This is a genomic window from Pilosibacter fragilis (genome assembly GCF_032490495.1).
GTDB lineage: Bacteria > Bacillota > Clostridia > Lachnospirales > Lachnospiraceae > Pilosibacter > Pilosibacter fragilis.
The window spans coordinates 1-54,708 of record NZ_JAVYJB010000019.1; the positions used below are offsets into that span (position 1 = coordinate 1).

The 54,708-nt window shown below is 47.2% G+C and carries 44 protein-coding genes; 14 read left to right on the forward strand and 30 right to left on the reverse strand.

What is annotated here, in order from left to right:
• The first annotated feature begins 255 nt into the window (after positions 1-255).
• Entirely contained in the window at positions 256-1,020 is a 765-nt protein-coding gene (locus ABCW45_RS14695) for a sulfite exporter TauE/SafE family protein (RefSeq protein WP_015553764.1), read from the forward strand.
• A 375-nt stretch (positions 1,021-1,395) separates the two neighbouring features.
• Here ABCW45_RS14695 and bioB read toward each other — a convergent pair whose 3' ends face one another.
• The 4 genes from bioB to ABCW45_RS14715 all read right to left on the reverse strand — a co-directional run bounded on the left by bioB (position 1,396) and on the right by ABCW45_RS14715 (position 5,313).
• Entirely contained in the window at positions 1,396-2,379 is a 984-nt protein-coding gene (bioB, locus tag ABCW45_RS14700) for a biotin synthase BioB (protein ID WP_117470227.1), read from the reverse strand.
• A 323-nt stretch (positions 2,380-2,702) separates the two neighbouring features.
• A complete protein-coding gene (locus ABCW45_RS14705) occupies positions 2,703-3,578 on the reverse strand; it encodes a MetQ/NlpA family ABC transporter substrate-binding protein (RefSeq protein WP_015553766.1) in 876 nt (291 codons plus the stop codon).
• Between the two features lie 27 nt (positions 3,579-3,605).
• A complete protein-coding gene (locus ABCW45_RS14710) occupies positions 3,606-4,286 on the reverse strand; it encodes a methionine ABC transporter permease (protein WP_015553767.1) in 681 nt (226 codons plus the stop codon).
• Between the two features lies 1 nt (position 4,287).
• Positions 4,288-5,313 (reverse strand): methionine ABC transporter ATP-binding protein, encoded by a 1,026-nt coding sequence (locus ABCW45_RS14715; RefSeq protein WP_021905458.1) that lies wholly within the window; start codon positions 5,311-5,313, stop codon positions 4,288-4,290.
• 932 nt (positions 5,314-6,245) lie between these two features.
• On the opposite strand from ABCW45_RS14715, the gene ABCW45_RS14720 reads away from it, so the two are divergent.
• On the forward strand, positions 6,246-7,361 hold the full coding sequence (locus ABCW45_RS14720; RefSeq protein WP_117552696.1) for a hypothetical protein: 1,116 nt from the start codon (positions 6,246-6,248) through the stop codon (positions 7,359-7,361).
• Here the strand turns inward: ABCW45_RS14720 and ABCW45_RS14725 are convergent.
• From ABCW45_RS14725 to ABCW45_RS14735, 3 genes are all read right to left on the reverse strand, one after another.
• Positions 7,312-7,740 (reverse strand): DMT family transporter, encoded by a 429-nt coding sequence (locus ABCW45_RS14725; protein ID WP_015553770.1) that lies wholly within the window; start codon positions 7,738-7,740, stop codon positions 7,312-7,314. The two genes, ABCW45_RS14720 and ABCW45_RS14725, sit on opposite strands and share 50 nt — an antisense overlap.
• Before the next feature lie 460 nt (positions 7,741-8,200).
• Complete coding sequence (locus ABCW45_RS14730) at positions 8,201-9,046, reverse strand: bifunctional 5,10-methylenetetrahydrofolate dehydrogenase/5,10-methenyltetrahydrofolate cyclohydrolase (RefSeq protein ID WP_015553771.1); 846 nt, start codon at positions 9,044-9,046, stop codon at positions 8,201-8,203.
• Entirely contained in the window at positions 9,043-9,747 is a 705-nt protein-coding gene (locus ABCW45_RS14735; protein ID WP_015553772.1) for a cyclodeaminase/cyclohydrolase family protein, read from the reverse strand. The genes ABCW45_RS14730 and ABCW45_RS14735 overlap by 4 nt, the downstream gene beginning before the upstream one ends.
• Positions 9,748-10,209: 462 nt before the next feature.
• Here ABCW45_RS14735 and ABCW45_RS14740 point away from each other — a divergent pair, with 462 nt between their 5' ends.
• Complete coding sequence (locus ABCW45_RS14740; protein ID WP_117470196.1) at positions 10,210-11,427, forward strand: argininosuccinate synthase; 1,218 nt, start codon at positions 10,210-10,212, stop codon at positions 11,425-11,427.
• Between the two features lie 284 nt (positions 11,428-11,711).
• Entirely contained in the window at positions 11,712-12,179 is a 468-nt protein-coding gene (locus tag ABCW45_RS14745; protein WP_015553774.1) for a hypothetical protein, read from the forward strand.
• An 80-nt stretch (positions 12,180-12,259) separates the two neighbouring features.
• Here ABCW45_RS14745 and ABCW45_RS14750 read toward each other — a convergent pair whose 3' ends face one another.
• Positions 12,260-12,535: a hypothetical protein gene (locus ABCW45_RS14750; protein ID WP_117470194.1), complete on the reverse strand. Its 276-nt coding sequence runs from the start codon at positions 12,533-12,535 to the stop codon at positions 12,260-12,262.
• A 98-nt stretch (positions 12,536-12,633) separates the two neighbouring features.
• Positions 12,634-13,944, reverse strand: coding sequence for a Na+/H+ antiporter NhaC family protein (locus ABCW45_RS14755; RefSeq protein WP_343221067.1), 1,311 nt, complete (start codon positions 13,942-13,944; stop codon positions 12,634-12,636).
• Positions 13,945-14,398: 454 nt separating this feature from the next.
• Here ABCW45_RS14755 and ABCW45_RS14760 point away from each other — a divergent pair, with 454 nt between their 5' ends.
• Positions 14,399-15,463 carry a LysR family transcriptional regulator gene (locus ABCW45_RS14760; protein WP_343221068.1) on the forward strand — a complete coding sequence of 355 codons (1,065 nt, stop codon included), beginning with the start codon at positions 14,399-14,401 and terminating at the stop codon, positions 15,461-15,463.
• A gap of 97 nt (positions 15,464-15,560) precedes the next feature.
• Here ABCW45_RS14760 and ABCW45_RS14765 read toward each other — a convergent pair whose 3' ends face one another.
• The 7 genes from ABCW45_RS14765 to ABCW45_RS14795 form a co-directional block, all read right to left on the reverse strand.
• Positions 15,561-16,205, reverse strand: a complete 645-nt coding sequence (locus tag ABCW45_RS14765) for an AEC family transporter (RefSeq protein ID WP_343221069.1) — start codon at positions 16,203-16,205, stop codon at positions 15,561-15,563.
• A 393-nt stretch (positions 16,206-16,598) separates the two neighbouring features.
• Positions 16,599-17,648 carry an electron transfer flavoprotein subunit alpha/FixB family protein gene (locus ABCW45_RS14770; RefSeq protein ID WP_343221070.1) on the reverse strand — a complete coding sequence of 350 codons (1,050 nt, stop codon included), beginning with the start codon at positions 17,646-17,648 and terminating at the stop codon, positions 16,599-16,601.
• Positions 17,649-17,678: 30 nt separating this feature from the next.
• Positions 17,679-18,464, reverse strand: coding sequence for an electron transfer flavoprotein subunit beta/FixA family protein (locus ABCW45_RS14775; RefSeq protein ID WP_117470189.1), 786 nt, complete (start codon positions 18,462-18,464; stop codon positions 17,679-17,681).
• 54 nt (positions 18,465-18,518) lie between these two features.
• A complete protein-coding gene (locus ABCW45_RS14780) occupies positions 18,519-19,670 on the reverse strand; it encodes an acyl-CoA dehydrogenase (protein WP_117470188.1) in 1,152 nt (383 codons plus the stop codon).
• A gap of 346 nt (positions 19,671-20,016) precedes the next feature.
• Positions 20,017-20,856, reverse strand: a complete 840-nt coding sequence (locus ABCW45_RS14785; protein WP_343221071.1) for a 3-hydroxyacyl-CoA dehydrogenase NAD-binding domain-containing protein — start codon at positions 20,854-20,856, stop codon at positions 20,017-20,019.
• Positions 20,857-20,895: 39 nt separating this feature from the next.
• On the reverse strand, positions 20,896-21,672 hold the full coding sequence (locus ABCW45_RS14790; RefSeq protein WP_117470187.1) for an enoyl-CoA hydratase-related protein: 777 nt from the start codon (positions 21,670-21,672) through the stop codon (positions 20,896-20,898).
• A gap of 41 nt (positions 21,673-21,713) precedes the next feature.
• Complete coding sequence (locus ABCW45_RS14795; protein ID WP_117470186.1) at positions 21,714-22,898, reverse strand: acetyl-CoA C-acetyltransferase; 1,185 nt, start codon at positions 22,896-22,898, stop codon at positions 21,714-21,716.
• A 480-nt stretch (positions 22,899-23,378) separates the two neighbouring features.
• On the opposite strand from ABCW45_RS14795, the gene ABCW45_RS14800 reads away from it, so the two are divergent.
• Positions 23,379-24,722 (forward strand): butyryl-CoA:acetate CoA-transferase, encoded by a 1,344-nt coding sequence (locus ABCW45_RS14800; RefSeq protein ID WP_117470185.1) that lies wholly within the window; start codon positions 23,379-23,381, stop codon positions 24,720-24,722.
• Between the two features lie 60 nt (positions 24,723-24,782).
• Here the strand turns inward: ABCW45_RS14800 and ABCW45_RS14805 are convergent, their stop codons facing one another.
• From ABCW45_RS14805 to ABCW45_RS14825, 5 genes are all read right to left on the reverse strand, one after another.
• Positions 24,783-25,688, reverse strand: a complete 906-nt coding sequence (locus ABCW45_RS14805; protein WP_117470184.1) for a LysR family transcriptional regulator — start codon at positions 25,686-25,688, stop codon at positions 24,783-24,785.
• A gap of 579 nt (positions 25,689-26,267) precedes the next feature.
• The gene (gene argH / locus ABCW45_RS14810; protein WP_343221072.1) at positions 26,268-27,641 is read right to left on the reverse strand and encodes an argininosuccinate lyase; all 1,374 of its coding nucleotides are present in this window, start codon (positions 27,639-27,641) and stop codon (positions 26,268-26,270) included.
• On the reverse strand, positions 27,638-30,397 hold the full coding sequence (locus tag ABCW45_RS14815) for a YfhO family protein (RefSeq protein WP_343221074.1): 2,760 nt from the start codon (positions 30,395-30,397) through the stop codon (positions 27,638-27,640). Before ABCW45_RS14815 ends, argH begins: the two co-directional genes overlap by 4 nt.
• 57 nt (positions 30,398-30,454) lie before the next feature.
• Positions 30,455-30,928, reverse strand: coding sequence for a GtrA family protein (locus tag ABCW45_RS14820; RefSeq protein ID WP_158553000.1), 474 nt, complete (start codon positions 30,926-30,928; stop codon positions 30,455-30,457).
• A gap of 164 nt (positions 30,929-31,092) precedes the next feature.
• Entirely contained in the window at positions 31,093-32,373 is a 1,281-nt protein-coding gene (locus tag ABCW45_RS14825) for an aspartate aminotransferase type Ic (protein ID WP_015553791.1), read from the reverse strand.
• 251 nt (positions 32,374-32,624) lie between these two features.
• Between ABCW45_RS14825 and ABCW45_RS14830 the strand changes: the two genes are divergently transcribed.
• The 3 genes from ABCW45_RS14830 to gltS all read left to right on the forward strand — a co-directional run bounded on the left by ABCW45_RS14830 (position 32,625) and on the right by gltS (position 36,169).
• Positions 32,625-33,923, forward strand: coding sequence for a sensor histidine kinase (locus ABCW45_RS14830; RefSeq protein ID WP_343221075.1), 1,299 nt, complete (start codon positions 32,625-32,627; stop codon positions 33,921-33,923).
• Positions 33,920-34,762, forward strand: a complete 843-nt coding sequence (locus ABCW45_RS14835; protein ID WP_117470180.1) for a response regulator — start codon at positions 33,920-33,922, stop codon at positions 34,760-34,762. The genes ABCW45_RS14830 and ABCW45_RS14835 overlap by 4 nt, the downstream gene beginning before the upstream one ends.
• 216 nt (positions 34,763-34,978) lie before the next feature.
• Positions 34,979-36,169, forward strand: a complete 1,191-nt coding sequence (gene gltS / locus ABCW45_RS14840) for a sodium/glutamate symporter (protein WP_015553794.1) — start codon at positions 34,979-34,981, stop codon at positions 36,167-36,169.
• A 136-nt stretch (positions 36,170-36,305) separates the two neighbouring features.
• Here gltS and ABCW45_RS14845 read toward each other — a convergent pair whose 3' ends face one another.
• Positions 36,306-37,196 carry a LysR family transcriptional regulator gene (locus tag ABCW45_RS14845; RefSeq protein ID WP_343221076.1) on the reverse strand — a complete coding sequence of 297 codons (891 nt, stop codon included), beginning with the start codon at positions 37,194-37,196 and terminating at the stop codon, positions 36,306-36,308.
• Positions 37,197-37,439: 243 nt separating this feature from the next.
• Between ABCW45_RS14845 and ABCW45_RS14850 the strand changes: the two genes are divergently transcribed.
• The 4 genes from ABCW45_RS14850 (at position 37,440) to ABCW45_RS14865 (ending at position 43,105) form a co-directional block, all read left to right on the forward strand.
• Positions 37,440-38,795 carry an MATE family efflux transporter gene (locus ABCW45_RS14850; protein WP_117567053.1) on the forward strand — a complete coding sequence of 452 codons (1,356 nt, stop codon included), beginning with the start codon at positions 37,440-37,442 and terminating at the stop codon, positions 38,793-38,795.
• A 178-nt stretch (positions 38,796-38,973) separates the two neighbouring features.
• Positions 38,974-40,500, forward strand: a complete 1,527-nt coding sequence (locus ABCW45_RS14855) for a BCCT family transporter (RefSeq protein WP_117470177.1) — start codon at positions 38,974-38,976, stop codon at positions 40,498-40,500.
• Between the two features lie 237 nt (positions 40,501-40,737).
• Positions 40,738-42,153, forward strand: coding sequence for a PspC-like choline-binding domain-containing protein (locus tag ABCW45_RS14860; RefSeq protein WP_117470176.1), 1,416 nt, complete (start codon positions 40,738-40,740; stop codon positions 42,151-42,153).
• A 334-nt stretch (positions 42,154-42,487) separates the two neighbouring features.
• Positions 42,488-43,105, forward strand: a complete 618-nt coding sequence (locus ABCW45_RS14865) for a hypothetical protein (protein WP_015553797.1) — start codon at positions 42,488-42,490, stop codon at positions 43,103-43,105.
• A 225-nt stretch (positions 43,106-43,330) separates the two neighbouring features.
• Here the strand turns inward: ABCW45_RS14865 and prfB are convergent, their stop codons facing one another.
• From prfB to ABCW45_RS14880, 3 genes are all read right to left on the reverse strand, one after another.
• Complete coding sequence (prfB, locus tag ABCW45_RS14870) at positions 43,331-44,470, reverse strand: peptide chain release factor 2 (RefSeq protein ID WP_117470224.1); 1,140 nt, start codon at positions 44,468-44,470, stop codon at positions 43,331-43,333.
• 148 nt (positions 44,471-44,618) lie between these two features.
• Positions 44,619-47,195 carry a preprotein translocase subunit SecA gene (gene secA / locus ABCW45_RS14875; RefSeq protein ID WP_343221077.1) on the reverse strand — a complete coding sequence of 859 codons (2,577 nt, stop codon included), beginning with the start codon at positions 47,193-47,195 and terminating at the stop codon, positions 44,619-44,621.
• 316 nt (positions 47,196-47,511) lie between these two features.
• The gene (locus ABCW45_RS14880; protein WP_343221078.1) at positions 47,512-47,784 is read right to left on the reverse strand and encodes a hypothetical protein; all 273 of its coding nucleotides are present in this window, start codon (positions 47,782-47,784) and stop codon (positions 47,512-47,514) included.
• A 354-nt stretch (positions 47,785-48,138) separates the two neighbouring features.
• On the opposite strand from ABCW45_RS14880, the gene hpf reads away from it, so the two are divergent.
• Positions 48,139-48,666 carry a ribosome hibernation-promoting factor, HPF/YfiA family gene (gene hpf / locus ABCW45_RS14885; RefSeq protein WP_015553800.1) on the forward strand — a complete coding sequence of 176 codons (528 nt, stop codon included), beginning with the start codon at positions 48,139-48,141 and terminating at the stop codon, positions 48,664-48,666.
• Positions 48,667-48,839: 173 nt separating this feature from the next.
• On the opposite strand, the gene sdaAA is transcribed toward hpf, so the two are convergent.
• The 5 genes from sdaAA to ABCW45_RS14910 all read right to left on the reverse strand — a co-directional run bounded on the left by sdaAA (position 48,840) and on the right by ABCW45_RS14910 (position 54,045).
• On the reverse strand, positions 48,840-49,724 hold the full coding sequence (gene sdaAA / locus ABCW45_RS14890; RefSeq protein ID WP_117470172.1) for an L-serine ammonia-lyase, iron-sulfur-dependent, subunit alpha: 885 nt from the start codon (positions 49,722-49,724) through the stop codon (positions 48,840-48,842).
• Between the two features lie 14 nt (positions 49,725-49,738).
• Positions 49,739-50,416, reverse strand: a complete 678-nt coding sequence (gene sdaAB / locus ABCW45_RS14895) for an L-serine ammonia-lyase, iron-sulfur-dependent subunit beta (RefSeq protein WP_015553802.1) — start codon at positions 50,414-50,416, stop codon at positions 49,739-49,741.
• A gap of 374 nt (positions 50,417-50,790) precedes the next feature.
• Positions 50,791-51,960 (reverse strand): tyrosine-type recombinase/integrase, encoded by a 1,170-nt coding sequence (locus ABCW45_RS14900; RefSeq protein ID WP_343221079.1) that lies wholly within the window; start codon positions 51,958-51,960, stop codon positions 50,791-50,793.
• A 102-nt stretch (positions 51,961-52,062) separates the two neighbouring features.
• Positions 52,063-52,437, reverse strand: coding sequence for a methionine--tRNA ligase subunit beta (locus ABCW45_RS14905; protein ID WP_343221080.1), 375 nt, complete (start codon positions 52,435-52,437; stop codon positions 52,063-52,065).
• 123 nt (positions 52,438-52,560) lie between these two features.
• Positions 52,561-54,045, reverse strand: a complete 1,485-nt coding sequence (locus tag ABCW45_RS14910) for an ATP-binding protein (RefSeq protein ID WP_117552456.1) — start codon at positions 54,043-54,045, stop codon at positions 52,561-52,563.
• Positions 54,046-54,708: the final 663 nt, after the last annotated feature.

Below are 54,708 nucleotides of genomic sequence, written 5' to 3' on the forward strand. Positions count from 1 at the left end.
GAGAAAGAAAAGGTTCGTAGTTAGCATGCGTCCAATTCAGTATCTGGAAGAACTTTTAGAAGCTTAAAAATAGCTGAAAACAGAATTGGTGGTAGACAATCATTCATGCGTTTGTCGTGCTCCGCCCACCTGCTTTCATTGCAATTTCTTTAAAATTATGCTATATTTGGCAAAAAGCGTGCAAAGACCGTTTCATCCGCTCCGGCAGCGAAAACAGCACGTTCAATTTAATCATACTTAAGGGGAATTACTGCTATGGAATTACATCTGATGCACTTTCTGATCGTCTGCCCGCTGGTATTTCTCGCCGGTTTCGTCGACGCGGTTGCCGGAGGCGGAGGACTGATCTCACTCCCGGCTTACATGATCGCCGGTCTTCCAGTCCATTTTGCCATCGGAACAAACAAATTAAGCTCCGGAATGGGAACCACACTGGCAACAGCTCGCTTTGCGAAAAACGGTTATATTGCCTGGAAGAACGCGCTTCTCTGTATCGTTACAGCTCTCATCGGTTCCTCTCTCGGCGCAAAACTTGCTCTGCAGTTAGACGATTATTATTTTAAGCGCCTGATTCTCGTGATCCTGCCCTGTACCGCCCTCTATCTCACATTTGGAAAACCGTTCGTGGGAGAAAAAGAGTCTTTCCCGGTCCGCAAGATGATTCTTTTCAGCGCTCTGATCGCCTTCATCATCGGCATCTACGACGGCTTTTACGGTCCCGGAACCGGAACATTTCTGCTGCTTCTCCTCACTGGAATTGCCCACATGGGACTGAAGGAAGCCAACGGGATCACAAAAGCCATCAACCTGACAACGAACCTGACAGCCCTGGCGGTCTACCTCATGAACGGAAAAGTAATTTTCCTTCTTGGCCTTATTGCCGGTATCTTCAGCATCGCCGGAAATTATCTCGGAACACGCTGTTTCGACAAGGGCGGCGCAAAGTTTGTAAAACCCTTGATGATGGTGGTTCTGGTGATCTTCTTTATAAAGACATTGAGCGAGATTCTCGGTGCCTGATACATATCTGCAAAATCTGATCCGGCAGAACGAAAATACGGAGATCCGCTGGGCCCCACTTACGAAATGCTTCGAAAAAGAAAGACTCCGGAACAGATCATGGAGTCCGCGTCGAGGACCATCCAGGACCTCAGCGACCGGCTCACAGTGGATGGGTTTAAAGAATGGTACGAAAAAAGACAGAAATGAAACCTCACATTTCTGTCTTTTCTATATATAACCTTGTTCGTAACTATTCAGTACCTTCATAGTTACGTGCAAAAATCCATTCCAGATCAGCTTCGCTGATGGGATTTTTGCCTTCCAGCCTATGTTTTCTTACGGTCAGCGCAGCAAGTGCGCAGACCTACTGAACAGTTACCCTTGTTCTTTCTCTTAGTTTTCCTTCATATACTCCGGTGTCACATCTCTTCCAAGGCCTTTCAGCATTTTCTTATCACTGCGGATCGTTGCGCATGCAACCGTTGTCAGCATATTGCCGGTAATTGTTGCGGATGCTCCGGAGCAGAATGCGGTCTCACCATCGTTTGTCAGCAGCGCGCGGCCTGCGCCGAGGCGGATGTTTGCCTCCGGATTGATATAGCGGAAGAATGCGATGGTGCGGAGAATATCGTCCTCAGAGATTCTCTCCAGATGTTCCAGAGGAGTTCCCGGAATCGGCATCAGGGCGTTTAACGGAATGGAATCGATTCCAAGCTCCGCAAGGCTCACTGCCATATCGAGACGGTCCTCCCATGTCTCACCCATTCCGATGATGCCGCCGGAACATGCGCACATACCCTCTGCCTTGATCATCTTTAGGGTGTTGATCTTCATGTCGTATGTATGAGTCGTGCAGATGTTCGGGAAGTTTCTTCTGGATGTCTCGATGTTGTGGTGGTAGCTTGTGACACCTGCTTCATGGAGACGGTGAAGCTGTTCCGCGGTCACAAAGCCCATGGACGCGCAGAGGTCGATCTTGCATTCCTTTTTCATAGTCTCGTAGGCGTGGATCGCTTTATCGAACTCCTCCCCCGTCAATGCTCTTCCTGATGTAACGATGGAGAAACGGTCAACGCCCTCTTCCTCATGGACGTGACACATCTTTACGATCTCTTCTTCCGGAAGGAAATCATAGATCTCGCAGCTTGTGTGGTGGTGTGCAGACTGCGCGCAGTACTTGCAGTCCTCTGGACATCGTCCACTCCGTCCGTTGATGATGGAACAGAGATCAACCTTATCTCCCACACATGCCTTGCGGATCCGGTCTGCGCCCTCGCAGAGTTCCTTCAGATCGCATGTCAGAAAGAAATTTAAGTCATCCTCTCTTGTAATTCTTCTTCCGTCGATAATTTCCTGTGCCAGTGTCAGTGCGTCCATAGTATTCTCCTTATTTTTCTGATTTTTATGTGCAATCGCCGTTTTCGTCATCCGGGCTTTGATCTCTGGTCCTGGTCCGTCTTCCGGATTTTTTCTCTGAATTATCATGTTACGATTGTAAACTTTTGCTCTACGTTATAGTTCACAATTATATAAAAAAACGCCGTGAAAGTCAACCGTTTTCCGTTTATCAGTTAACTTTCAAGGTTTTATAATTTTAATACCACTACCAAAAAAGGTCCTTCGATACCGGAATTTATATTCCAGTGCCGAAGAACCTTTTTCATCCACTATTTTCCTGATCGTTCAATAAGCTTCCAATCTTATTTTAACTCGTCCGGGATCCACCATAATCCGTCGTTGTTCTCTTCCATGTACTGCTTGAACTCGTCAGAATGATAAGCGTCCACAATTGCCTTTGCCCACTCTGCGTCCTTGTTCTCTTCCTTCACAACGACCTGAAGTACCAGGTGATCCTGGATATCCTCTGTTGCGAGGGCTGTGGACGGGTCGATGCCTGCGTTGTATACAACGCTGCCGGTAATTGCCACATAGTCAAAGTCCTGGATCGCTGCCGGGATCGTTAAGCTCTTCATCTCTGTGAACTCGATGTTATGCGGATTTTCAACAATGTCATCCTGGGTAACTGCGGACGGATCCACATCATCGGCAAGCTTGATCCAGCCGATCTTCTGAAGCATCAGATAGCATCTTGCGGTGTTGGAGGCATCGTTCGGAACTGCAACCTTCGCACCGTCCGGGATCTCATCAACAGATGTGTATTTTGCAGAATATACGCCAGCCGGTACAGTCGGGATCGGGCTGATCGGCACAAGATCCGCATTGTAGTTTGCGTTGAAGTTCTCAGCGTATGCGGCGTGCTGCTCCACGTTGACATCAACATCGCCGTCGTTTAATCCGATGTCAGCTGTCTGAAGATCAGAGAAGTCCACGCCCTTTACGGTGTATCCCTCTTTTTCAAGAATCGGAACGATGGCAGCCTCAAAGAGCTCTGTGTACGGCCCCTGGGATTTTCCGTAAACGATCTCTTTCTTGTCCTCCGTATCAACCGCTGCCGCTGTGCTGTCTGCACTCTCTGCAGCCTGCGCCGCTGTTGTCTGCGCGGTGTCGCTCTTTCCGCATGCCGCAAGGCTTAACACTGCTGCTCCCATAAGTACTCCCGCAATTGCTTTTCTCATAATTTTTTCTCTCCTCTTATTTAAAATTTATTTATGCTGTCTTAATTTACCAGAAATCGTATTTCCGAGAATCTGTAAAAGCTGTACCAGAACCACCAGGATCACAACTGTGAGGATCATGAGCGGTGTGTTCATCTTTTCATAACCGTATGTCAATGCCAGATCTCCGACTCCGCCGCCACCGACATATCCGGCCATTGCAGACGCTCCAAGAAGTCCGATGGTTCCCGTTGTCAGTGCAAGCACCATGGAACCTAATGTCTCTGGAACCAGGAAATATCGGATGACCTGCCATGTTGTCGCGCCCATGGCCTCTGCCGCCTCCAGGATTCCCGGATCGATCTCAAGCAGGCTGTTCTCCATCAGCCTCGCAAGGTACGGACTTATATAAACTACTAACGGCACCAACGCTGCCGTACTTCCGATGGTCGTTCCGACAATAGCACGGGTGATCGGCATGATCGTTACAAGAAGAATAACAAAGGGGATACTGCGCACCACGTTGATGTAGACGCTGACGATCATATATAACGGTCGGTTCTCCACCAATCCGCCTTTTCTGCAAAGCACCAGGATCAGTGCCAGGATCATTCCGATGATCGTTCCGATGAGAAGTGACCATCCAACCATGTAAAGAGTCTGTCCGCCGTTCAACAGCAGACGCTCCACCGTGACCTTAAAGATCTTTGTTTTCATGAGTTCTTCCATCTTACTCCACCTCCAGTCGTTCTCTTAAGACGCCGTTCTTGTCGATCTCCGCTTCCGCCTTATCGATGCTCTCATCATCGCCGATGAGCTGTAAGATGAAGACGCACATGACGCTGTCCTCCAGCTCCTGTACCGCCGCGCCGAGGATGTTGACCACGACACCCTTTGTCTTGCAGATATCGGAGATTACCGGGCGCTTCACGCTGGAACCGATAAATTTCAGACGGTCCACACGGAAGTTTTCTTTCTGTTCCTTCACGAGGCTTATGATGCTGTCCGGGATCTGGTCCCGGATAACCGTCTGGACGAACCGCTTTGTCACCGGCATCTTCGGGGATCCAAAGACCTCCAGAACGCTGCCGGATTCCACGATCTTTCCGCTCTCCATGACCGCTACCTTGTTGCAGATCATCTGGACGACCTGCATCTGATGGGTGATGAGAAGGATCGTGACACCCATTTTACGGTTGATCTTCTTTAAAAGCTTTAAAATCGATTCCGTTGTCTGCGGGTCCAGGGCGCTTGTAGCCTCGTCGCAGAGAAGAAGTTCCGGGTCGGTGGTCAGCGCTCTCGCGATTCCCACACGCTGTTTCTGTCCTCCGGAGAGCTGACTGATGTAGGTGTCTTTCTTGTCCTCCAGCTCAACGATCTTTAATACTTCCTTAACCTTCTTGTCGATCTCCACCTTCGGAGTCTTTGCAAGGATCAGCGGAAGCGCAATATTGTGGTACACCGTCTTGGATTCCAGCAGGTTGAACTGCTGGAATACCATTCCGATCTTTCTTCTCAGCGCCCGAAGTTCCGGCTTCTTCAATGTGGAAAGCTCCTTTCCACAGACAGTGACTTTTCCGCTGTCCGCCGTCTCAAGACCGTTTACCAGGCGGATCAGTGTGGACTTTCCGGCTCCGGAAAACCCTATGATACCGCAGATATCACCCTTTTCCACATGGATACTCACGTCGTCCAACGCGTGGACGGTTCCGTATTTTCCTGAAAAGGTTTTGCTTACATGTTCGATCTGGATCAATGTTTCTTCCTCCCCATCTGAGAAGCGCGATTTTAGGACTTCTCAAGTTTTCGCGGTCTCTGTGATTCTCCGCGTAAATAAAAAGCCCGGAAGCTTTTACACTTCCGGGCGCATTTTCTGGCATTAACAGGAAACTACTTTCTGTATACAGGTACCTGGCTGCACAACAAAGCACCTGGCCGTAAAAAACGCCCGGAAATCCACATACAACAGCAACAACACATATTGTTCATGTTATTTCTTCCCGCATTTCCCATACCTGTATCTCCTTTCCAACCGCCTGCTATCCTGCAGTCCAATGTTTCCTCATCGTCTGAACTCCCTGTTCGAATCCGATGGCGCTATAATAACCCCTATTTCCTAGTTTGTCAATATGATTTTATTTATTTTAAATCATATATTTAATTTTTTTAAACTTCTTGCATGATCGTTTTAAAATTTTCATATCACTGCTATTCCGAAGCAACACGCTTCTCCCATGCCTATATATTTTCCCCGCGCTGCAAAATTCCTCATAGTTTCGAAAATTTTTATAATTTTATATACCAAACTACCTTGCTATCCCGCATATCCTGTGATACGATATCCACACAAAATCGTAAACTATTCAGTACCTTCATAGTTACGCGCAAAATCTATTCCAGATCAGCTTCGCTGACGGGATTTTTGCCTTCCAGCCTATGTTTTCTTATGGTCAGCGCAGCAAGTGTGCAGACCTGCTGAACAGTTACACATAATCCTATAAAAGCATATTCTCTAAGTTTCTATCCGGACTACGATCCGTCTTTTCACATTTCGGAACTTCATTGCTTTTATATCCTTTACCTATTTTCAATCAATTTAAAAGCAGGAGAATCCGAGATGCATTGGAAAATGGCTGATCATGTTGTCCACTTTGCATGTTCTGACTCCTGCGCAAAGGAGGTATGAACTTGAGCACAATTCCAAGTGCGGACATCAGTGACAAAAAGTTCTTTTCCGACGATGAGCGCTACGCTGACCTGATCAATGGACTCATCTGCCAAGGCAGACCGGTTGTCCGAAAAGAAGACCTGCAGGATCTGGACACCCAGACCGGGATCTGGAACGATCCGGCAATCCACAAATCAAAGAACCGACGACGTGTAAAGCTTCGTGATCTGGTTAAAAAAGCATCCTTTGGCGTAAATTTTCTTGTCATCGGTATTGAAAACCAGCAGACCATCGATTACTCACTGCCGCTTCGCTGTATGACCTATGAAGCCGGTGAATATGAGCGCCAGGCCGCAATGATACGCCGCGCAGTTCGAAATGCCGACATCAAACAGAATCCTGGAGAATATCTTTACAGTTTTTCCAAAGAGAGTCATCTCCATCCTTCAATCATCATCGTTCTCTACTATGGCGAGCTTCCCTGGGATGGATCCGTCGACCTTCACGGAATGATCGATTTTTCCGGGATTCCGGAAGAATTTCATCCTTTGATTCAGAATTACCGGATTCATCTTGTGGATGTCCGGCATTTACAGAATACCGATGTTTTTAAGACGGATATCAGGCAGGTATTTGATTTTATCCGGTATTCTGATGATAAGACGTATCTAAAAAAGTTGTTGAATACATCAGAATATCAAATGTTAGATAAAGATGCATATGAAATGATTGCCACTCATACGAGTATGTCGACTTTACTAGAACCCCGTATGATGCAGACAAGAGGAGGAAAGATAAATATGTGCAAAGCGATAGATATTTGGTTAGCAGAAAGGGAAGCAAAGGGTCTCTCCCAGGGCCTCTCTCAGGGCCTCTCTCAGGGCCTCTCTCAGGGTATATCCCAAGGCAATGATGAAACTAGCTATAAAATGCTCATGAAAATCATTGTCTCGCGCTTCGGCAAAAAGGCAGGAGAACTCGCCTCACCCACAATTAGATACCTCACCTCTGACGAGCGCATAGATCTCGTAGAAACGGCTGCCACCACAGATACCTTCGCCCATTTTCAAGACGCCCTGCGCCGCGCTACCACCGAAACACAACGATCCCCGCAATCGCCAGCGCCGCACCAATAAGCTTCCGCCACTCAAATGCTGCTTTCTCGACGCCGAAAAGCCCAAATACCTCAGCAATATAGGAGACTAATATCTGGGTCACAACAATGAGCAGCGTCGCCTTAGCCGGTCCCAGACCGTCCATGCTTTTTATCACGGTCCAGGTGATGAACGCGCCCATGACACCGCCGAGAAGCATATATTTCCGGTCGATGGAGAACATCCCCCAGATCTCCCCACGCCCGGTAAAAAAATAGAGAACCACACATGTCAGAAACGCCGTCAGCTGCACCCATCCTGCCGCCGCCCAGATACTGCTCTGCTTCGTCACCTCCGTATTAAAGATCCCCTGCAGGCTCATAAGCGCCCCAGAAAGCAATGCCACCAAAATTCCCCACATAAAAAACCTCCTGAAACCATGTTTCCCTTAGGATTCCATAGTCAGGAGGTTTTTATACGGCCTGACTATTCCATATTTTCTTCTGAATACGAACATATTTTTAATTTCTTTTTTATCTCCCAAAGGTAATATTGCGGCATCATTGACAGCACCGCACGCCTTGTAAGAATCATGCTTAATGCATAATTAGAGGTGGCTGACTTCATCAAATAAAATGATAACTCTGCCTTCTTTATCTGTCTAAATAAGAATGTGCTTTGGCACATTCTCGCACCTCGCGCGGTCGCTTGCGACTATCTACATCTTCGCGCGAGTGTGCAGCTTTGGCACGTCAGTGCCTTTTTATGTAACGGGGAATTCCTCGGAATTTCCTGTTACATAAAAATCCCCGGCTATACCCGCCGGGGACCCTGTTCGAAAAATCCTTTATTTATGCTCTTTCCCGAAAAATTCAGAAAATTTACCGATTCACCTTTCTCTCCGCCGCCATCGCCAGATGCTTCGCCAGTACAGCCGTCGTCACAGCTCCGACGCCGCCCGGGACCGGGGTCGCCGCGGAGGCTTTTTCTTCCAGACCTTCCCAGAGGACGTCGCCGCAGAGCTTTCCGTTCTCATCCACGTTGATTCCAACGTCGATCAGCACAGCTCCTTCCTTTAAGAAGGACGCGTCTAACATCTTCGCCTTACCTGCCGCCGCGACGAGAATGTCCGCTTCCCGGCAGACTGCCTTTAAGTCCTTCGTCTTTGTATGGCACACAGTCACCGTCGCGTTTTCCTTCAACATCAACATGGACAGCGGACGTCCAACGACCATGCTGCGTCCGACGATCACCGCGCGCTTTCCTTCCATTGGAATATCAAATGCCTTTAACACCTCAATGACCGCCTCAGCCGTACACGGAGCAAAACCGTCCTTCTCTCCTGCAAACACCTTCGCCGTATTCACTGCACAGATTCCGTCGAGGTCCTTCTCCGGCCGGATCATCTGCTCCGCACGTTTTTCATTGATATACTTCGGCAGCGGGCGAAATAACAGAATTCCGTCGATGGCCTCGTCATCATTGATCTTCTGGAACTCCGCAAAGAACTCCTCCTCTGTGATATCCGCCGGATACACATATGACATTGTCTCCATTCCATATGCCGCAATACGTTTCATGACATTTCTCTCGTAGGAGAGATCATCCGGCCGCTCGCCGATCCGGACGATGGCCGCTGTCGGCACATATCCGCCTAATTTCCCGTTCATTGCGAGAACCTGTTCCTTGATTTTTGCAGAAACCTCTGCACCCTTTAATGTGATCATCCTCTTACCGCCTTTAACGCAATCTCATAGATCCGGTCTGCCTGTTCCGTTCCCTTTTTTATAAGAAGTTCTGCCTGACTATTCACTGTTTCGGCATACTCCCGGTCCTTCATCATCTTCGTATTGATATACACGCTCATGACAGCGCCGAGAAGCGCGGCCCGGATTCCCTGAATTCCGACACCAGCGTCGCTCACTGCAAGACGGCTTCCGTGGAGCGCCAGAAACTCCATATCATCCAACACGCTGACCGCCCGCTCCATGACTTCCACCGGAACCTTCGCGGCAGCCTTCAGGCATTCTTCCATCCGTTCGTCTTTTATCCTCTTCTCTTCCTCTGTCTCCGCCTTCATGCGGTAGACCTCCGACAGTGGCCGGAATGCCTGCTCATCCGCTTTTTCCAGCCGGATAAAATCCATTCTCGCCTCTCCCAGTCTCACAAGGATCCTCTGGACATCTTCCTCATATATCGCAAACTTTTTCTTACCCGCAGTCAGGTTCCCCACCATCTCGCCGAGAGCTGTTCCGATCGCGCCGTAAACCGCTGCCGCGCTTCCTCCTCCCGGAGTCGGTGCCTTGGACGCCAACACTTCCAGATATTCGTTCCACTGTTCCATGAACATATTTCCTTCCAAATTTACTCTCTGCATATCGATTGAATCCCCGCATCCGGAAGTACCTGCCATTGGCTGCTGATCCATACCTGTGAATCCTTCTCTTCCTGCAGTCGATTTGCAGTCTTGAAAACTATTATCCATGATTTCACGACTCTTGTCAATCCTGGCTGTATATTTCCTACTATTTTTATAGGATTGCAGATCCGGCAGCTGCTCTCTTTTTCATTCCGATCCCCCTCCCAATACTTTTTGCCTCCAGACCCTTTCTTTACACAGACCGCTCAGACCATTTCCCTGTGATTCCTAATTTATACATGTAAAGAAGTACATGCTCAGCAATCCTCAAAACATTCGTTATTCGCCTATTTTCTTGAAAAATGACTGCCTGCTCGTGCTTCAAACGTATGCCTCCGACAGCATTTGTATTGCATATTATGCATTGTTTTTTATAAAAATACACTTTATGCTTGACATTATGCATCTTACGATGTATATTTATGACGCACAGAGAAATTAAACTTCTGATATAGATTGGAGGACATCATTATGAAAGAGAAAGTTATTTTAGCATATTCCGGCGGACTCGACACAACAGTTCTGATTCCGTGGTTAAAAGAAAATTATGATTACGATGTAGTCTGCGTCTGCATCGACGTAGGACAGGGAAATGAGTTAGATGGTCTGGAAGAGAGAGCAAAATACTGCGGAGCTTCCAAATTATATATCGAGCATGTTGTCGATGAATTCTGCGACGAGTACATCGCTCCGTGCGTAAAAGCAAACGCTACCTACGAGAACAAGTATCTCCTCGGTACCGCAATGGCCCGCCCGCTGATCGCGAAGATTCTTGTTGATATCGCGAAGAAGGAAGGCGCTGTTGCGATCTGCCACGGTGCTACCGGTAAAGGAAACGATCAGGTTCGTTTCGAGCTTGGCATCAAGGCCCTTGCCCCGGATATGAAGATCATCGCTCCGTGGAGAACCTGGAATATCCAGTCCCGTGAGGAAGAATTAGAGTACTGCGCAAAACATAACATCGATCTTCCATTCAAGAAGAACGACAGCTACAGCCGTGACCGCAACATCTGGCACATCAGCCATGAAGGTCTTGAGCTGGAAGATCCGGCACAGGCTCCGAACTACGATCATATGCTCGTACTCGGCGTAACACCGGAGAAGGCACCGGATGAAGAGACTGAGATCTCCATCTCCTTCGAGAAAGGATTCCCGGTTGCATTAAATGGCGAGAAGATGAAATTCTCCAAGATCCTCACAAAATTAAATGAGCTCGGCGGAAAGAACGGAATCGGCATCACCGATATCGTTGAGAACCGTATGGTCGGCATGAAGTCCCGTGGTGTTTATGAAACTCCTGGCGGAACGATCCTTCTCGAAGCTCACAAGCAGTTAGAGGAACTGATCTTAGACAAAGAGACATTAAAATATAAGAAGAACATCGACAACGAGTACGCTGATGTCGTTTACTCCGCAAAGTGGTTCAGCCCGTTACGGGAGGCATTACAGGCATTCGTTGAGTCCACTCAGGAATATGTGACCGGTGAGTGCAAGATGAAGCTCTACAAGGGCAACATCATCAAGCAGGGCACAACTTCCCCGTATTCCTTATACAACGAGAGCATCGCTTCCTTTACAACCGGTGATCTCTATGACCACCATGACGCTACCGGCTTCATCAATCTCTATGGACTCTCCACAAAGGTTCGCGCAATGAAGAAGGCAGAGGTCGAGAAGAACCAGAAATAATAACTCTCTTTCATAAAAAACTTAGGCTTGATCCCGGCAGGACATGTTCCCGCCGGGATCTTTTCTTCAGCTGTTCAGATTCTTTACATTTCTGTCATTTTTCTTTCATTCTCTTTACAAAGCCTCTTATATCTGACCGTATTCCTTCATTTTTTTTTGACAATTTGGTCACACTTTTTTGATTTAATATGGATCATAAAGAAAGAGAGAGATCCTTTGAAGCACCTGGATCTTTCGTTTTTTCTCTTATATTTTCGATATTAGAAAGGAAGACTTAAATTATTATGAAAAAGAAATTACTTCTTACCACTTGCATCGCAGGTATCATCGCACTGGCAACCGCATGCTCTTCCCAGAGCACAACTGCTGCAACAACCGCTGCTTCTACAACGGCTGAGACAACAGCGGCTGCTGTGAAGGAGAATACAACTGCTGCTGAAAAGGAGACAACTGCCGCTGAAAAAGCAGAAGGCAAGAAAGAGGCTGATTCCAAAGCTTCCGAAAACAGCAGTGAAAAAAGCGACGAATCAAAAGAGTCTACAATGACTGGTACCATCAGTGACATAAAAGATTTCATGTTCACGGTAAGTGCTGATGGAAAGGATTACGCGTTCACCTTCGAAGCCGATAAAAAACCGGAAGGTCTCTCCGAAGTCAAGGACGGCGATAAAGTTACTGTAACTTACACCGGAACGGTCAATGAAGTAGACGCTTTTGATGGAACCATTCTTTCCGTGACAAAGGCTAAATAATATACACACGGGTGTGAAATGCGGCACCGCCAGGTCCCAAAAAAGGACCGGCGGTGCCGCGGCTAAAAGGCTGAAGGTAGTCAGCAGTTAGAATATTGACACACCACGATCTGGATCTTATCAAGCAATCGCTTAAGATTCTCATTTTCTTTCTGAAGTCTGGTGCAGCGCTCCCGGTACAGGTCCCGCTGCCTTTCAATGATACGGAAGTTATCGCAGATCTCTTTCATATCCTCGCTCTCTTCCCACGGCAGGTCAGAAAATTCTTTCCCTGCCGCTGGTTTCAGATTCTGCAGTATCTCCCCTGAACATATTTTCTTATTTGCTTCATCTGTTAATTTTTCTGCTGTTTTCATAATCTATCTCCACTGACGATCATCCACATTTTCTATCCTGTTTATTTCTGTTGTCCAGCCCTGCCCTTTTCATCCAAAACTGGAAAAGTTAAAATTTATCAAACAGCCTTCCTGGCTCTCACAATAAGATGCCAGATTGGAAGCAGATACAGGAATACCGCCGCCCCTATCGACACAAGCGGCGCCGACACAGACGCCAGCGGAACCGCACCCGCGATGGACCACGGAATGAGCGGAGCCGTAACGATTACCGAGTTTTCCATATCTATCGCAAACTTCTGCTGATCCGGCTCCAGATCCTTGCAGACCTGGTCCACCAGCATCGTTGCCAGTGTCTGGTTGCAGGCCACCATCCCCGCCACCATGGACGTCATAAGGATCGTACCAAATACGGTGATTTTTCTGCTCAGCGAGCCCATCTTCGATTTTAAACCATTTAAAAGTCCGGTTTCCTCAAAGATACCCGAATAGGAGGACGAAATCGTGATGATCAGTGCCACCCGCACCATGGACATGATTCCGCCGCCGTCGATCATGGACGAGATTGATGGATCCAGAGATTGATAACCGTTGACCAGAATTTCAACGATCAGGAACAGGTCCGTGTGCTGCCAGAAAAGGCACACGCCGAGTGCCGTCATGATACTTGCCAGCATCGCCATCCGCACCTGTACCCGGAAAAGTGATAATACCATGATCACCACCGCGGGAAGAATTGGGATCAGTCCCAGATGGAATACGCCAGAAAAGCTCTCCGTCAGCGACAAATTTCCGGCTTCCGCCGCCGGAAATGCGATTCCGCAGACACCGTAAAAGGCACAGGTCAAAATTAGCGGCACGATGGCCGTCCTCACCATCAGACGGATATTGTCAAAAATATTTGTGTGGGTCAGCTCCGAGACCAGCAGTGCGCTGGTGGATACCGGCGAACACCTGTCCCCGAAGAACACGCCGGAGAGGATCGCGCCGCCCGTCAGGATCTCATTGCACCCCATCGCCTTCGCCATGGTCATGCAGATCACGCCCATGGTCGCCGCCGTTCCGAATGCTGTTCCTGTAAGGACGGACACCAGACAGTTTAAAAGGAATGCCATCAAAATCATTACCGACGGATTCATAAGCCCTGCGCAGTAGGAGACGATTGCCGGGATCGTTCCTGCCGCCCGCCAGAGCGCCGTCAGCATCCCGATGAGTAAAAACGTAATTAAAATATTTTTCGCCGTCTTGATTCCCTTCCAGGACATCCCGAAAATATCTCTGACCGTATAACCGCGGCTCAAAGTGTACGCGAAAAAGATCAGATATCCAAGTGCCAACGCTGCCAGAATCGGGATTCCCGCAAGGATGCACCCGATCAGCGTCACCGCGAACACGACCAGAACAGCCGTCTCACTGGTGTGTACCTTCATAATGTTTACCTCTTCCCTGTTTTCTTTCGTGAACCATTCCCTCAGCCAGCTGTTCCCTGTTCAGATATCCTGATCCACCTTTATGATTCTAGTATACGCCTGGATTTCCCGCTTGTCTAACTGTATTTTCCGATATATAATACAGCTAAAAAACTGTATATAAGTTACAGATTTCATTCTTTTACACGATTTTCCCAGTTCATTCTGGCTGTCCTGTATCTTTTATGGTCAGCACAGCTGATCCGAGACTCTGCACGACACTTACAAGTCAAGCGGATATTCGCAATCCGCTTCGCTACTTGCTCATAACCCAATAACTGCTCCGCAGTTTATCAGAAGGAGCTTGCACTCCTCCTGATACAAGCAAGTCCCCACTGCTTATTGCTTTTCGCAATTGAAGCAGGGGACTTACTTGATTCGGTTAAACTTTCTTTTTATATTCCGGAGGTTTTATATGAACTTTCTTTCCATGGACTACTTTCTCATGACCGCCGAGAAGCGCAGCTTCACAAAAGCCGCCGATGCTCTCCATATCACCCAGCAGACCCTGAGCACCCACATCGCCAATCTGGAACAGGAGCTGGACTGCAAGCTCTTCGTCCGCCATGTTCCCCTGGAACTCACCTACGCCGGAGAGATCTTTTGCCAGTACGCTGCAGACTTCCAGAAAAAATACCGGGCAATGCAGCACGAATTTGCCGACCTGACTAAAAATGAGCAGGGCATCCTGCGGATCGGCATCTCCTTTACCCGCTGCCATGCGATCATGCCCGCGATCATCACGGAATACCAGCGCCGCTACCCGCATATGGAGATCCAGGTCATCGAAAATGCGAACACTGGACTACAAAAAGACCTGATGGAACATAAGATCGATCTCGCCATCGCGAAGTTCCCGGATTTTCTGCCAGGGATCACTCTGAGCGATTTCTATGAGGAGGAGGTCGTCCTTCTGCTTGCTGATTCTCTGTTTCATGAGATCATTTCCGATGCCGCCCCAGCAGATGCCCTATTTTTACATCTTCCAAAGACTATCTGCTGCTCCGGCTCTGATTTCACTCATGACACCGCTGGCACTGCCTCCTTTTCTGTTCAGGATCTCCCTGCACTGACAGATTCACAGCCAGAACCGTTAATGTTAAAAAGCCTGGAAGACTTCTCGATCTTCGAACACTGCCCATTCCTTCTAAACTACGCCACAGACATCGCCGGTCAGCTCGGAAGACACTTCATCACCATGGGCAATTTCAAACCGATTGTAAAGACCCAGTCCGACAATATGGGAATGCTTCTGGAGCTCTGCGCCGCCGGAAAAGGCGCCTGCATCTCCCCACTGAACCTTGCCATGAGCTCCCTCTCCCCTGAGCAGCGCAAAAAAATGCGGATCATCCATCTCGGACGATCCGCAAAATATAAGATCCGCTTCGGTTCTCTGGAACAGCCTTACCAGTGGAAGGCGATCCGGAACTTTATGGATGCCGCGAACGCTGCACTCACAAGAACCGGCACAACCACCTAGCTTTCCGTTCTCTATCGCATGCGGTATGCCGTTTTTCAAATGAACAAAAATTTCTAGCGCTTCTCCTGGCTGAAAACGATCGACCTGCCGGGGCCTCTCACCCTGCCAGATAACACCAGACTGGCAGTGTCAGCATGGACATTATCGTCGTCACAACCACGCATCTCGTTGCAAACAAGACGTCACTGTCATATCTTGCCGCAAAAATCGCCGCCGTAGCTCCGGCAGGCATGCCGGTCATCAGAACGCTGATTCCCAGTGATGTGGCATCAAGTCCAAGTCCAAGTCCAACGACCAGTGCTGCTGCCGGGAGAATGATCAGACGGAATACAGAAAACATGGCTGTATCTTTATTAAAGATCGTTGTAATTTTTACATCCGCCAAAATTGTTCCCACGATCAGCATCGTGAGGGCGCTGTTACAATTCCCAAGATACTTCACTGTCGCCGTGATGACGGCTGGAAGCTTCACCTGAGTCACCATGCAGATCAAGCCCAGATAAATTGCGACCAGACATGGATGTGTCAGCACGTTCTTCGCGACTTTCTTCTTATCCACCTTCTCATCCGCCACAAAATAAGATTTCAAAAAAGTCCCCCAATCGTCGGTCTTTATTACAGCCAACAACCGGGGAACTTCCAGGACTCTATTTTTCTTTACTATACAGCGCCTCTTATAAAAAGCGATTCCAAAACACAGCACCTCATCTTCGATCTTCTGGCTGATATAACCTCCAGACATCAGTATCTCCAGATGAGGAAAAGGTACTTTACTTTGCCCGTAAGAAAAAAGGACATGAAGGCGTAAAGGGAACTGTAACAGAAGATATGGAGCCTGATTTGTGCATCAGACTTCCTTATTTTAATTGACCAAATATCTTGTGATGGTTTTCCAATGCAAAAAGAACACCTGTAAAACAGACGCCGGCACTTTCTTCCGACTATATAGACGCAAAAATCCCCGCCCGGAAACCCGGACGGGGATCATCACCTGTTATAACACTACCGGCAAAATCACTCTGCCTACTTTAATATATTCATGTTTTTGGCGGGTGCTAAGGTCAAAACTCCTCCTGCAAGCAAGCTTGCATCGGACTTTAGACCTTTTCACCCTGGTATATACAATTCACGCAAATTAGTTAGCTGCAGCAGCTTTTGCTTCTTTGATCTTCTCTGTCAGCATCGGAACGATCTTGTTTAAGTCGCCTACGATACCGTAGTCAGCTACATCGAAGATCGGAGCGGACTCATCTTTGTTGATCGCAATGATGATGTCAGACTCTTCCATACCAGCTACGTGCTGGATAGCACCGGAAATACCGATTGCGAAGTATACGTGCGGACGAACAGTCTTACCAGTCTGTCCTACCTGAAGATCTTTCGGCTTCCAGCCGGAATCTACAACTGCACGAGAGCAGCTTACTGTACCGCCAATAGCCTCAGCGAGGTCATCAAGCAGTTTGAAGTTCTCTGCGCTGCCAACTCCACGACCACCGGAAACAAGGATCTTTGCATCCATGATATCAGCTACGTCGGATACTGCCTTAACGATCTCGAGAATCTCAACGTACTTGTTGTCCGGAGTGAAGCCCGGGTTGAATTCGATAATTTCAGCTTTTCTGCCAGCCTCACGGTCAAGCTTCTGCATAACGCCTGGACGTACTGTAGCCATCTGCGGACGGAATTCCGGGCAAGCGATTGTAGCGATCGTGTTGCCGCCGAATGCCGGACGGGTCATAAGGAGCTGACCATGTTTCTGCTCTTTACCCGGCATAGCTACGAGCGGGAAATCTCCGATATCGAGCTGTGTGCAGTCTGCTGTAAGACCTGTATGGATACGTGCGCAAACACGCGGGCCAAGGTCACGACCGATTGCTGTAGCACCGATTAAGAAGATGTCCGGCTTGAACTCGTTGATAACAGCTGTGATCGCATGAGTATACGGCTCAGTTCTGTAATCCTTTAATTCCGGATCGTCAACAACGATAACTTTGTCTGCACCGTACTCACCGAGTTCGTCTGCAAGACCTTTTACGTTGGAACCAACTAAAACTGCTGTTACAGTTGTTCCTAAATCTTTTGCCAGGTCTTTACCTTTACCGATCAGCTCCAGAGCGATGCTGCTGATCTGATTGTCTACCTGCTGTGCAAAGACATATACACCCTTATATTCTGCTAAATTCATCACTTTTCACCACACTTTTCTTTTTTTGAATTAAAGTACATGTTTCTCAGTAAGTTTCTCAACAATGTAATTTGCAGCTGCGGACGGATCAAGGTTTGTCTCCTTAACGCCTGCACCCTTTCTTACTTTGTCGGAAGCCTTAGCGATCTGAGTCGGGGATCCCTTAAGACCAAGGTTGGAATCAAGGACATCTTTCAGATCTTTTCTGCCCCAAACGGTGATCTCTTTCTTGTATGCATCGAAGATTCCGCCCGGAGTCATGTAACGCGGCTCATTTAATTCAGAAAGTGCTGTAATTAAGCACGGCATTTTAGCCTTTAACATCATGTATCTATCATCGAACTGACGCTTAACGATTACAGAATCGCCATCGATCTCGATGCCCTCAGCATAGCTGATTACCGGAAGACCAAGGTGCTCGGAGATCTGCGGACCTACCTGAGCTGTATCACCATCGATAGCCTGACGGCCTGTGATGATGAGGTCATAGTCAAGGTTTCTTAAAGCACCAGCGATTGTCTGGGATGTAGCCCATGTATCAGCACCGCCGAGAACACGGTCTGTAACAAGGATACCGTTATCAGCGCCCATAGCCATAGCCTCACGAAGAACTTCCTCAGCCTTCGGAAGACCCATTGTAACTACTGTAACTTCTGCACCATACTGATCTTTTAAGCGAAGAGCTGCCTCCAGACCAGCTTTATCATCCGGGTTCATGATTGTGAGCATAGCTGCTCTGTCAAGTGTTCCATCCGGTTTGAACTTTACGCCGCCCTTAGTATCCGGCACCTGTTTTACACAAACAACGATTTTCACTGTATTTCACTCCTTATTTTCATTTATAGTTATGATCTTCCAGCTGTTAAATTATTATTTTAACAGTGCGCCGGAGATAACCATTCTCTGAACTTCACTTGTTCCTTCGTAGATCTCGGTGATCTTAGCATCACGCATCATACGCTCTACGTCGTACTCTCTGATGTAACCATAACCACCATGGAGCTGAACAGCCTTTGTTGTTACTTCCATAGCAACCTCTGCTGCATACAGTTTAGCCATTGCTGCCTCTACGCCGTAGGACTTCTGAGTAGCCTTAGCCATTGCTGCACGGTAAACCATCATCTGAGCAGCTTTTACCTTTGTTGCCATATCAGCAAGCTGGAACTGTGTGTTCTGGAACTGACCGATTGTGCGGCCGAACTGCTTTCTCTCTTTTACGTAAGCAACTGTTCTGTCAAGGGCGCCCTCTGCAAGACCAAGAGCCTGAGCAGCGATACCGATACGTCCGCCGTCAAGAGTATGCATAGCGATCTTGAAGCCCTCACCCTTCTTACCTAAGAGGTTGTCCTTCGGGATGCGGCAGTCTGTGAAAATAAGTTCATATGTTGCAGATCCGCGGATACCCATCTTCTTCTCTTTTGTACCAAAAGTGAAGCCCGGTGTACCTTTCTCTACGATAAATGCGGAGATCTCTTTCTGCATTTTGCCACGTTTCTCAACTGTGCCTGTAACAGCGATAACGATGTATGTATCAGCATACTTACCGTTCGTGATGAAGCACTTGGAACCGTTTAATACCCACTCGTCGCCGTCTAAAACTGCTTTTGTCTGCTGACCCTGAGCGTCTGTACCAGCGCCCGGCTCAGTTAAACCGAATGCGCCTAACTTCTCGCCTTTTGCAAGCGGAACAAGGAATTTCTGCTTCTGCTCTTCTGTTCCGAATGTCATGATCGGATCCATGCAAAGGGATGTATGTGCGGAAACGATAACGCCTGTAGTACCGCAAACTTTGGAAAGCTCCTCAACGCACATAGCGTATGTAAGCGGATCACAGCCCTGTCCACCATACTCCTTCGGTACCGGAATACCGAGGAAACCGTTTTTAGCCATCTTCTCTACGGTTTCAACCGGGAATCTCTCTTCCTCGTCAACCTCCTGAGCAAGGGGTTTGACTTCCTTCTCGGCGAAATCGTGGAACAGTGTTCTCGCCATCTCATGCTCTTTACCTAATGTAAAATCCATGTTTTTAGTTCCTCCTTGTGAATTGTATCATGTATAACATAGGGAAATGTGGATGCTTCATTTCTCCGATGTACCTATCCATTGGACAAACGTGGTTTCCGCCCGCGTTTATCCTGTCCCGCATTTTGCGGATTCAAAATTCCCGGCATATAACCCAACATATATGCCCGGAATTCCGATTGTGAAAAAAAACACAATCTTAGTTAAAAAATAAATTTAGCGTTTTCTTTACCTCATAAACCTGCTTTCGCTGATATTTAGTGGAAAAAGTAAACGCTATCGGGTTATCTGCCTGACGGGATCAGATCCCCGTCAGGCATTTCCCATACCGGTAACTATCTCCGGATTATTTTGTGTAATCGTAGAAACCCTTGCCGGTCTTTCTTCCAAGAAGGCCGCCGCGAACCATCTTCTTAAGAAGCGGATGCGGACGATACTTCGGATCGCCTGTCTCTGTCTCAAGAACATTCATGATTGCAAGAACAACATCAAGACCAATCAGATCACCGAGAGCTAACGGTCCCATCGGATGGTTAGCGCCAAGCTTCATGGCAGTATCGATACCCTCTACGGAAGCAACGCCCTCAGCATAAATGCCGACTGCTTCGTTGACCATCGGAATAAGGATTCTGTTTACAACGAAACCTGCAGCCTCTTCTACCTGTACCGGAGTCTTGCCGATCTCTTCAGAGATCTTCTTAACAGCTTCAACATCTTCCGGCTTTGTGTTTAAGCCAGCGATAACCTCAACCAGCTTCATAACCGGTGCCGGGTTGAAGAAATGCATACCGATTACATGTCTCTCAACAGCGCTGCCGATCTCTGTAATGGAAAGAGAGGAAGTGTTTGTTGCAAAGATGCAGCTCGGTTTGCAGATCGCGTCGAGCTCTTTAAATGTCTGCTTTTTGATCTCCATGTTCTCGATCGCAGCCTCTACAACGAGGTCACAATCGCCGCAGATATCTTTCACACCAGTTGTGATCTTGTTAAGGATCTTCTCAGCCTCTTCCTGAGTCATTTTGCCTTTTGCGATTCTCTTCTCGAATCCAGCGGCAATCTTCTTCTTTCCGTTCGCTGCAAATGTTTCATTGATGTCGCAGAGCATTACCTCATAGCCTTCAGTCTGTGCGAATGCCTGTGCAATACCGGAACCCATGGTTCCTGCGCCGATAATACCAACTTTCATGATTTTATCTCCTTATATATGCAACAATGTTATGTAATCTTATCGATTTTTGAAGCCGTCCACTTTTCTCTTCTCGAGGAACGCCTTCATTCCTTCCTTCTGATCCTCAGTCTCAAAGCACTCGGAGAAATATTTCTCTTCGATAGAGATTGCGTGGTCAAGGTCGGAAAGGTAACCGTCTGTCAGGGACTCCTTGGAATTTCTGACAGCGATCGGTGCGTTGGAGGCGATCTTCTTTGCCAGCTTCATAACTGTCGGAATAAGCTCTTCCTTCGCACATACACCGTTTACAAGGCCGATCCGGTATGCCTCGTCAGCTTTGATATTGACAGCGGCATATACCATTTCCTTTGCCTTTCCGGTTCCGATCAGTCTTGCGAGACGCTGGGTTCCGCCGAATCCCGGAGTAATACCAAGACCAACCTCCGGCTGTCCGAATATAGCGTTTTCGGAGCAGTAACGGATATCGCAGCTCATTGCAAGCTCATTTCCACCGCCAAGTGCAAAGCCGTTGACAGCAGCGATCGACGGGATCGGAAGTGTCTCCAGCTTACGGAAAACATCGTTTCCAGCTTTACTGAATTCACGTGCTTCCTGTACAGTCATCGTGCTCATTGCAGCAATGTCCGCACCGGCAACAAAGGATTTCTCACCTGCGCCGGTCACAACCAGCACTCTTGTTGTACCAAGATCAATGCTGTCAAGAACAGCATCAAGGTCCTGAATAACCTCTGTATTTAACGCATTTAAAGCCTCCGGACGGTTGATGGTGATAACACCAACAAAACCGTCCTGCTCATATTTTACAAAACCCATATCGTTGTTCTCCTCAGATTTTGTCTATGCCCCAGATCAGATTAGTCTCTCTCTACGATTGTAGCACAGCCCATTCCGCCGCCGATGCAAAGAGTTGCAAGACCCTTCTTAGCATCTGCCTTCTCCATCTCATGAAGAAGTGTAACGAGAATACGGCATCCGGAAGCTCCTACCGGGTGTCCGAGAGCGATCGCGCCGCCGTTCGGGTTTAACTTGTTAAGGTCAAAGCCAAGCTCTTTGCCTACTGCTACAGACTGTGCAGCGAATGCCTCGTTAGCCTCGATGATATCGAAGTCTTTGATCTCCATGCCTGTTCTCTTGAGAACTTTTCTTGTAGCTGCAACCGGTCCGATACCCATGATCTTCGGATCTACGCCGCCGAGAGCACCGGCAACCCATGTAGCCATCGGCTTAACACCGAGCTCTTTAGCTTTCTCTTCGCTCATAACAACAACTGCTGCTGCACCGTCGTTGATTCCTGAAGAGTTACCAGCTGTAACTAAGCCGCCGTCTTTCTTGAATGCCGGTTTTAACTTGCCGAGTGTCTCAACCGTTGTTCCGTGACGCGGGCCTTCATCTGTATCTACGATAACTGTCTCTTTTTTCTTCTTAACTTCTACCGGAACGATCTCGTCCTTGAATGCGCCGGACTTCTGAGCAGCCTCTGCCTTCTGCTGGCTTACTGCAGCGAACTTGTCCAGTTCTTCTCTTGTAAGACCCCACTGATCGCAGATGTTCTCAGCTGTGATACCCATGTGGTAGTTGTTGAATGCATCCCAGAGAGCATCGTTAACCATTGTATCAACTAAGGTAGCATTGCCCATACGGTATCCGTAACGGCCTTTCATCATAGCATACGGAGCCATGGACATGTTCTCCATACCACCTGCAACAACGATATCAGCGTCACCGGAAAGGATCATCTCAGCTGCCATGTTAACAGCCTCAAGACCGGAACCGCAAACTACGTTGATCGTAACTGCCGGAACTTCGATCGGGAGACCAGCTTTTAATGTAGCCTGACGAGCTACGTTCTGTCCCTGACCAGCCTGGATTACACAGCCCATGTAAACCTGATCAACAGCTTCCGGAGCTACACCAGCTCTCTTTAAAGCCTCTTTAATTACGATTGCGCCAAGTTCCGGAGCCGGGATTGTACTTAATTCGCCACCCATTGTTCCGATTGCGGTACGGCATGCACCTGCCAGTACAATTTTCTTTGCCATTTTCTTTTCCTCCTCATTATACCGCTGCCATGCTCTACACCATATAATTTTTCACAAGCAAGGCAGTATATTATGTATAACTAATAATATCACCAAACCGTTTTTGTGTCAAATAATTCTCAAAAGCTTTTTATATAATTTTTCTAAACAAATTAGAAAGTTTCCTTATCCTTTCGTACAAAAGTTACTTTTTTGCTTTGATGCGGTGTTTTGGCGCTTCGTCATGTTTTGCGAACATTTACGAAGCTTTTTCCCGGAATTATTGACCTTACACCCGGAAAATGTTAAAATAATCTCATAGTTTGTCCGTGCGGCGGTCTATATGGAAACAAGTGCTGCAGATCCATTTGCATAAGTTTTTCCATATGTGCCGGCATAGGGCGTGTGTCCTGTGCTTCCTGTTTTCGTGTCAATGGAAACAAAAAAACCGCACAATATATTGCTACTATATTTTTATGGTTACAAAGAGAGGGTATTGAAATGGATTTCAAACAGATGTATCAGGAAAAGCTGGTTTCCGCAGAGAAGGCAGCTTCCGTAATCAAGTCCGGTGACTGGGTCGATTACGGCTGGACAACAGCGACACCGGTTGCTGTCGACAAGGCAATCGCAAAAAGACTTCCGGAATTAACAGACGTAAACTTCCGCGGCGGTATCTTAATGTGGGTGCCGGAGATCTTCAAGATCGAGAATCCGGCAGAACATATGACCTGGAACTCCTGGCATATGGGCGGTATCGAGAGAAAAGCGATCGCGCAGGGCTTCAGCTACTATGCTCCGATCCGTTACTCTGAGCTTCCAAGATATTACAGAGAATCCCAGACTAAGCCGGACGTAGCTGTATTCCAGGTTTCCCCGATGGACGAGCACGGTTTCTTCAATTTCGGACCGAACGCTTCCCATATGGCGGCTGTATGTGAGACTTCCAAGGTCGTTATCGTGGAAGTGAATGAGAATATGCCGGTATGCTTCGGCGGCACTGAGGAAGGTGTTCATATCTCCCACGTTGACATGATCGTGGAAGGTGACAACCCGGCGATCGCTGAGATGGGCGGCGCTGCTGCTGCAAGCGATGTCGATGAGGCTGTCGCAAAGCTGATCCTTGAGGAGATCCCGGACGGCGCATGCTTACAGCTTGGTATCGGTGGAATGCCGAACGCGGTCGGCGCTCTGATCGCGAAATCTGACTTAAAGGATCTCGGCGTTCATACTGAGATGTATGTTGACGCATTCGTGGATATCGCAAACGCCGGAAAGATCACTGGCGCAAGAAAGAATATCGACAAAGGCCGTCAGGTATACGCATTCGGCGCAGGTACAAAGAAATTATATGACTATTTAAATAAGAACCCGGAGTGTATGTCCGCACCGGTAGACTACACGAACGATGTCCGCACGATCTCTGCTCTTGACAACTTCATGTCCATCAATAACGCTGTTGACCTTGACCTCTTCGGTCAGGTAAACGCAGAGTCCGCAGGAATCAAGCACATCAGCGGAGCCGGCGGACAGCTCGACTTCGTTCTGGGCGCTTACCTTTCCAGGGGCGGAAAGAGCTTCATCTGCTGCTCCTCCACTTTCAAGAAGAAGGACGGCACCTTAGAGTCCAGAATCGTCCCGACTCTGGCTCCTGGCTCCATCGTAACCGATACCCGTGCGAATATCCACTATCTCGTTACTGAGTACGGTAAAGTAAACTTAAAAGGTCTCTCCACATGGCAGAAGACCGAAGCGATCATCTCCGTAGCGCACCCGCAGTTCCGCGACCAGCTGATCGCAGAGGCTGAGAAGATGCATATCTGGAGAGCAAGCAACAAGCGCTGATTATAAATAAAATGCACAACAGGGGCTGTCAATGGCAGCCCCTGTTGTTGTATAATATGATCATGCATTCAGGATCGGATCCATCAATGTGATCCCCTTTTCATTTGCAAGCTTCCGTCTGCATATTTCCAGAAGAGGCTTCTGATATGGGGACTGGTCCTCCGTCCGGTACAGATAGTAGAGCGTTCTGCTTGGCGGCTCCACATCGAGTTCATGGATCGATACCGGCGTCGTCTTTAAGATGCTTTTTGCGACAGAGATCGGAAGAAACGCCCAGTTATCACCGTTCTGGGTGAAATACTGTAAAAATCCCATCTCATCCAGATAAACCTGTGGAACTGCCGCGCTGTTGAAATAATAGTTATGCCAGGTGTCAAAATTCTGATCCCACTGTGTCCGGATTTCCCGGCGCGGATCCAGCTCTGAGACTTTGATGTTGTGGGGAAGATTCAGATCTTTTCCCACTATCAGGCACAGTTTTTCCTTAAATAATACCTCCGTCTTTACCTGTGACGAATACATCGGATCCGTGATAAAGGCGATGTCCACCGTCTTGTTGTTTACATAGCTGTAAGCTTCACTCGAATGAAGTGTCGTCACATGGAGGCTGCATTCCGGCGTATTCCTTATAAATTCCTGAAACACCGTTGGCAGCATGAATGCAAGGAGGCTTCCGACACTGGCCACATAAAAACTCTTCTCATTGCTCAGCAATGCTTCCTCCTGAGTCTCATTCCAAAGTGCCTGCCAGCGGTGTGCAATTCCAACAAAGGCTCTCCCCTGTCTTGTCAGCTCCACATGACGGACTCCTTTATTCCGGATAAACAGGGAATAGCCCAGTTCTTCCTCCAGTGCGCGGATCCGACGGCCGAGAGCCGGCTGTGTGATATATAATTTTTCTGCCGCTGCAGAAAAGCTTCCGCACTGGGCTATCTTCAAAAACGCTTCAATTTCAAGAAACGTCATGTTCGATTCTCCTTCCTGTGCCACAACACCAACATGTTCGATATCTTTTTTGCGTGAGCATCTTCATTTCATGCTGTTTCGTTCCAAATGTTAATATTTATATTTATTATATCAAAACAGAGAAGCTTTTACAATTCTATCAAACCATCTTATGATTTTTGGCTCAAACGGTATTTTGCACCCTATATGTCTGAACGTTTAAAAATGTTAAGTTTTATTAATATTTAATATTATAATTTGTTACTTATTATTTCCTCATAACCATTTTACTTTCCTGACAAACCATGTTATAATACTCTAATGGAAGGAAGAGCCGCACCAACTCTTCCCGAAACTTTCTTCTCATTATATTATAACGCGATATTTAAAACGCACAGCCGCCTTGGAACGATAATTGGGGTATCGTCCTTGGCGGCTGTGTTCGTTATTCTGATTTGTTGACATTGTTCTCTTCTTGCCGGATGCTGCGCATCCGACAAGAAGCGTCGGGCGTCGCCCTTATAGAAAAAGGCTCTCAAACCACTGAGAAAATGTAAACATTTTTCAGTGGTCCGAAAGCCTTTTTCTGCAATGTCAGCTTTAAGCGTTCAGTTCTTTCTTATAAACCTCAATGACTTTCTTCATCGCCTCCGCACCCGGAGCGCCGATGGTCACGCGTTTCTCCACGCATGTCTTCATGGAGATCGCATCGTAAATATCTTCCTCGAATACCGGGCTGATAGACTTGAACTGCTCCAGAGTCAGGTCATCCAATGCCTTGTTCTCGTTGATGCAGAGAAGCACCAGCTGTCCGATGATCCCGTGAGCATCACGGAACGGAACGCCGTGGTTTACAAGGTAGTCCGCAGCATCTGTGGCATTCGTAAAGCCGTTCTTTGCGCTGGCTTCCATCACATCTTTGCGGAATGTCATCGTAGATACCATGCCCGTGAAGAGTAAGAGGCAGCCTTTTACGGTGTCGATGGCATCAAAGGTCAGCTCTTTGTCTTCCTGAAGGTCCTTATCGTATGCCAGCGGGATTCCCTTCATGACTGTCAGCATGGACATCAGGGCACCATAGACACGGCCGGCCTTTCCACGGATCAGCTCCGCGATATCCGGATTCTTTTTCTGCGGCATAATGCTGCTTCCGGTGCTGTAAGAATCATCCATCTCAACAAAACGGTACTCGTTACTGTTCCAGATGATGATCTCCTCGGAGAAACGGCTTAAATGCATGGCGATCGTGGAGAGCGCTGCCAGAAGCTCAATGAGGTAATCCCGGTCGGATACGGAATCCATGCTGTTTAAGGTCGGTCCGTCAAAGCCTAAAAGCTCTGCTGTGTACTCGCGGTCTAACGGGTATGTGGTTCCGGCAAGGGCACCGGATCCTAATGGGCAGTAATTCATGCGCTTTCTGATATCTGCAAGACGTCCCCTGTCACGGCGGAACATCTCGTAGTAAGCGCCTACATGGTGAGCCAGAGTTACCGGCTGTGCTTTCTGAAGATGGGTAAATCCCGGCATGTAGGTGTGGAGATTGTCCTCCATGAGCTTTAAGAGAACTTCCAGAAGTCCCTTTAACAGGACATCTGTCTCATCGATCTCATCTCTTGTGTAGAGCTTCATATCGAGAGCGACCTGATCGTTTCTGCTTCGCCCGGTGTGGAGTCTCTTTCCGGCATCTCCGATCCGTTCGATCAGGTTCGCCTCAACGAAGGAATGGATATCCTCGGATTCCGTTGTGATTTTTAAGGTTCCGTTGTCGATATCTTCACGAATACTCTTTAAGCCGGCAATGATCGCGTCACGGTCTTCCTCTGTGAGGATCCCCTGTTTCGCGAGCATCGTCACATGGGCGATGCTGCCTGCGATATCCTGTCTGTAAAATTTCTGATCGAAGGAGATGGATTCATTAAAATTGTGCACTAACTGGTTCTCTTCCTTCGTAAATCTTCCGCCCCAAAGTTTCATGTCTGTTCCTCCGTTGTCTGTTTTTCATGATTTATATGTTTCTCCGGTTCCGGCATGTCGGGAATTTCGGAATCCGGTTCCTCCATTTCATCTGAGCTCTCTTCCGTTTCTTCATCGAGCTCCGGAATTTCTTCAAATTCATCTTCATCCGCATGTTCTTCTTCTTCTTCTGCTTCCCGTTGCATTCTCCGGATCCTGAGCATCCGCGCTCTATCTCTCCGCCTCTCCATCTCTCTGCGCAAAAACCATAAAAAGATCAGGATCACGATCGATCCGCCTGTGATCAGGACGCCGGGCTTTAATCCCTCCGGGAAATAAGAAAAATCGATCACATGGTCCCCTGCGCCCACATCGATGGCGAGGAATGCGCCGAACGCTTTCCTCGTCTCCACCTTCTGCCCGTCTACCTTCACAGTCCAGCCCTTATCGAAGGGGATCGATGTGAAGAGCATTCCAGCCCGGTCAGCAGTTACAGTTCCGGAAAGCTTCGTATCCTTCCAACTCGTCAGATGCATCGGCATCCGGTTCAGACGGTCATAGACCTGAATCATGGCATCCTCGGAGAACCGATAGGCAATGGCATTCAACTGCTCCCCCGCCTCATCTGCCGTGAGCTTCACTTCATATCCCGGAGACAGGGTTCCGAGTTCCAGAAGATATCCGCGGTCTACATTGCCAAATGACTTTGAACCCGACGGCAGATCCGCTTTCACGTTCTTCACCTTCTTATTCAGAACGAACACATAGTATTCCCCGGTCATATCCGGTGTGAAGGTGAACGTATTTTTATTCACTGTTCCGCCTGTATCTACAAGAACTTCGTCTGCCCCTGTGACCAGACACAGATCATTCTGTACTTCCGCGGGATTATCCATCTCATACTGCCAGTTCTCCTCAATATCCGAAGGAAGAACAAAGCCTAGCGGCAGTGTATACAGGTTCTCATAGAGATATGTCCCGCCGCTCTCCCTCAAATACATCATAAGCTCCGTGTTGGACACTGCATCGGAATAGAGCGCATATTTTACGGAAAAGATGCTGTCCACAAGCGGTGTGCTGCCCGTGATGCTGTAGGCGTTCGTGGAGGACTCGCATCCAAGCTTCTTAAAGATCTTCGAAAGATCCGCGTTTGCCGTTGAGGAGAACAGGGATACCGACGGGAAATTCATCCATGCGCCGTCGTTTTTCGTCTTCCTCGTCTTTTTCTCCACCCGGTAGAAATCCGATGCCGGTTCCAGAGAATCCTTCAAGATCCGGGCCTCTTCGTTATCCGCAGTGTAGGATTCACGGCTCGTGGTCGTGACACTCGTCACGGTTGTATTGATGGCTGCCTCCATGGAGACCAGCGCCAGTGCCAGAAAGCCGGCTAAGGCCCGCCTTCCTCCTTTATAAATGTAGATCAGTCCCGCGTAAGCCGCAAGGAAGATGATAGACACATAGTAGACAATAAAGTGGAAATGTTCCTGTGTCACCAGCTTTTCTGCCAGAAGTACAAAACAGATGCTTCCCCAGAACGCGACAGCAACATACTTTTTCGGTGTCTCATCCAGATGCGCATAAGCCCGGAAGCAGATAAACAGCATCAGGAAGATATAGATGAAGGACTGTCGGCATGGAAGGCTGTTCGGATAGTGGAATCCATGCCAGATAAAATTCAGCACATTCATGGAAAAGCTTGCAAAAAAGAGCAGCAGCAGTCCGCAGTACACAGCCTTTTCCTTCACGGAGATCTTCTTACATGCCAGATACAGCAAAAAGAAGAGAAATACCGCGACGCCGCAGTAAATATTCGGCCAATGGTCCAGACCGATCTCCGTCTCCACATTTCCGATATGGCGGGCGATCATGTCGAAGATCGGGAAATAGGAAGTCCACGCCTTTGGGAAATCAAAGTTGCCGGATGCCGTGCTCTGGAGCGCACAGATCTCCGGCAGCAGAACTCCCGCCGCGAGTCCGCCGGAAAGCAGGGAGTAGATTCCAAATCTCACGCAGCTCTCCACGTATTTTCTCACCGGACCCGGCTCTTCTAAAATAAGAAGCGCGATGAAATAAAGCACCAGAAACAGGCAGGTCATGATGGAGATATAGTAGTTGGACAGGATGGAAAGCCCAAGGGTCACGCAGTAAAGCATTCCCTTCTGCTCCCTCACAAGACGCTCCAGTCCGTAAACGATCAGCGGGAAGAGGAGAATGCAGTCCAGCCACATGATGTTCCAGCTGTACGCCGCCATATATCCGGACAACGCATAAAAAATCCCGAAAAATCCGACACCCAGAATACAGTTTTTACTGTGCTGCTTTAAATACCAGGCAAAGCTGAGTCCCGAAAGTCCGATCTTTATGACGATCATGATCGTCATGAATTCGATGATGAATTTTTTCGGGCAGAGCAGGATCAGCCAGTTTAAAGGGCTTGCGAGATAATATGCGTAAAGCGCCGCAAAATTAACACCCATTCCCACATCCCAGCTGTACAGAAGACTTCCGCCTGTCCGCAGCTTATGCTGGAATTCTGAGAAGAACGGGGCGTACTGATGATACATGTCCGTCCTCAGAAAGCACCTCTCGCCGAACGGGAAGATCCCTCTCTGGGCAAATATGCAGATCATAACGAGTACCGGGACAAAAAACGCGATCATAAGACCGTCTCTCGACTTTAACACCGGCACCGTTCGTCGTTTCTTCTTACGCGCTTCCGGGATTCTTTCTGGTATTTCTTCCCGGACTGCATCATCAATTTCTTTTATTTCTGTCATACCGTAAAACTCCTCCGTCTACGCAAAAGGTATTTCGCACTCCAAGATCTGATCCGGTCATTTCTTTTTGTCATTCGTAAAAATCAGGATCTTGCTAAACACATAATTCAGTATCACGACCACGACTGAGATCAGAAGCTTGCAGAGAAAGAACTCCATCTTCATGAGATCCACCATAACAAACAGTGCCGCGAGATTAAACAGGAAGGTCGCTACCCGGCAGAGAACAAATGAAACAAATTCTCTCCATACCTTCCCCGGATTCAGCGTATGGCTCTCAAACACCCACCACTTATTCGTCACAAAAGCGAACAGCACCGCAGCCACCCACGCAATGGTCTGAGCAGGAACCGGATCCATCTTCCATATATAATATAGAAGATTTGAGATCGCATAGTCGATCACTGTTGTCAGGACACCGAAGATCAGGTAAGCGATCCCCTCGCGGGCCAGACCGGACTTTCTCTTTCCTGTCTCCTGCTCCGCCGGATCATCCGGTTTCTTTTTCTGATTTATATCTTTTTCTTCCATAAATAATTCCATCCCTCTATCTTTCTCGATAGTCTTTTTCATTTTAGTATACCAACGCAAAAAAGTAAAGGACTGACAGCCGGTAATTCGGCTGTCAGTCCCTCTTTTTTTACGATCATTTCAGTTTTTATTTCTCCGGCAGCCTGTCTGCCGTTTTTCCCACTTTATTCAGCAAGAAGCTTGTCGATACTTACAAGTTTTACGCATACACAGAAAATCTCAGCTGCAAGCTTCAGATCTTCCAGTGTCGGGAAGGACGGAGCAATACGGATATTGGAGTCATGCGGATCCTTGCCATATGGATAGGTTGCACCTGCGCCTGTCATAACAACACCGGCATCCTTACACTTTGCAACGATCGCCTTCGCGCATCCATCAAGAGAATCGAAAGAAACGAAATATCCTCCGTTCGGTTTTGTCCACTTACCGATCTCAAGTCCGGCGAGCTCCTTATTTAAGATCTCGTCAACCGCCTCGAATTTCGGGCAGAGGATCGCGGCATGTTTTGCCATCTGAGCCTTGATTCCATCAAGGTTCTTGAAGAAGCGCACATGACGGAGCTGGTTGATCTTATCATGGCTGATAAACTGTACGTTCATCTGTTTCTTCATATCTTCGATATTCGCCTTGGATGTAGCGATTGCGGAGATAGCGGAGCCCGGGAATGTGATCTTCGCTGTGGAACCGATCTTATATACCATATCCGGATTTCCGGCTTTTGCACACTCGGAGAGGATATCAAGGATATGATCCGGATGATCCGGGTGTAAATGATGTACGCAGTAAGCGTTATCCCAGATGATTCTGAAGTCTTTTGCTGCCGGCTTTAAGTTTGCGAATCTCTTTACTGTTTCGTCGGAATAAGACTGTCCGGACGGGTTCGAATAAAGCGGAACGCACCAGATGCCTTTTACGGTCTCGTCGTTATTTACATATTTTTCAACAAGATCCATATCCGGACCATCAGCTGTCATCGGAATATTGATCATTTCGATACCGAAGTACTGGGTGATCGCAAAGTGTCTGTCATATCCCGGAACCGGGCAGAGGAATTTTACTTTGTCGAGTTTGCACCACGGAGTGCTTCCGCAAACACCATGTGTCCAGGCACGGCTTACCGTATCAAACATCAATGTCAGGCTGGCATTTCCGTACATAACGATATTTTCAGCCGGAGCATCCATCATCGCTCCCATCAGCTCTTTTGCTTCCTGAATACCGGTCAGGATTCCATAGTTTCTTACATCGCCGTCAGCGGAGATATAGTCGCTGGAGCTGTTTAAGACATCCATCATCGGAAGGGAAAGGTCGAGCTGCTCCTTACATGGCTTGCCACGTGCCATATTCAGGCTTAAATTTTTTCCCTGATACTCTTTGTACACAGCCTCAAGCTGCTCCTTTAAAGATGCAAGTTCTTCCTTTGACATTTCGCGGTATGGTTTCATGTCAGTATCCTCCTCATTTTTTCGTTTTTTACAGCACCGAAAACCCCTTACGGTGTCTGTCCCCTATGACTATATTATAATCGAAGACCGAAAATCTTACAACACAAAAAATAAAGTTTCGCCCTATTTTTCTCACAATTTTGAGCCTTCTTACAAAAATATCTTAACCCTCGCTCCGTTGACTTTTTTTTAACAATAACGTATCATTATATTATTGATTTTTATCGAACAGCCACAGAGGGGGATACCGAATGATAAATGAAAATAAGAGCGTCAGGGATCTGAAACGCATGGTTCTGATCGGAGCGATCGTCGCCCTCGTATCCCAGCTCTACTGGAATCTTTTTGTATATAATTTCCGTATCTCTTCTTCCGTTATCGTGCTCCCGGTCCTCTTAATGACGCTGGGAAAAAATCTTTCCACGACGATGACCTGTTCGGTAACTGCAGTGATCGTTTTTCTGTTCCGACTGATTGCAGCGGTAAACGGTGGTGCTGATCTCATAACATCCGCGGAAAATTTATTTCCAAACGCGGTCTTCTATTTCTGCTACGGGATCATCTTTAACGCCATGATCCCCGGAAAACATACCGTGTCCTTCAGCCGGTTATTTCCGGTGGTCTTTTTTGCAGATTTTGGATCGAATCTGGTGGAACTCTGTATCTCAGAGAGCTCACTCCACACTATGACACCGGAAAAGGCCGGATACCTTCTCCTGATCGCCCTGTTCCGGACTTTCCTCACAAGCCTGATCTTAATGGCGGAAAGTCACTACCGGACTCTTTTAAAAAACGAAGAGCACGAGAACCGTTACCGCCGCCTGTTCTTAATGACTACAGGCTTAAAGAATGAGATCTACTTCATGCGGAAGAATTCCGAGGAGATCGAATCCGTCATGGCGAACGCCTATAAGCTCTACGAGAAGTTAAACGAGATGGACGTGCCGGATGATATGAAGCACATGTCACTCTCCATCGCGCGGGATGTCCACGAGATCAAGAAAGACTATATCCGGATCATTCAGGGAATTGAGGAGGAGATCTCCGAGGAATACGATGAGAAACGGATGAGCTTTCAGGATATCTTAAAGATCCTTGAAGACACCACCTACCATATGCTGGAGGCGAAAAATGTCCATATCCAGCTGGAGTTCCGATGCTCGGACAACTTTATGACCGAGGAGCACTACGAACTCATGGCCGTGTTAAAAAATCTTGTCAACAATGCCATTGAGGCCATCGAATCCGACCGGAAGATCGGCACGATCTGCATCGAAGAGCACCTTCGTAACGGGAACTACATCTTCTGTGTCACAGATGACGGACCGGGAATCTCACCGCGCCATCTGCCGAACATTTTTAAAATGGGATATTCAACGAAATTTGACCATAAGACCGGAAATATCTTCCGCGGTGTCGGCCTTTATGGGGTAAAAATGACCGTGGAGGAACAGTTTAAGGGAACCATCGAAGTGAGATCGGAGCAGGGCAGCGGAACTGCCTTTACCGTTGTGATTCCGGCGGCTTCCCTTGTGGAGGAAGAATTATGAGAATCTATATAGTAGAAGACGACCTGTCCGTCATCAACATTTTAGAAGACATCATCGAGACACAGGGACTCGGAGAAATCTGCGGCGATTGCGGCGGAGAGCCGGCAAACCTGTCCGACGTGCTGCGGGCAAAGCCTGATGTTGTCCTCGTCGACTTTTTCATGCCGGTAAAGGACGGCGTTGAATTTGTAAAGGAGCTGCGGGCTGTGAACACCACGGTCAAATGTATTATGATCTCCCAGGTGTCCGCCAAGGAGCTGATCAGCAAGGCCTACAGCGCCGGGATCGACTTCTTTATCAGCAAGCCGATCAACCTGATCGAGGTCCGTTCCGTATTAAAAAATGTGGAACAGCAGATCACAAATGAACACACTCTGGCGAATATCCGCCGGATGTTCATGAACGAGATCGACCATATGCCAAAGGGAACGAAGCCGGAATCAGATGACTACGGCAGGAAATTAAAATACATCTTAAACCGCGTCGGCATGTCCGGAGAAAAAGGATGTCCGGATATCATAAAGATCTGCGAATATCTTCACGAGAATCATATTCCTGTATCCAATTTAAGTGTGTCGCAGATGTGCGAGGCGGTCAGTGATTCCCCGAAAAATATGGAGCAGCGGATCCGCCGTACCATCGCAGCCGGAATGTCCAATATCGCCCATATGGGAATCGAGGATTTCATGAACGAGACCTACACCCTGTACTCCGGAACCCTGTTCTCCTTTGAGGATGTGAAGGCGGAGATGGACTATCTCAGAGGAAAGCGCTCCTCAGGAGGGAAGGTCAGCATCAAAAAGTTTATTGACGGACTGATGCTGGAAGCAGAGCGCTAAAACATATTAATTTCTATACGCCGGAATATCTTTTTTCGGCGTATTTTTTGTGGGTTCAGAACTTTTCACATGTTTTCAACTATTACATGTAGAAATCTTGTTAAGAATTTACAATTTTTTGTTAAGTAATTTTTGTAACTTTTTGTAACTTTATGATTTTTTTTGAAGGAACATTCTTATACTCTGACCATAAAAGGTATGGAGGTATAAAAAACTATGTTACAAATTGAACTTAACATGTATCAGGCAGTCGCAGTTGCTGCTCTCGTTCTGCTTCTTGGACGTTTCCTTGTAAGCAAGATCCCATTCTTAACAAAATACTGTATTCCTGAGCCGGTTGTCGGCGGCGTTGTTTACGCAGTTGTTCACCTGATTTTAAGATCCGCAGGAATCCTCGAAATCTCTTTCGACAACACTTTACAGTCCTTCTTCATGACTGTATTCTTCTGTAGTGTTGGTTACACCGCATGTTTCCGTCTCTTAAAGAAGGGCGGCGTTCAGGTACTCTTATTCCTGTTAGTTTCCATTATCATGGTTGCTCTTCAGAATGGCCTTGGCGCTGTACTTGCCGGTGCTTTCCATCTCGACCCGAGACTTGGTCTTGCGGTTGGTTCCATCCCGATGGTCGGCGGACATGGTACCGCAGGTGCATTCGGACCGGTTCTTGAGGAAGCTGGTGTTGCAGGCGCTAACGCGGTTGCGATCGCATCCGCAACCTTCGGTCTTGTTGCCGGCTGTATGATCGGCGGACCGCTCGCTTACCGTCGTATCCATTCCCTGAACTTAAAGTCCACAGAGACTGCTACCGGCAGTGATGAGGTTACAGTTGATAAGAACGAAGTTACCGGCGCGATCGATTCCAGAAGATTCCTGGACAGCGCATTATACCTTGCAATCGCAATCGGTGCCGGCACGATCGTTTCTTTATTCCTTAACAAGTTAATGACATTCCCGAGCTACATCGGAGCAATGGTTGTTGCTGCTATCATCCGTAACATTGTTGACGCAACCCACAAAGATATGCCGATGGAAGAGATCAGCACGATCGGAAGCTTCTCTCTTTCCTTATTCCTTGGTCTCGCAATGATGGGATTAAAGTTATGGCAGCTTGCAGAGCTTGCACTTCCGATGATCGTAATGCTTGCGGCACAGACAGTTCTCATGGCAATCTTCGCTTACTTCGTAGTATTCAACCTTCTCGGAAAGAACTACGACGCAGCCGTTATGACATCCGGCTTCTGTGGATTTGGTATGGGCGCTACACCGAACGCTATGGCAAACATGCAGGCGATCACCGCAAAGTATGGTCCGGCTCCGACCGCATACTTCGTAGTGCCGTTAGTAGGAAGTCTGTTCATCGATTTCTTCAATGCACTTATTATTACGACATTTATGAACTTCCTGTAAGATCCAATTTGGGATCATAGATTGTAACTCTTGAAAAAGGGCCCGCACCGGAATCCTGGGGTATGTTCCGGTGGCCGGGCTCTTTTTCCTGTCTGAAATTTAATTGTAAATTTTTCTGAACGACCAGAATCTCTCTTTATCTTCCTGAAAACAGTTCTATCCCATCGATCATCTGCAGTTCTTCTCTCACACACTGAAAAAATCTTCGGATCTGATCATCCATCCGGTTCTCTTTTGTGAATCCATAGATCGTCATGTCCTCCGGTCCGCCTTCCATCGGACAGATCCACACGTCTTGTCTCTTGAATCGCCTTGCAACAAGAAGCGGGATCACCGCCCATTTTTTTCCATTCAGAAAATATTCCAGAAATTCCATCTTATCCGCTGTGAGACTCGGATTTGCATCCGGCGGAAACCATCGGCTGTGCCAGATATCATATTCCGGATTCCACGGCAGCCGGATCTGTTCTTCCGGATCCAGCATATCCGGAGTCACTCGCCCCGTTTCTCTCCAGCTCTCACCACCGGCAAACACGAACGGCTCCCTGAACACCGGGAACGGAACTATTCTTCTGGAATTTAAAAGATCCGAGACCAGAGCCACATCAACACTTCCATTTTCCACATACCCATAAATATCAGAAGAACGCCCCGTCTTAAATTCAATGCTGCAGGTGTCCCGAGCGGACATCATTTCTTTCAATACAGCCGGCATCAGATAAAAAGCAATGCTGTTCACTGTGCTGACCCGCAGAAGCGGACTTTTCTTTCTTCTCGGTATCTCCTCCGCCTCCCTGTAAAGTGTCAACAGGCGTTCCGCGACCGGAACGAATTCTTTTCCATTCTCTGTAAGTTCCACACTTCTCTGACCGCGTCCACGCTCAAAAAGGCTGTATCCCAGTTCCTCTTCCATCGATTTCATTCTGCGGCTCATAGCCGGCTGTGTGATAAAAAGCCGTTCTGCCGCTGCTGAGATACTGCCATACTGGAGAACTGCCAGGAATGCCTCCAACTCTGTTTTTGTCATAATGATCTCCGTTTTCTCCGATTTTCTTTACTGCAAATATTTTATCCTGTTCAAAATATATCATTTTGATTATATTTTACTTTTTAATTATTCATTTTTCAATTAATATTTTCTGTGATACACTGATTTCTGTGAAGGTACTGAACCATCAGATTTCGCACCAGCCGGAGCAGCGCATAGAATTTGGAGTACGCAGTGCGGAACATCCGGTATCAGAAGATTATATTTCAGGAGTACATAACCATGAACCAGACCTCTTTGCTTTCCGGCAATATCCGACAGCAGATCTTAACCCTCGCCGTTCCACTGCTGCTTGGAAACATTTTACAACAGCTTTACAACACTGCCGACTCACTGATCGTGGGCAGATTTCTCGGCACCAACGCCTTTGCCTCTGTGGGAATCTCCGGCAGTCTTATGAACCTTTTTATCTTCATCCTCGACGGCTTCTGCGCCGGGATCACGGTAATCCTCGGTCAGTTCTACGGAAGCGGTGACAGAAAAAAATACCGCGAGGAAGTCTTCACCGCTCTTCTTCTCGGCATGATCATCGCCCTTATCATCAGCGGTGTGTGTACCGTCTTTCTGGATCCGATCTTAAACCTGATCCACACCCCGGACGAACTCATTCCTTACGCTGAATCCTACCTTTTCATTATCCTCGCAGGGCTTCCTTTTACCTGTCTTTATAACCTTTTATCCGGAATCCTGCGGTCTATCGGCAACACCAGAGTTGCCCTGTCTTTTCTCGCCGCCGCCATCACAGTGAACATCGCTCTGGACTTTCTCTTTATCGGCATTCTGAGACTTGGAACCGGCGGTGCTGCCGCGGCCACGATCCTGTCACAGTTTTTCTCCGTAATCTGCTGTTTTCTGTATCTGCGGGATACTTATCCGGGACTGCTCTGCCGCAGAGAAGATATTGGTGCTCATAAGGATCTTATGATCCACACTCTGCGCTACGGTCTCATCTCGGCGCTTCAGGCCTCCAGCCTGTATATCGGAAAGATTCTTGTTCAGGGCAGTGTCAATACACTCGGAACACCGGGAATCGCTGCCTATACGGCAGCGACCCGCATTGAGGGATTCGCGAATTCCTTCGGTGACAGCGGAGGAAATGCGGTCTCCGTCATGGTCTCCCAGAATCTTGGGGCTGGAAATCATGACCGGGTGAAAAAAAGTCTATTTGGGGGGCTGATGTTAAACTGGACGGTCTGTGTGGTGATCTCCCTTTTCATGTTCTTTGGTTCCAATCCTGCACTCCGGCTGTTTTTGAGTTCTTCAGACGAGCTGGCTCTCTATTACGGAAACAGTTATATAAGACTGATCTCTGTTTTCTATATATTCTGCTTTACAGGAAGTGCTTACATGGGATACTTTAAAGGACAGGGTTACATGGTCATCGCCTTCTGCGGAACAACCCTACACATTATTTTCCGTGCGATCTGTTCCGCCATCATGATCGGAAAGATGGGGCTCACCGCGGTTGCTCTCTTTTCCGGTCTCGGCTGGATACTCTGTGTGACATTCCTGACGATCAATTTTATCCGAATCGCAGGGAAAAACGCAAACATTCCATTCTCCCATGATCCGAACTGACGCCGGGTCCTTGTTCCCGTGCAGGGAGGCGGGCAAATTCTGAACTGAAAGGGTTGTATAATACAGTGGCCGTGGCAGAATCGTATCATTTCCCCTTGCATTCTCCCTCCTACAGTGCTATAATGTTCAATATCTTGATAAATATTTATTTTTTGAACAACGTAGGAGGTTTCAAATTATGAGTTCCAAAAATTCCGAAACACCATTAAAAGACCGGATCGACTGGGTCACTGTGATCGTACCGTTTCTTGCAATCCTGGCGCTCTGTGTCTGCTTCATCCTGATGCCGGATGCATCAAAGAGCGTTCTCGACACGATCCGTTTTATCCTTGGCGATACCTTCGGCCTGTTCTATCTTGCCGTCGGTCTCTTTGTCTTCCTGCTATCCCTGTATCTGGCATTTTCCAGATTCGGTACGATCCGCCTCGGGAAACCGGATGAAAAGCCAAAATATCCCCTCTTCGTCTGGGCGAGCATGATGTTCACCTCCGGACTCGCAGCCGATATCCTGTTTTACTCCTTCTGTGAATGGATCCTTTACGCGAACGATCCGCATATCGCAGAGCTCGGTTCCATGCAGACCTGGTCCAGCACCTACCCGCTGTTCCACTGGGGTCCGATCCCGTGGGCATTCTATCTGGTACTCGCCGTCTCCTTCGGCTTTATGCTTCATGTGAGAGGCTGTCATAAGCAGAAATATTCAGAAGCCTGCCGCGCGCTGCTCGGAAACAAGGTAGATGGGATTTCCGGAAAGCTCATCGACCTTCTGGCGCTCTTTGCGCTCCTCGCAGGAACCACAACGACATTTGCACTGGCGACTCCGTTGATGTCCCAGGTACTGACGACCCTGTTCCACCTTCCATCCTCCAAATGGATAACGATCGCGATCTTAGGCGTCACCTGCGTCTTCTACACATATGCCCTGCTCCACGGCATGAAGGGGATCTCCCTTCTTGCAAAGTCCTGCATGTATCTGTTCTTTGCCCTGCTCGCATATGTGCTGTTCCTCGGCGGTGAGACACGGTATATTCTGGAGACAGGCTTTGCGGCTGTCGGAAATCTTGCTCAGAATTTCCTCGGCCTCGCAACCTTCACAGACCCGCAGCGGACCACTTCCTTCCCGCAGACATGGACGATCTTCTACTGGGCCTACTGGATGGTGTGGTGCGTGGCATCTCCGTTCTTTATCGGATCCATCTCCCGCGGAAGAACGGTGCGGCAGACGATCCTCGGCGGATATGCCTGCTGCGTCAGCGCCACCTGCCTGAGCTTCATTATTTTAGGAAACTACAGCCTCGGACTCCAGGTGAGCGGAAAACTTGACGTGATGGCGATCTACGCCGCCGGAAATGATCTCTACACAACGATCATCTCCATCATCCAGACACTGCCGCTTGCGCCACTTGTCCTTGTGCTTCTGATCGTTGCCATGGTAGCCTTCTACGCCACCAGCTTCGACTCCATCGCCCTTGTGGCTTCCTCCTACACCTACCGCCAGATCACAGGCGATGAGGAGCCCCACAACGCCGTAAAGGCCTTCTGGGCGATCATGCTGATCCTGCTGCCAATGGCGCTTGTATTTTCCGACAGCTCCATGGCGAACCTGCAGAGCGTGTCCATCATCGCGGCGTTCCCGGTAGCGTTCGTGATCCTGCTGATCATCGCCAGCTTCTTAAAGGACGCGTCGGATTACCTGAAATCATAAAATAGGAGCTACGAAACGTACGGATCGATCACTTTCATCATAAAGTTTGATCCGTACGTTTTTCTTAAACAATTTGTAATTCCCCTGCCACACATTTACCACAAGTTGAAGGGAAAATACCATTGTCATAAATCGGAATTCTGGTATAATAGAATATGTAAACAATTTGAGAATTTTCAGCAGCCGTGAAAACAACGATCTGGCTACTGTTACAATTTCTATGAGGAGGAAAATTAAATGAGAAAGAAAAATTTCTGCCTGGCAGTACTTTCCGCATCCGCAGTTCTCGCTCTGGGTGCTTCATTCAGTTCTTTTGCTGCTTGGAAGTCCGTAAACAGCGAATGGGTCTACACTGACAATAATGGCAACAACGTGACAAGCGCGTGGAGATCTGACAACGGCGAGTCTTACTATCTCGGCTCTGACGGATATATGGTCCGCAACACACTTCTTGAGGACAACGGAAACTACTACTACTTAAGAAACGGCGGCCAGATGTTAAAGAACGGCTGGCGTTTCCTTGAAAACCCGAGTTGGCAGGGTGACGATAAAGTCGGCGACGCAAGCTGGTACTACTTCGACAATAATGGACGTGCGCTCCGCACAACAGGCGATACTGTAAAGATCGCTGATATCGGCGGAAAGAAGTTCGCGTTTGATATGTATGGAAGAATGCTCACAGGCTGGATCACAGCTGCCGGTGAGAATATCTCCGATGATTCCGACTGGGCAACAGCTACATACTACGGTGACTCGGAAGGCGACGGAAGTCTCGTTACAAACGCCTGGGTATACATCAGCGTTAAGGACGATGACAACGAGGACGATAACGAGCCGACTTACCACTTCTACTTCGCTTCCAACGGTAAGAAGACCGTCAGCACAGAGAAGACCATCGGCAATGTAAAATACACCTTCGATGACAGAGGTGTTGCTCAGGATTCCTGGGTACACAACAGCGACAAGGGTACTTGGAAATATTACGGTGATGAAGAGGAACCGAAGCTTCATACCGGTTGGTTCCAGGCTGTTCCGTCTAAAGAGTTAAACAGCAATGACCATGAAAATGGTACGACTCATTGGTATTATGCAAACTCCAAGGGCGAGATCACTATTCCTACTGCCGACGGCGAAGTTGGAGTTGCTAAAACAATCGATGGAAAATCCTACTTATTCAACGAGGACGGAGAGATGCTCACGGGATTAAGAATTCTTACATACGATGGTTCTAAAATCACCAAGATTTCTTCTGAAGTTGATTCCATCGATACCATCAAAAATATGGATTCCGACACCAAAAAATTATTATACCTTTCCGACAGTGGCGCTGCAAAAACAGGTACAACTACCATCAGCCTTGATGGTTCCACATATACCTTCAGCTTTAAGTCTAATGGTTCTCCAAGAGGTGTCGGCGAAACCGGTATCTCAGACGGATATATCTATATGAACGGTTTACGTCTGACAGCTGATGAGGATACAAAGTACCAAGCCGTTACATACAAGGATCAGGAATACCTTATCAACGAAAACGGTACGATCCAGAAAAATAAAAAGAACATAAAAGACGCTGACGATTACTATTATTGCACAGATAGTAAGGGTGTTTTACGCCATGAGCGGAGCACTGAGAAGTGTACGATTAAGCATTAACCTTCCACCTAAATACACCGCAGATGTTGACAATATGTTTTTAGTATTTACTATAAGCTTCTACAATCTGCAATTGAGGGCATCTTCACTGACTTGGCGAAGGTGCCTTTTCTTTTTCTACATATTGCAATTTCCTGTCAACAAAATTTTCTCTTCCTGCACCTTTACCATTTCACCTCTCCCTGCCTGATTTTCCTCTTCTTCCTGACACACCTCCGCCACAGATTCCTCAAGGTTTCACCACAAAGTATTCACAGCTTAATCACATTTCTCTGATATACTTAGATCATCAAAAGGAAATCATAACCAACCAAAAAATTCAGGAGGTTTCACTATGAAAAAGAAATTTATGACTCTCGCGCTTACCGCAGCAATGGCTGCTTCTATGGGAATGACTGCTTTCGCAGGACAATGGGTACAGAACACCACAGGCTGGTGGTGGCAGGAAGACAACGGCTCCTACCCGGTATCCCAGTGGAAATGGCTGGATGGAAATAAAGATGGCATCTACGAATGCTACGCATTTGATTCAAACGGATATATGTACGCGGATACAACAACCCCGGACGGCTATACAGTAAACAAAGAAGGCGCCTGGACCATCGGCAATTCCGTACAGTTAAAATTTGCGAAAGATATGCAGAATGAATCCGGTTCCAACGACAATACCGCTGCTGATAACAGCACATCTGACAATACTGTTTACACAAACGAGGATATGGTCGGAACCTTCCGGATCAACGACGAGAACAGAGAAGATTACTTTGAGTTTATGCTCGGTGCCGGCGATTCTATTGCGGCATTCTACTATGATACCGACGGAGATACCCATATATACAACTTCTCTAAAGTCAGCAATACAAAATACCGCGATTCCTCCAATTCACGTAATCTGACGATCGTAGATTATGATACGATTATTGTAAACGACAGAACCTATATCAGGGACTAATCGCTAATAGCGAGCTGACCACTCCATTCCTTGAAGACATGAAGCTTTCTTCCTGTCGACTATAATTTCTATACCCGTTCCCAGCCCTCGGCATGAAATATTCCTGCCGGGGGCATCTATGATACAGAAGCATATAGAAAAAGCGTATCAACCGATGTATTATCACATCTTTTGATACGCTTTTTTCATGATAACAGTTCCGCCTCACGGCATTCCCGTCTCTTTCTATTCTACGTCCTGTCCGCCCTTCACCTGCGGCCGTCCAAGGCTCTCCCACTTCAGGTAGGCACTGATAAAGCCGTCGAGTCCGCCGTCGAGCACCGCATTTACGTTTCCGCTCTCGAAACCGGTCCGGTGGTCTTTTACCATCGTGTACGGCTGGAGTACATAGGAACGGATCTGGCTTCCCCATCCGATATCTTTGATATCGCCGCGGATGTCGGAGAGCTTCTCCGCGTTTGCCTGCTGCTTTAACATATACAGCTTTGCCTTTAGCATCTGCATTGCCTTGTCCTTGTTCTGGAACTGGGAACGCTCATTCTGGCACTGTACAACAACGCCAGTCGGGATATGGGTGATACGGACCGCGGAGGATGTCTTGTTGATGTGCTGTCCACCGGCACCGCTGGAACGGTAGGTATCAATCCTTAAATCATCCGGATTGATCTCGATATCAAGGTCTTCCTCGATATCCGGCATTACATCGCAGGATACGAAGGATGTCTGTCTCTTTCCGTTGGCGTTGAACGGAGAGATCCTTACAAGGCGGTGTACACCTCTCTCGGACTTTAAGTAACCGAACGCATTCTCTCCGTTGATCTGGATCGTAACCGACTTGATTCCGGCTTCCTCGCCGTCCAGGAAGTCGAGTACCTCCACCTGGTACCCTTTTCTCTCTGCCCAGCGGCAGTACATACGGTATAACATGCTGCACCAGTCACAGGACTCTGTTCCGCCCGCTCCGGCATTCAGTCTTAAGATCGCGTTGTTGTTATCGTACTCCCCTGTGAGAAGTGTGCGGAGACGGAGTGCGTCGAGCTCAGATGTGAACTCGTCGAGCATCTCCTGGATCTCCGGAACGATCTCCGGATCATTTTCCTCATACCCCATCTCGATCATCAGACCGATCTCTTCGTACTGATTCTGGAGCTTGTTGTACTCTGCGACCGTATCTTTCAGGTTTTTCGCTTCCTTCACGAGTCTCGTGGATTTCTCCGCATCCTCCCAGAAGCTCGGCTCCTCCATGGTCTTGTCCAACTCGTCGATCCTTCTGATCTTCGCTTCCAGATTCAGGGAGTCCCTGACCTCCTTCAGTGGAGTTTCATATGTGGATAATGTATATTTAAACTGGTCTAACTCAACCATAGAATCTGTCCTTTCTAATAACATTTCACCAAGGCCGCCTGTTCCCTGTGCGGACCATACGGAATGTTACCTTTCTTATAATGATTTAACAAGGTCAGCGCAGAGGTTCCGCGCTGACCATCATTTCATAAAACAATTGGTATTGATCCTATGCTAACGGTTTTCTTCCGCAGCACTGTTTGTACTTCTTGCCGGATCCGCACGGACACGGATCATTCGGGTAGATTTTCTGTGTCTGACGTCTCTGCGGAGCTCTCGCCGCGGAATCGTCACGGTTTGTACCTGTAACCTTGGCAGCCGGCTCTCTCTCCACCTTCTCCTCTACACGGATATGGCAAAGAATACGGATCGTATCTTCACGGATCGCCGCTGTCATATCATCGAACATCTCGTAAGCGTTCATCTTGTACTCAACCAGCGGATCACGGTTGCCGTATGCCTGTAAACCGATACCTTCGCGGAGCTGATCCATATCGTCGATATGGGACATCCACTTATTGTCGATCACCTTTAAGAGTACGACACGCTCGATCTCGCGCACCTGCTCTGCATCCGGGAATTCTGCCTCCTTGGATTCGTAGAACTTCGTTGCCAGTTCTTTTAACATGTGCTTGAATTCGTCCTTGCTCATCTTGCTGATCTCGTCAGTCAGCTCGATCGGCTTTAACGGGATGATCGGAAGAAGAAGATCATTTAATTCCTTGAAGCCCCAGTTCTCCGGAGTCTGCTCGTCACTGATGGACATATCCACAGCGCCCTCAACGATATCGTTGAGCATCTTCATGATCAGCTCACGCATGTTCTCACCGTCAAGTACCTGACGGCGCTCAGCATATACGACCTCACGCTGCTCGTTGTTGACCTCATCATACTTTAAGAGGTTCTCACGGATACCGTAGTTGTTCGTCTCGATCTTCTGCTGTGCTTTTTCAATCGCGGAAGATAACATCTTGTGCTCGATCTGCTCATTCTCCGGAACGCCGAGGGCATTGAACATGCTCATTAACTTGTCGGAACCGAAGAGGCGCATCAGATCGTCCTCAAGGGAGATATAGAAGCGGGACTCACCCGGATCGCCCTGACGTCCTGCACGTCCGCGGAGCTGATTATCGATACGTCTGGACTCGTGACGCTCTGTACCAATGATCTTTAAGCCGCCGAGAGCCTTTGACTCGTCGTCAAGCTTGATATCGGTACCACGGCCTGCCATGTTCGTCGCAATCGTCACCGCGCCGTGAATACCGGCCTGCGCTACGATCTCAGCCTCCAGCTCATGGTACTTCGCGTTTAAGACTTTATGCGGAACCCCGCGCTTCTTTAACATCTGGCTTAACATCTCAGATGTCTCGATGGTGATCGTACCGACGAGGACCGGCTGTCCTTTCTCGTGGGCCTTTACGATCTCCTCAACAACTGCGTGGAATTTCTCTTTCTTTGTCTTATATACCGCGTCATTTAAGTCTTTACGGATAACCGGACGGTTTGTCGGGATCACGATAACGTCCATACCGTAGATATTACGGAACTCTTTCTCCTCAGTCTGGGCTGTACCGGTCATACCGCCTTTTTTCGCATACTTATTAAAGAAGTTCTGGAATGTGATCGTCGCGAGGGTTCTGGACTCTCTCTTAACGTTTACATGCTCCTTCGCCTCGATGGCCTGATGGAGACCGTCGGAGTAACGGCGGCCCGGCATGATACGTCCTGTGAACTCATCGACGATCAGGACCTCGTCGTCCTTGACCACATAGTCCTTATCGCGGAACATGAGGTTATGGGCGCGGAGGGCAAGGATGATATTGTGCTGGATCTCCAGATTTTCCGCATCCGCAAGGTTGTCGATATGGAAGAATGCCTCCACCTTCTTTACGCCCTGCTCTGTCAGGTTTACGACTTTCTCTTTCTCATTTACGATGAAATCTCCGGTCTCGGTGATCTCCTCGCCCATGATGGCGTTGAGCTTATTGAACTCGCCGGATTCCTCACCGCGGACTAACTGCTTTGCGAGGACATCGCAGACCTCATAGAGCTTTGTGGACTTTCCGCTCTGTCCGGAAATGATAAGCGGGGTTCTCGCCTCATCGATCAATACGGAGTCGACCTCATCGATGATGCAGTAGTCAAGGTCACGGAGTACCATCTGCTCTTTGTAGATCGCCATATTGTCACGAAGGTAGTCGAAACCGAGCTCGTTGTTTGTCACGTAAGTAATGTCGCACTGGTAAGCGGCTTTTCTCTCCTCGGAGGTCATGGAGTTTAATACCACGCCGACCTTTAAGCCGAGGAACTCATGAACCTGTCCCATCCACTCAGCATCACGTTTTGCCAGGTAGTCGTTGACGGTTACGATCTGAACACCTTTTCCAGCCAGGGCATTTAAGTATGCCGGACAGGTGGAAACAAGAGTTTTACCTTCACCTGTCTTCATCTCAGCGATACGTCCCTGGTGAAGGACGATACCACCGATGAGCTGTACCGGATAGTGCTCCATCTTTAAAACTCTCTTGGCTGCCTCTCTGACGGTTGCGAATGCCTCCGGCAGAAGATCATCCAGGGTCTCCCCCTGTGCGAGGCGCTCTTTGAATTTTCTTGTCTGATCTTTTAATTCTTCATCAGACATCGCCTGCATCATCGGACGCATTTTTTCGATCTTATCGATGATCGGGTAGATATACTTTAATTCCCGGTCACTGTGCGTACCAAATACTTTTTCAACAAAATTCATTCTTTTTGTTCTCCTACATAAATAAATATACACATGCAGCGATACCCTTTTATCCATCTCGCGGGAGTTATCCACGGATACACGGTCTTTCAAACGCCTGAGCCGGATTTTATCCACATGACGCATGGTTCATCTCACATCAGGCCACTGCATACAAGTTTCTATATCTGAATCGTTTTTGATGTCCGCTGCTCCGTCCTGCGGGATTTTACCGCATAACCGCATACGTCTGCATCGTACAATCCTTAATATTTTAACACCTTCCGGGTTTTTATTCAATGACTTCATGTAATTTTAACATTTCGTACATAAATCCTTATCTCTGCCTGCGCAATTCCCGATAAAACTCCCTGCTACATCTTCTCGCAGCCGCATCGTCCATCTGCGCCGCATCCCTGCTGTTTTTTCTAAAACCGTTTTGACAATTTTTCGACAATTCAATTTTTTCCTCTTCGACATCTCCCTGACTCCTTCCCCCGGCTTCTCCCTCACTTCTGTCTATTTTTCCCTCTTCCTGCCGCTTTTCCCCTTTAAATGTACAACTTGCACAAACCATACATTCGATTGTCTGGTTATCCACTTTATCCACACTCATCCACCGAAATTATGTGGAAAGTTGTCCACCTCGAGAAATGCCGATTTCACGCCATTTCGCAGTTATACACCAAGTTATCCACATTATCCACAAGTTTTTTCCTCCCCATCGGTGGATTTTACGGTTCCTTAATATTTGTTTTATTTTTGTGAACATCTTATAAAATTTACATTTCCGACAACTTTTTTGCCCAATCCCATTGACAAACCGGGAAGGCTTCATATAGTTTTTGAGCTTTTATACACCTTTTTTTACCTTTTTAAATTTTCTCATTTTTTATGTATTTTGGTTGTCTTTTACAGAATTTTGTGTTATACTTAAGTCATCCCAAACAAAGGAGTTGATTTTATGCGTTACACGATCAGCGGAAAAAATATCAACATTACACCAGGCTTAAAAGATGCCGTGGAAAGTAAATTAGGAAAACTGGAGCGCTATTTTTCTCCTGATACTGAAGTACAGGTAACATTGAGCGTAGAGAAAGGACGTCAGAAAATAGAGGTTACGATTCCTGTTAAAGGCAGCATTATCCGAGCTGAGCAGGATTCCAGCGATATGTATGTATCTGTTGATCTCGTTGAAGAAATTATCGAGCGTCAGATCAAGAAATATAAGACAAAGATCGTTGACAAAAAGCAGAACGCCTTAGCATTTAACGAAGCCTTCCTTCAGGAAGAATCCGAGCCGGAGGAGACCGTTAATATCGTAAAGACAAAACGTTTCGCAATGAAACCGATGGATGCCGAGGAGGCTTGCGTGCAGATGGAACTCTTAGGACACAACTTCTTTATGTTCCTCAACGCTGATACAAACGAAGTCAATGTAGTTTATAAGAGAAAAGGAAACTCTTACGGACTTATTGAACCGGAGTTCTAAAGAATCCTGAAACTTAATAAGAATGAATAGCCGGGCGGCAGCGCTGATGCGGGAAACCGCACAGTGACTGAAATGCCAGGCAGCAAAAATACAGGCGGTACTTGATTTTAGCTTAAGTACCGCCTGTTTATTATATTTAGATGCCCTTTATCAGTTGCCAACTATTCTTTTCTTCATTTTTGAGTTTCCTTCGCACATGCCGCGCAAGCCTCACATGCGCTCTTTGCGACCGCCATACCGCCCATGGAAGTCTCCCTGAGTTCTGACGGAATCGACCGTCCCACCGCATACATGACACCGATGGTCTCGTCAATCGGGGTGATGCTCTTGATTCCCGCCATAGAAAGTTCCGCGGAGATCAGGGCATTTGACGCCCCCATGGCATTCCGGTTCTGACATGGATTTTCCACAAGTCCGCCGATGGGATCACAAACAAGTCCCAGAATATTCACGATCGCGAAGGATGCCGCGTCGAGACACTGCGCCGGTGTTCCGCCGAAAAGCTCCACAGCCGCTGACGCTGCCATGGCACTGGCTGCTCCCACCTCCGCCTGACATCCGCCCTCTGCTCCGGCTGTCGTGGCGTTTCTCGTAATGAGGTACCCCACTGCCGCCGCGTTAAATAACGCCTGGCAGATCTCCTCATCCGTAAATCCGTAATTTTCCTGCAGGGAGCAGCAGACTCCCGGAATTACACCAGAAGAACCAGCCGTCGGTGCCGCAACGATGAGTCCCATGGACGCGTTGACCTCGAGAACGCCCACCGCATAGGCGATCGCCTTTGAAACCACATCCCCGCAGAGATTCTTCTTATTTTCCCGCAGCGTGTGGAGCTTTCTGCTCTCCCCGCCGATCATGCCGCCCATGCTGACAATATTTTCCTTTAACGGCTTCTTCGCCGACGCCTGCATGATGGACCATGCTTTCTTCATTTTCGCCCTTGTCTTCTCCGGATCCTGCTCCAGAAACGTGGTTTCCCGCTCGAACATGGCCTCAGAGATCTTTTTATTTTCCTTTTCGCAGTACTCTAAAAGTTCTGCACCATTTATAAAATTCATCGTTTCTCCCCCCATCAGTCCAGATTGATCGCCGGAACCAAAAGAACGTTTTTCACAGCCTCAAACCCCCGCAGCGCGTTAATCACCTGGCTGGAGACCATAGTATCCACCTCGATGATCGCGTAGGCCATCTTGCCCTTGCTCTCGCGGTAAAGGCGCAGGGAACCGATATTTAAGTCGTAAGCGCTCAAAACGGCCGTCACGAACGCCAGCGTACCCTTTTTGTCGATGTGCTGGACAACAATGGTGCTGTAATTTCCGGTAAGATCAACATCGACGCCGTTTAACCGCGTGATGACCGCATTTCCGCCGCCAATGGACTTTCCGCGCAGGGACATCTCATTTCCATTTTCGTCCTTTACATAAATGTCCACCGTATTCGGATAGATCTCCTTATCTGTGAAGTTTTCCTCGAAGGTAAAGTCAAGTCCTGCCTCTTTCGCGTGCTCAAAGGAATCGCGGATCCTTTCATCATCCGGGTGATATCCAAGGATTCCGCCGACTAATGCACGGTCTGTTCCGTGTCCATGGTAGGTACGGGCGAAGGATCCGTAGAGCACAAAGCGCACCGCCGCCGGCTTCTCCACCATTTTTCCGGCAATAAAAGCGATCCTCAGTGCCCCAGCCGTGTGGGAGCTTGATGGTCCGATCATGTTCGGCCCCAGAATGTCGAACGTTCCGATCTCATTCATACGTGTTTCCTCACTTTTACATATTGTATTTTGTTGTTCCGCATGTCTGCGCACCTGCCGCGCTGACCATAAAAACATAAGCTGAATGGCAAAAATTCCTATCTAAAATGAATTTTTACATACCACTTTAAAGGCTCTGAGAAGTTATATCTTCTGCCTTCATATTTTGGATTTGTATCCGGCATTTTCCCGGAACCCGCATAAATGCTTGCGAAGCGCGTATTTAAGCCATTTTTCGCATATGCAGTAACTTCTCATATCGTGGCATAAAGTGGCATATTTTGAAAAATTTTGTCGTAAATCTGTCGTAAAAAATCCATCATTTCTGACTATGAAAGTCTCAGTTTTCCTTCCAGATTTGCAAAAGAATTTTTCTATGCCGTTGCTTCCGCATAGATATTCATCGTGGTCGAGATATCCGAATGCCCCATGATTTCCTGAATGACTTTCAGATTGGTTTCATTTTCGCAGAAGCGGGTACAGAACGTGTGCCTCAGATTGTGAACTGAAAAATCCCGAATCAGCAGTGGCTCCCGTTTTTCCTTTTCAGCCAGTTTCACTTCATCCCGATTGTGATCTCTTATAATCCGTTTCATTGCACGATTTATAGTCATCGGGTTATGAAGATTCTGCTCCCTGTTCAGAAAAACAAAATTGGAATATCCATCTATCGTCGGAGATTTCAGCTTGAACCGTTTCTGATTCTCACGTTCCTGAAGCAACGCTTCCCTCACCTCTGACAGCATCGGAACTACACGATTGCCAGCGTTCGTTTTGGGCGTTGTAAGACGGAACCGCCAACCATCGTAGTCACGGAAACGGTAAATAACATTATGGTTGATGAAAATCTCATTATTCTCAAAATCACAATCATTCCATCGAAGACCAATCGTTTCACCAATCCTACATCCCGTTCGAAGCAGAAATGTAAACAGTGGCATCCAGTGGCTATAAATCGGCGAGGTTGAAACAAACTGAACAAATGCTGCCTGTTCTGCCTCTGTCAGTGCATGCCTTTGTGGCTTCTCCCAACAATGGCTTTTCTTGATATCACCCTTAAGCCCGTCTGATGGATTACAGCGAATATAACCATCTCTCACCGCCAGTGTAAATGTCGGATGCAGCAATGAATGGATAATCCCCAGGCTGTTCGGTTTAAAACTCAGGTCATTGATCAAGTAATTATAAAATTCCCGAATATCAGAATACTTAATCAAGCTGATTTTCCGCATTCCAAATTTCATACGTACGAACTTATCGTACATATACTTATAATTCGATCTGGTGGATTCTTTCAGTTCCGTCTTGCCACTGAAATAGATATCAAAAACATCATTTAAAAGGATGTTCTGATTTACAAAAAGGATTCCATCCTCCACGTTTTTCTCGGCCTGTTTCCGCTTCTCCCGAAGTTCCTTTAACGTTCCAGCATACACACTATGCCTGCGGCCATCTGCACCTTTATATTCGTAGCTGCCATCTTTTCTCTGGCTCTCACTGTCTTTTAAAACGCGTCCCTTTGAATCTTTTCTTGAATCTTTCATAAGTTCTCCTTCCATTTCCATGGAAAGAGCTTTGCTTAAGATATATTTTTGTTTAGCAGAGTTTGGATCCAACCAGAATCTTATTATCCAGCATTAACAGGTTCACAATCTCATCTTCCCCTTCTTGCATTCAGCAGAAAGAAACATGCCATGGGATACAATTCCCATCATAGCTCTCGGCGGGATGTTGACAATCGCAACTAAGGTCTTGCCAACCAGTTCCTCCGGTTCGTAATATGAATGCATTCCGGAAAGAATGGTACGATCTGTTCCACTACCATCATCTAATGTAAACTGCAGCAGCTTTTTGGATTTTTTCACTGCAACACAGTCTTTTACTTTTACCACTCTCATATCTGATTTGCAGAATGTATCAAAATCGATATCTGCTGCATCATAAGGCTCTACTACAACCTTTTCTGCATCTTCTGTGGAAGTCTCAGCGGTTACTTCCTCTTTCTCTGCCATTTTATCCATTTCCGTTGGCTTTGTCTCCTTTTCTCGTCTTCTCAAACAATATTTTACACTAAGGCGGTATGATCGTAAACAAGTTCGATTGATCCTGTGAATTTTGAATTTTTCGTTACAACAATAAACATACTATGATTCATCGTGTAGCAACCATGTACCCTTTTTGGAAGGACCTACATGTTCCACCAAACCATCTTTCTTCATTTTATTGATATGATACCTGACTCCGGCCACTGATAATCGCATCTGATCTGCGATTTTCTTCACAGTAATCGTTGGCTGTTCTCGCATGATTTCCAGAATCCTGGTTGCGGTTTCCGCATTAGCTTTTTGTTTTTTAATGTTAGTATTGGTTTTTGTGTTAGTGTTAGTGACTTTTTCTGTGTTAGTTTTTATGTTAGTGTTAGTGACTTTTTTTGTGTTAGTCTTTATGTCCGTATCTCTTTTCCGATACATGTTTACCCTAAAATCCCCATCAAAATCAATCAGTTCTGGTTCAGGCAAACCATATTCCGCACAGGCCTCAAACAATCTCGGTATTCCGGTTCCCCATTTCTCAATAATTTTCATATAGGCAAAGGCTCTTGCAATTGCAGGATTTCTCGGTTTTGAATACCCCACCATCATTTTAGAAATGGTGACATTATTTAGGAGCATCCCAGGCGAAGTTACTTCCAGTCTATCATCAAACAATGCCACCTGAATACTCCCCTGTTCGAGATAGCTACGATGTGCTACAGCATTTGCAATAATCTCGCGAATGCTGTCTGTTGGCAATTCATACACATCCTGTCTGTACATACCCTTTATCGTCATTCCCATATTGATTTTTTCAAGGACATACCGATATGCAGCTTCCATCTGTTCCTGAATGGGACCCTCAAATTCTCTCCTGTCAACAAAATACGCACGGTTTGTTCCTTTAAACACACCACACTGGATAGTAGGCTGCTGTGGCATTCTTCCAGTTAAAAGAGCATATGCATTTGTGGGATATATACCACCTTCAGACTCCTTCAGTACACCCCAGGAAATCAATGTGTTCTTGGTTACCTCTTTTATCTTCGCCTTCTCACTATCCTGCCATGTGTTGGCAAGAGCAGTTTCTTTCATACTTTTGCAAAGTTCATTGATGTCACTATCTGAAACCGTCATGTTCTGGCATATTTCACTATCAAAGTGGCGATTCTGCCCTTCTAAAATCAGTTCCTTTAGCATATACCCTTCCACATGTCTGGTTGTGCCAGATACTCTTACATAAGTACCATCAATCATCCCCTGTGATTTTATATAATATGGACGCTGTGCACCTGGTAAAATTTCTACAACAATCACCGTTTTATCTTTAACTGTCTGTAAAGCCACATCCGGTCTGATGGCTGGTTCACACGCATCAGAAATTGCGTTGGTAATGGCATCCATGGTTTTATAAATATTTTCCGTATTCATTCCCACAATTTCTAATGTCTTATCGTCTACTCCGAAAACAATCTTGCCACCTTTACCATTGGCAAAAGCCACCACTGTTTTCATATATTTTTCGCTCTTATCAGGTACCGTCACCTTATACTCGATATTCTTTGATTCGCCAGAAAACAGCATGTTTTCTTTCATAGCAATTACCTCTTAGAGTTCTATGTTTACAATGCTTCTCATCAATTCTATCCTTAATCAGTTTATTTATTCTTTATCATCTTTTCTGCATCTTCTCTTCTAATACAATAATATATATAATATACAGGGGGTGGTAATCATACCTTAGCCAAGCGCTTCCCAGGTTTTTCAATATCCTTTTTTATACTTTTGTCGTAAATCTGTCGTAAATGACCAATTTTTCATCATCGAAACACCCTGCAAAGTCTTACTTTAAGCTATTCTAACTTATCAACAGACTTCATTGTCGGGACTCGAACGTATATTCTATCCTTTGAAGTCCATTGGACTCCTCTCAACATTCTGAAAATTCATAGGTGAATTCTTTTTAAATCCACCGAAATCCATTGAAACTAATGAATATGTAGTCATCCATGTGGCTCCATATGGATTTTATAGGTCTCAATATCGTGTTGTCCTTTTTCGTTCATATGCGTCTAATCGAATCCAATCAACTCATTAGACACATCGTACACTAAAAATACATCTCGATATTCTTAACTATTTTAACCTGTTGTGCTAGATAAAATAATATAAAGAAACTTCAACAAAATGTGCTATCCTATTTGTAGGCAATACAACGAAAGGAGGCATCATTATGTTGAAGTTCCAAAATAATAATAC

Bases quoted from the DNA above. Each gene is read 5' to 3' on its own strand.
- ABCW45_RS14695 (WP_015553764.1), top strand. From the start codon at position 256: ATGGAATTACATCTGATGCACTTTCTGATCGTCTGCCCGCTGGTATTT.
- bioB (WP_117470227.1), bottom strand. From the start codon at position 2,379: ATGGACGCACTGACACTGGCACAGGAAATTATCGACGGAAGAAGAATT.
- ABCW45_RS14705 (WP_015553766.1), bottom strand. From the start codon at position 3,578: ATGAGAAAAGCAATTGCGGGAGTACTTATGGGAGCAGCAGTGTTAAGC.
- ABCW45_RS14710 (WP_015553767.1), bottom strand. From the start codon at position 4,286: ATGGAAGAACTCATGAAAACAAAGATCTTTAAGGTCACGGTGGAGCGT.
- ABCW45_RS14725 (WP_015553770.1), bottom strand. From the start codon at position 7,740: ATGTGGGGAATTTTGGTGGCATTGCTTTCTGGGGCGCTTATGAGCCTG.
- ABCW45_RS14730 (WP_015553771.1), bottom strand. From the start codon at position 9,046: ATGATCACATTAAAGGGTGCAGAGGTTTCTGCAAAAATCAAGGAACAG.
- ABCW45_RS14735 (WP_015553772.1), bottom strand. From the start codon at position 9,747: ATGGATCAGCAGCCAATGGCAGGTACTTCCGGATGCGGGGATTCAATC.
- ABCW45_RS14740 (WP_117470196.1), top strand. From the start codon at position 10,210: ATGAAAGAGAAAGTTATTTTAGCATATTCCGGCGGACTCGACACAACA.
- ABCW45_RS14745 (WP_015553774.1), top strand. From the start codon at position 11,712: ATGAAAAAGAAATTACTTCTTACCACTTGCATCGCAGGTATCATCGCA.
- ABCW45_RS14750 (WP_117470194.1), bottom strand. From the start codon at position 12,535: ATGAAAACAGCAGAAAAATTAACAGATGAAGCAAATAAGAAAATATGT.
- ABCW45_RS14755 (WP_343221067.1), bottom strand. From the start codon at position 13,944: ATGAAGGTACACACCAGTGAGACGGCTGTTCTGGTCGTGTTCGCGGTG.
- ABCW45_RS14760 (WP_343221068.1), top strand. From the start codon at position 14,399: ATGAACTTTCTTTCCATGGACTACTTTCTCATGACCGCCGAGAAGCGC.
- ABCW45_RS14765 (WP_343221069.1), bottom strand. From the start codon at position 16,205: ATGTCTGGAGGTTATATCAGCCAGAAGATCGAAGATGAGGTGCTGTGT.
- ABCW45_RS14770 (WP_343221070.1), bottom strand. From the start codon at position 17,648: ATGAATTTAGCAGAATATAAGGGTGTATATGTCTTTGCACAGCAGGTA.
- ABCW45_RS14780 (WP_117470188.1), bottom strand. From the start codon at position 19,670: ATGGATTTTACATTAGGTAAAGAGCATGAGATGGCGAGAACACTGTTC.
- ABCW45_RS14785 (WP_343221071.1), bottom strand. From the start codon at position 20,856: ATGAAAGTTGGTATTATCGGCGCAGGAACCATGGGTTCCGGTATTGCA.
- ABCW45_RS14790 (WP_117470187.1), bottom strand. From the start codon at position 21,672: ATGGGTTTTGTAAAATATGAGCAGGACGGTTTTGTTGGTGTTATCACC.
- ABCW45_RS14795 (WP_117470186.1), bottom strand. From the start codon at position 22,898: ATGGCAAAGAAAATTGTACTGGCAGGTGCATGCCGTACCGCAATCGGA.
- ABCW45_RS14800 (WP_117470185.1), top strand. From the start codon at position 23,379: ATGGATTTCAAACAGATGTATCAGGAAAAGCTGGTTTCCGCAGAGAAG.
- ABCW45_RS14805 (WP_117470184.1), bottom strand. From the start codon at position 25,688: ATGACGTTTCTTGAAATTGAAGCGTTTTTGAAGATAGCCCAGTGCGGA.
- argH (WP_343221072.1), bottom strand. From the start codon at position 27,641: ATGAAACTTTGGGGCGGAAGATTTACGAAGGAAGAGAACCAGTTAGTG.
- ABCW45_RS14815 (WP_343221074.1), bottom strand. From the start codon at position 30,397: ATGACAGAAATAAAAGAAATTGATGATGCAGTCCGGGAAGAAATACCA.
- ABCW45_RS14820 (WP_158553000.1), bottom strand. From the start codon at position 30,928: ATGGAAGAAAAAGATATAAATCAGAAAAAGAAACCGGATGATCCGGCG.
- ABCW45_RS14825 (WP_015553791.1), bottom strand. From the start codon at position 32,373: ATGAAACCATACCGCGAAATGTCAAAGGAAGAACTTGCATCTTTAAAG.
- ABCW45_RS14830 (WP_343221075.1), top strand. From the start codon at position 32,625: ATGATAAATGAAAATAAGAGCGTCAGGGATCTGAAACGCATGGTTCTG.
- ABCW45_RS14835 (WP_117470180.1), top strand. From the start codon at position 33,920: ATGAGAATCTATATAGTAGAAGACGACCTGTCCGTCATCAACATTTTA.
- gltS (WP_015553794.1), top strand. From the start codon at position 34,979: ATGTTACAAATTGAACTTAACATGTATCAGGCAGTCGCAGTTGCTGCT.
- ABCW45_RS14845 (WP_343221076.1), bottom strand. From the start codon at position 37,196: ATGACAAAAACAGAGTTGGAGGCATTCCTGGCAGTTCTCCAGTATGGC.
- ABCW45_RS14850 (WP_117567053.1), top strand. From the start codon at position 37,440: ATGAACCAGACCTCTTTGCTTTCCGGCAATATCCGACAGCAGATCTTA.
- ABCW45_RS14855 (WP_117470177.1), top strand. From the start codon at position 38,974: ATGAGTTCCAAAAATTCCGAAACACCATTAAAAGACCGGATCGACTGG.
- ABCW45_RS14860 (WP_117470176.1), top strand. From the start codon at position 40,738: ATGAGAAAGAAAAATTTCTGCCTGGCAGTACTTTCCGCATCCGCAGTT.
- ABCW45_RS14865 (WP_015553797.1), top strand. From the start codon at position 42,488: ATGAAAAAGAAATTTATGACTCTCGCGCTTACCGCAGCAATGGCTGCT.
- prfB (WP_117470224.1), bottom strand. From the start codon at position 44,470: ATGGTTGAGTTAGACCAGTTTAAATATACATTATCCACATATGAAACT.
- secA (WP_343221077.1), bottom strand. From the start codon at position 47,195: ATGAATTTTGTTGAAAAAGTATTTGGTACGCACAGTGACCGGGAATTA.
- hpf (WP_015553800.1), top strand. From the start codon at position 48,139: ATGCGTTACACGATCAGCGGAAAAAATATCAACATTACACCAGGCTTA.
- sdaAA (WP_117470172.1), bottom strand. From the start codon at position 49,724: ATGAATTTTATAAATGGTGCAGAACTTTTAGAGTACTGCGAAAAGGAA.
- sdaAB (WP_015553802.1), bottom strand. From the start codon at position 50,416: ATGAATGAGATCGGAACGTTCGACATTCTGGGGCCGAACATGATCGGA.
- ABCW45_RS14900 (WP_343221079.1), bottom strand. From the start codon at position 51,960: ATGAAAGATTCAAGAAAAGATTCAAAGGGACGCGTTTTAAAAGACAGT.
- ABCW45_RS14905 (WP_343221080.1), bottom strand. From the start codon at position 52,437: ATGGATAAAATGGCAGAGAAAGAGGAAGTAACCGCTGAGACTTCCACA.
- ABCW45_RS14910 (WP_117552456.1), bottom strand. From the start codon at position 54,045: ATGAAAGAAAACATGCTGTTTTCTGGCGAATCAAAGAATATCGAGTAT.